The sequence below is a fragment of the Microcoleus sp. BM001215392 genome, from assembly GCF_036700185.1.
Taxonomy (GTDB): Bacteria; Cyanobacteriota; Cyanobacteriia; order Cyanobacteriales; family Microcoleaceae; genus Microcoleus.
Window position 1 is genome coordinate 1 of sequence record NZ_JAUBOJ010000005.1, and the last position, 55,155, is coordinate 55,155.

A 55,155-nucleotide genomic window follows, 5' to 3' on the forward strand; every position below is an offset into this window, starting at 1 on the left:
GTACTATTCGACAACGAGTGTCTCGACTGGTAAGAAAGAGCTTAGCCTTCTCTAAAAAATTAGAAAATCATATTGCTGCCCGGAGAGCGCTTTGTACATCATTACAATGCTAATTTACAACTTTAAATGTCTACTTTTCTTTAAATTCAGTTTTATTCTGTCGATCCTTTCCTTCAGGGGACTACCCTCTCGGGATGTTCACTCCAAAAATGCTTTAATACCTCCGCTATGACGAGATTTTATCTATTTATTGGCGTGTTTAAATTCAGGATTGTATGCTAAAATTTAGATAGCAATTTTTCAGATAAAAATTATGCAATCAACTACCGAAAACCTCATGGGAAAAGTTACCACAACTCTAGTAGTTACGAATCGGTTGGATGAAGGAAAAGCAGAAGATGGTTTGATTCCTATTGAGCAAGTCAGGTCTGTTACTCTAGAAAATGTTTTGGTGGATACGGGGGCGACAACTTTGTGTTTGCCGAAAGATGTGATTGCAAGACTGGGTTTGAAAATTCTCAAGCAAGTAGTTGTTGAGACTGCAACTGGCATTAGTGAGGCTCGGATTTTTCAAGATGCTAAAATTTGTCTGTGCGGGCGCGAAGGCACGTTTGAGTGTCTGGAATTGCCAGAGGGGAAAACTCCGCTTTTAGGCGTGATTCCGATGGAAGCGCTGGGAATTGAAGTGGATTTGAAAAATCAAAGTTTGAAGGTTTTGCCCGACGGGCCGACGGAAACTTATTTGACAATTCTTTGATATTAATCTCAATGCAGGGGAAGTAAATATTATGCAGTCTACTGTGCAAACAGCAGCGGGCATTAAAACTGAACCCTCAACTGTCAACTGTCAACTGTCAACTGTCAACTGTCAACTGTTTAAGATTCTTTGATATTCTTGAGTTTGGATGCCAGGTATTCCAAAGGCAGCGCTAAGATGGTTAAGCACTGTTTTGCACTACTCTCATGTCCCAACGCGCCAAAACCTCACACAGCAAGCCTTGTGCATCCCACAACGGGCATCAGGTGACGAGTTCTAACTCCAACAGCCAAAATACAATTCGGATTCGCGGTGCGAGACAGCACAACCTTAAGAATATCGATTTGGAACTGCCGCGCGATCGACTGATCGTGTTTACTGGTGTCTCCGGTTCTGGTAAGTCTTCCCTGGCTTTCGATACAATTTTTGCCGAGGGACAGCGCCGCTACGTGGAGTCTCTCAGCGCCTACGCCCGCCAGTTTTTGGGACAGTTGGACAAACCCGATGTGGATGCGATCGAGGGGCTGAGTCCGGCTATTTCGATCGACCAAAAGTCAACTTCGCACAACCCGCGATCGACTGTCGGCACTGTTACAGAAATTTACGATTATCTCAGATTACTGTACGGCAGAGCTGGCGAACCGCACTGTCCGATTTGCGATCGCTGCATTGCGCCGCAGACAATTGATGAAATGTGCGATCGAGTCATGGCCCTTCCAGACGGCACTCGCTTTCACCTTCTAGCGCCTGTTGTGCGCGGAAAAAAAGGCACTCACCGCAAATTATTATCGAGTTTAGCTTCTGAAGGATTTATTCGCGTCAAAGTTAACGGAGAAATTTTAGAACTATCGGAAAATATCGAATTAGATAAAAATCATACGCACAATATCGAGATCGTTGTTGACAGGTTAGTTAAAAAACCGGGTTTAGAAGAGCGTTTAGTGGATTCTCTGTCAACTTGTTTGCGGCATTCTGAGGGAATTGCGATCGTAGAAGAGTTACCGCCTGACGAAAATTCTGAACCAGCCCACGGGCCGATCGTCTTTTCGGAAAACTTTGCTTGTCCCGAACACGGTGCGGTGATGGAAGAACTTTCACCCCGTTTGTTTTCGTTTAATTCGCCCTACGGCGCTTGTCCCAACTGTCACGGTTTGGGGAGTTTGCGGACTTTTGCGCCGGAGTTGGTGATTCCTGATGAGAAAGCACCTCTTTATTGCGCGATCGCCCCTTGGTCAGACAAAGACAACTCCTATTATCTCTCTTTGCTGTGCAGCGTAGCTGATAGTTGCGGGTTTGATATCGACACTCCTTGGTTCCGCTTGAGGCCAGAACACCAGCGGGTGATTTTGCATGGAAATGAGTCCAAACAAACCGCAGAAAGCAAGAAGCGAGACAGCAGCACGACTGATTTGAGGAGAGATTTTAAAGGTGTAATTTCCATGTTGCAGCGCCAGTACGACGATACTGGTTCTGATTTGATCAAACAGAAGTTAGAACAGTATCGAGTCGATCGCTCTTGCGATGTTTGCGAAGGAAAACGCTTGAAGCCCGAAGCGCTGTCGGTGCGGCTGGGACAGTACGGAATTGTGGATTTGACCGGAATTTCGATTCGCGACTGTCGCGAACGAGTCAATAATTTAGGATTGAGCGATCGGCAATTCCAAATATCCGATTTAGCCCTCAGAGAAATCAAAGCAAGATTGCAATTTTTGCTCGATGTGGGGTTAGATTACCTGACCTTAGACCGCGCAGCAATGACGCTTTCCGGCGGAGAAGCCCAGCGAATTCGCCTCGCCACTCAAATCGGTTCGGGTTTGACCGGCGTCCTCTACGTTTTGGACGAACCCAGCATCGGACTGCACCAAAGAGACAATTTTCGCCTGCTGCAAACCTTAACAAAATTGCGCGATTTAGGCAATACTTTGATAGTGGTAGAACACGATGAAGAAACCATGCGCGCCGCCGATCACATTGTCGATATCGGCCCTGGCGCCGGCGTTCACGGCGGCAAAATCATCTCCCAAGGAAGTTTAGAAAACTTGCTGGCGGCAGAAGAATCTTTGACTGGTGCTTATCTGTCGGGAAAACGAGTAATTGAAACTCCGAATGAAAGGAGAAAAGGCAACGGAAAAGCTCTCTCGATCAAAAATGCGACGCGCAACAATTTAAAAAATGTAGACGTGGAATTTCCCCTGGGAAAACTCGTATGCGTGACCGGGGTTTCCGGTTCTGGAAAATCAACTTTAATCAATGAATTGTTGTACCCATCACTGCAACACTATCTCACCAAAAAAGTTCCTTTACCGACTGACATGGAAGCCCTCAAAACCAAGGGCGAACGGTCTCTAGAGGATGTGGTTGATAAGGTAATAGTCATCGATCAATCTCCCATCGGCCGCACTCCGCGTTCTAATCCTGCTACTTACACGGGAGTCTTTGATGTGATTCGGGATTTATTTTGCGAAACCGTTGAAGCGAAGGCAAGAGGTTACAAAGCGGGGCAGTTTTCTTTTAACGTCAAAGGCGGAAGGTGCGAAGCTTGCGGCGGCCAAGGGGTGAATGTGATTTCGATGAATTTTTTGCCGGATGTTTACGTGCAGTGCGAGGTTTGTAAGGGTGCGCGGTACAACAGGGAAACGCTGCAAGTGAAGTATAAAGGTAAGTCAATTTCTGATGTTTTGAACATGACTGTAGAGGAAGCTTGGGAGATGTTTAAAAATATTCCGAGGGCGGGCGTCAGATTGCAAACTTTGGTTGATGTTGGTTTGGGTTACATTCAGTTGGGACAGCCGGCACCGACGCTATCGGGGGGCGAAGCGCAGCGGGTGAAGTTGGCTACAGAACTGTCGCGCCGCGCTACTGGTAAGACGCTTTATTTGATTGATGAACCGACGACTGGTTTGTCGTTTTATGACGTTCACCATTTGTTAAATGTGCTGCAAAGATTGGTAGATAAGGGTAATTCTATTTTGGTAATCGAGCACAATTTAGATGTGATTCGGTGCTGCGATTGGGCGATCGATTTGGGTCCGGAAGGAGGAGATAAGGGAGGGGAAATTATTGTGGCGGGAACACCGGAGGAGGTGGCGGCAAATCCGAGGTCTTATACTGGGAAGTATTTGCAAGCGGTTTTGCAGCAGCATCCTTTGGGGGAGGCTGTAGCTGTTAGCTAATCCTCAATACAGCACCCAATCTTCGAGGCAGGGAGATTCCAAACGGGAGTAAGAAGGATGTAGGCGATCGAGCTGCGGTATTGTACCAAAACTGCGATACAATGATATCATTTCCGGTTGCATCGGAATGATAACGAGGACACGGCAGTGCCGTTTCCCTACCCAAATTAATTGTAGGGAATCCGAGCTACCTATAGTCGAAGTATGAATGCTGTTGAAATCGAAGAAGCCGTTTCCAGGCTCGCCGAAGCACCTTTTGACCCGGAAGAGTTCCCCTTTGCTTTCCTCGAAGCCTTCGGCAACAAGCTGACGACGATCAAGCGCCTCCAAAGCAAAAGCGGCAGCTCAAACCAATCGGATCTGTCCGGTGGCGTGCTCCAGCGGAACAATATCCACCTGAAGGTTTGCCCAGAAGGTGAGGTGACAAACACTCTCTCGGCTTTGCGGGAGAGCAAGGCGACGGCTCGGCATAAGGCTAAGTTCATCCTCGCCACCGACGGTAAAAGCTTTGAGGCAGAAAATGTCGTTGATGGCGAAACCATTGCCTGCGAATACCCGGATTTTCATGACCATTTCGGGTTTTTCCTGCCGTTGGCGGGGATTACGACGGTTAGGCAGATCCGGGAGAATGCCTTTGACATCAAGGCTACGGGGCGACTCAATCGCCTCTATATTGAGCTGCTGAAGGACAACCCAGACTGGGACAAAGCCGATCGCCGGGAAGCCCTAAATCACTTCATGGCGCGGTTGATTTTCTGCTTTTTTGCTGAGGATACTAATATTTTCCACAGCGATGGTTTGTTTACGGCAACCGTTCAGAAAATGAGTGCGATCGATTCCTCGAATACCCATGAGGTGCTGTCGGAGTTGTTTCGGGCGATGTGTACTCCCCCTAATCCTAAAGCGCGGGAAGCAGCCAAGATTCGCAATTGGGCGGATGTGTTTCCCTATGTGAATGGGGGGCTGTTTTCGGGTGGTGTGGAAGTGCCGCGTTTTAGCAAGATTGCGCGATCGTACTTGCTTCATGTTGGCAATCTGGACTGGACAAAGATTAATCCCGATATTTTCGGCTCGATGATTCAGGCGGTGGCGGATGATGAGGAGCGCGGTGCTTTGGGGATGCACTATACGAGCGTGCCGAATATCCTCAAGGTGCTGAATCCGCTGTTTTTGGATGATTTGCGATCGCAGTTAGAAGCCGCAGGAGATAATGCGCGAAAGTTGTTGAATTTGCGGCAAAGAATGGCGCGAATTCGGGTGTTCGATCCGGCTTGCGGATCGGGGAATTTTCTGGTGATTGCGTATAAGGAAATGCGTGGCATTGAGGCAGAAATTAACCGCCGTCGGGGTGAACCGGATCGCAAATCTGAGATTCCGTTGACAAATTTTCGGGGGATTGAATTGCGTCACTTTTCCTGTGAGATTGCGCGGTTGGCGTTGATTATTGCGGAGTATCAATGTGATGTGATGTATCGCGGGCCGAAGTTGGCGCTGGCGGAGTTTTTGCCGCTGAAGGATGATAACTGGGTTACTTGTGGGAATGCGTTGCGGTTGGATTGGTTGAGTATTTGTCCAACCACGGGAACGGGTGTGAAGGTGCAGCGGGAGGATTTGGATTTGTTTGGCGAGATGGGGGAAGTGGCGGAGATTGATTTTGAGAATGAGGGCGGGGAGACGTATATTTGTGGGAATCCACCTTATTTAGGGGGAAAAAGCCAGACAAAAGAGCAGAAGGAAGAATTATTAAATACGTTTGGGTCTAAGAATAAAATTGGAGAACTCGACTATGTTACTGGATGGCTAAGAAAAGGTGCAGAGTATTTGATTCAAAATGACGCTCGCGTTGCCTTTGTTGTAACCAACTCAGTTAACCAGGGTGCTCAAGTTCACCAATTATGGCCTCAAATTTTTGAGCTAGGTGTTGAAATATTCTTTGCTCATCGAGACTTTAAATGGGCTAATAATGCAAGTCGGAATGCCGCTGTAATTTGCTCTATCATTGGAATCAAACTGAGAAACAGTGAAATAAAGAATCTTTTCGGCGATAATGTTGCTCAAAAAGTTTCCTGCATTGGTCCATACTTAATTCCCGGAAATGAAACAATTGTAAAACAAGCCCTTGAGCCAGTTTCAGAGTTAATGCCAATTATTACTGGCAATAGTCCATATGATGGAGGAAATCTAATGCTATCAGGACAAGAAAGGTTGGATATGCTACAACGTTTCCCTGAAGCTAATCATCTCATCAGAAATGTGTATGGTGCTAGAGATTACATTAATGGAGAACAACGTTATTGCCTGTGGATTGATGATGAAAACATAGATATAGCAAATAGTATTCCCGACATCAAACAAAGAATACAAAAAGTTCTTGAATTTCGATGTGAGGGCGGAGAAGTTGCAAAAGGTTTAACTAATTTTCCGCATAGATTCCGTTATACACATCAGGCTAAAAAACATTTAATTATTGCTCCTAGGGTTTCGTCGGAGCGTAGATATTATATCCCTTTTGGCTTGCTTTCTAAGAACTGTATTGTGAGTGATTCAGCCCAAGCAATATACGATGCGGAACTTTGGCACTTAGCGATTTTACTAAGTTTGATACATATGTCATGGGTTCGTGTTGTTGCGGGCAAGTTAAAGACTGATTTGCGGTATTCTTCAGCCCTTTGTTACAACACCTTCCCCGTCCCCACTCTCACCGATCGCAACAAAGCCGATCTCACCCATTGCGCCGAAGAAATCCTGCTAGCGCGAGAGCAGTATTTCCCAGCCACGATCGCGGATATGTACGATCGCGATCGTATGGATACCGAATTCCCATTGGTTAGAGAAGCGCACGATCGCAACGACGAAATCCTCGAACGCATCTACATCGGCCGCCGCTTCAAAAACGACACCGAGCGCCTCGAAAAACTGTTTGAATTGTATACAAAGATGACCAGTCAACAGGCACCATCGAAAAAGTCTGCTAAAGGTAAAATCTAGTCATCACAACCGACAAAGAATAATATGGTTACTCTCAAAAATTTAGAGCAATGGTTGCTCACCCCCGCTGAAACAGAGAAACTTGAATTCAAAGAAGCTAAACAGCAATACGATACAACCAAACTTTTGCGTTACTGCATCGCTTTAGCCAATGAGGGAGGTGGTCATCTAGTCCTCGGTGTCACTAATAAACCGCCGCGAAATGTAGTAGGGACGCAAGCGTTTCCATCTGCAACTTTTCTTAATAAGATTAAAGCTTTAATTGTCGAGAAACTAAGATTTCGAGTAGATGTTACAGAGTTAAACCATTCCAATGGACGGGTGCTAGTTTTTGAAATACCCACTCGTCCCGTAGGGCAAGCATTCACTTTTGAAGGCGCATATTTAATGCGAGCAGGTGAAGATTTAGTACCAATGACACCCGATATGCTCAAACGCATTTTTGCCGAAGATCAACAGGACTGGTTTTCCCAATCCGCTCGATCGGATGCCAGCCCTGATGATATCATTGCGCTCCTCGATACCCAAACATACTTTGAGCTGTTAGACATTCCCTACCCAACCAGTCGCGATGCTGTCTTGGAACGATTGCAGAGTCAGGATTTAATTAAACAGACATCTCAAGGTTGGACGATCGCAAATCTCGCTGCTATTCTTCTGGCGAAAAAGCTAGATGCCTTCTCTTCTACCCTGGCTCGTAAAGCACCCCGTGTCGTTATTTACGAGGGTATAAACAAGCTCCAAACACGCGACGACAAGACAGACAATCGTGGCTATGCTGTTGGCTTTCAAGGATTAGTCAATTTTGTCCATTCAGCAGCACCACAAAATCGATTCATTGAAGAAGTTGTGAGGGAAGAAATTAAGATGTTCCCAAAACAGGCACTCAGAGAGTTGATTGCTAATGCCTTAGTGCATCAAGATTTTCTAGTCACAGGAGCTTCAGTGATGATCGAAATGTATAGCGATCGGATTGAAATTTCTAATCCGGGCATCCCACCCATTCAAGTAGAGCGCTTTATTGATGAATATCGATCGCGCAACGAGCAACTTGCCGACCTCATGCGTCGCTTTGGTATCTGCGAAGAAAAGGGGAGTGGTATCGACAAAGTTGTCAGCACGGCAGAGATATTTCAACTACCTGCACCAGATTTTCGAGTCGGCGAGCTCCGCACCACTACCGTGCTATTTGCCCATCAAAATTTTGCTGGCATGAGTAAACCAGATCGAATTCGGGCTTGTTATCAGCATTGTTGCCTGCTTTATGTCAGCAACAAACGGATGTCTAATCAGACCTTACGCGATCGATTTCGGTTGAGCGAATCCGGTGCAGCAACCGTTTCATTGGTAATCAAAGCGACTAAAGAAGCTGGATTGATTAGGATGGACGAATCAGAATCGACATCTACTCGCTATGCATCCTATCTCCCTTTTTGGGCGTAAAAGTGCTTTAACGCAAATCGATGCTGGCGAGTCTCGAAGTCTAAAACGCATATATATCAACAAAAAAGTGCTTTAATGCAAACCGATTTTAGCGAGTCTCAAAGAAAAAAACTCCCACCCATGAGCAAACCGATCGCCATTCCCTCAGTTTCCGTCACCTACGCCCAGGATGGCACCTCTACCCGCCCCAACGCCCTTGGTATGCGCCCGATGCAGGAACGCGCCTACCAGAAGCGCGGCGAACAATATCTCCTGATCAAATCGCCTCCCGCCTCCGGCAAAAGTCGGGCATTAATGTTTATCGCCCTAGACAAGTTGGAGAATCAAGGACTCAAACAAGCCATCATTGTAGTGCCCGAAAAGGCGATCGGCTCTAGCTTCCATAATGAAACCCTGAGTCAGTTTGGGTTTTGGGCCGATTGGCAAGTCGAACCGAAGTGGAATCTCTGCGACGCACCGGGAAACGACGGCGGCAAGGTGAACTCAGTACAGAAGTTTCTAGCCAGCGATGCCAAGATTCTGGTTTGTACTCACGCCACATTCCGCTTTGCCGTGGACAAGTTCGGTATTGAAATTTTGGACGATCGCATAATCGCCATAGATGAATTTCACCATGTTTCGGCTAACCCAGACAACAAACTGGGCGATCGCATCCGCCAACTCATGGCCCGCGACAAGACGCATATCGTGGCGATGACCGGTTCCTACTTTCGTGGCGATGCCGAGGCCGTGCTGCATCCAGAAGACGAGTCAAAATTTGACACTGTTACTTACACCTACTACGAACAACTCAACGGCTACCAATACCTCAAGCAACTCGATATCGGCTACTACTTTTATGCAGGTAGCTATACCGACGAAATCGTGCGGGTGCTCAACCCGAAAGAGAAAACCATCCTGCACATTCCTAACGTTAATTCCCGCGAAAGTACCAAGGACAAAATCCGCGAGGTGGAACACATCATCGAGGAATTGGGCGAATGGCAGGGAACCGATCCGAGTACGGGATTTCAACTCGTTAAAACCGCCGACGGCACGATTCTCAAAATCGCCGATCTCGTTGATGACGATCCGACGAAGCGCGATCGAGTCTCCGCCGCCCTGAAAGACTCCAAACATAAGAACGATCGCGACCACATCGATATCATCATCGCCCTCGGTATGGCAAAAGAAGGCTTCGATTGGATCTGGTGCGAACACGCCCTGACGATCGGCTACCGCTCCAGTTTGACAGAGATTATTCAGATTATCGGCCGCGCCACCCGCGATGCACCGGGCAAAACCCGCGCCCGCTTCACCAACCTGATTGCCGAACCGGATGCCGCCGAATCTGCCGTCACCGAGGCAGTAAACGATACTCTCAAAGCCATTGCTGCCAGCTTGTTGATGGAACAGGTGCTCGCCCCGCGCTTCGAGTTCAAACCCAAACGCCCGGAGGATCGAGCGACACCGGGCTTCGATTACGGACAAGAGGGCTACAATCCCAATCAGTGCAACGTGGGCATCAATCCAGAAAAAGGCTTGATTCAAATGGAAATTAAGGGATTAGTCGAACCCAAAAGCCCGGAGGCCGATCGCATCTGCCGCGAAGACTTGACCGAATTGGTGACTGCCTTTGTCCAAGATAAGCCTACGATCGAGCGTGGCCTATTTGATGAGGAACTGGTGCCGGAGGAACTAACCCAGGTTCGCATGGGCAAAATCGTCAAAGAGAAGTTCCCAAATCTAGTTGAGGGCGATCGAGAAGCCATTCGCCAACACGCGATCGCGGCCCTCACCCTAATCCAACAAGCTAAAAAAACCATGAACGAAAGTGGTGGACAGTATGCCACAAATCCTGGTGGTGGGGAAGCAGCGAAAAACACCTCACTGATCGATGGAGTTAGGAAGTTTGCCCTATCGGTAACAGACCTCGATATGGATCTGATCGATCGCATCAATCCCTTTGGCGAAGCCTACGCGATCCTGGCCAAGTCGATGAGTGAAGAAAGACTGCGCCAGGTAGCAGAAGTGATTGCCGCCAAACGGATCGTCCTCAGCGTGGAAGAAGCACGGGAATTAGCCAGACGGGCGAGTCGTTTCAAACAAGAAAAAGGCCGATTACCTTCTCTCACAGCAGCAGATCCGTGGGAAAAACGGATGGCTGAAGGGGTTGCTTTCCTAACGCGCAAAGTGAAGGAGGAAAAAAATGCCTCCTAAGTACACCACCGATGAAGATTTGGAGTTGCTGGCCGAATTGGGAGTGGACATCGCCCCCGAAGCATCCGGCCAGCGCTCAGCTAGGGAAGAGCGTATTATCGCAGGCTTCGAGGAAATCGAGCGGTTTGTGGAAGAACAGGGCAGACTGCCCCAGCATGGGGACGATCGAGATATTTTCGAGCGACTTTATGCAGTGCGGCTCGATCGCCTGCGAGAATCGGAGGAATGTCGCGCCGTCTTGGAACCACTAGACTCTCGCGGATTGCTAGCTGCTGAAGCGAATACTAGCCCGATCGTAGAAGCAGACGATGAAATGCTGCTGGACTCCCTTGGCATCGATGCAGCCTCAGAGAACGATGTAACTCAGCTTACTCATGTGCGATCGCGCAGCGAAATCAAAGCAGCGGAGGAAATCGCCCAACGCACTCCCTGCCAAGACTTTGATGAATTCAAACCCATTTTTGACAAATTGCAACGCCAATTGCAGTCGGGCGATCGGCAAACCATCAAATACCAAGACTATGCGGCCGTAAAGGAGGGTGATTTGTTCATCCTCGATGGGCATAAGGTGATGGTAGTTGATATGGGTGAGCCGTTTATCAGCGACTATGGGCGGCAAGACTGCCGGCTGAGGGTGGTGTATGACAACGCTACCGAGAGTGACTTGCTGGTGCGATCGCTCCAGCGTGCTTTAAATAAAGACAAAGCCAGCCGCCGCATCACCACCCCAGATTTCGGCCCCTTGTTTTCTCACATTGAAGCAGCAGACGACTTACCAACTGGCTATATTTACGTGCTCAGGAGCAAATCCGAACATCCCTTCATTGTGGAAAATCGGTTTATTATTCACAAAATCGGCGTCACCGGAGGCGATGTAAAAAAACGAATTGCTAACGCCAAGAAAGACCCGACTTATTTGCTAGCAGATGTGGAAATCGTCGCAAAATTTAAATTGGCAAATATCAACCGAAAGCGACTTGAGGCACTCCTGCACAAGTTTTTCAGCGGTGCTCGATTGGATTTAGAATTTCAGGATCGCTTTGATATCCCAGTGCAGCCAAGGGAGTGGTTCCTCGTTCCACTAGAAGCGATCGAAGATGCGATCGAAAAAATCAAGGAAGGAACCCTCGATCAGTTCCAGTACGATGGGGAAACAGCAAGTCTCACGCGATCGTAATCCTACCCAAGGGGCATACGTCCAATTAGAACCCAAACTAAAAATGGCAAAGGATCTCTTCCACAACACAGTCAAAATCGCCCTACAAAAAGATGGCTGGAAGATTACCCACCCTCCCTAGCAGTTACGCTATGGTGTTGCTGATGTCTACATCGATCTTGCAGCCGAAGAAGCGATCGCCGCTGAAAAAGAAGGACGTAAAATAGCTGTAGAAGTCAAAAGTCTTGCAGGTGGTTCCACCATTTCTGAATTCCACACCGCCCTCGGTCAATTCCTCAACTATCGGATTGCGATCGAAGTCTCTAGCGAACCAGAACGTATACTGTATCTGGCAGTACCCACCGATACCTACCAAATGTTTCTGAGATTTGAACCCGCCAAAACTGTCATCGAACGTTATGAAATCCGACTAATTATTTACAATCCCACTCGTGAGGCGATCGACCAATGGATAGACTAAACGAATACCGCAAAATTGTTTGTGATTTTCTCGAAGACTTTGCTAAAAATGACGCAAATGCTCAGTTAATCTTCGATATCGCCCGCGATCGATACCTCGTTATGCACAACGAATGGCGCGACGAATATCGCATCTATGGGTGTGCGATGCAGCTCGATATCATCGAAAATCAAATCTGGATTCAACACAACAGTACCGAGATTTATATCGATCGAGAACTGATTCAACGCGGCGTGTCTCCTCAAGACATTATTCTTGGGTTTCGCTCCCCCAGCATCCGAAAACTCCTTGCCGCCAACCCTTGCTAGAGGCAAAGGTTTGGAACAGTTAAATGGATATTTGGCTCGTCGATTGGGACAAGATTCCGGTTGCTTGGTATTATTCGATCGCCGCGAGAATGCACCACAAATCGAACAACGGTTGAAAACTGAGATTGATACTACTCCACTGCGGCGATCGGTTACAGTTATTCGAGCTTAAAGTTTTGTGGAAGCCATTCAATATTAACTATCTTGAATTGTGGGAGACATTGCCATATTTTGTGCTTGTTTCTGCATGAATTCAATATCCGATCGCGACCAAGTGCGAGGCCCGCCGCATTGATGAGCAATTAATAGCCCCCAAAGTCCTTTTTGGGTTAAAATCGGCACGGCTAGATTAGCGCGAACCTTCATGCTGCGCAGAAACTCTCGGTGACATTGGTGAATTGGCTCTGTTTCAATATCTGCAATTGCTCTGAATCTGCCGGCTTCGTACAAAGCAGCGTATTCGCCGTTAAAACACTCGTCAGGGCCCGTCGATCCCAAGATTGACAGTTCGATCGCGCTCAATGTCTCGCAAGTCACTCGCCCTTGCCACTTCCGGTAAAAATAATACAGCACGGCGCGATCGCTCTGCACAACTTCTCGAATTTCGTATAGGGATTTTTCTATTAATACGTCGCGCTTGAGACGCTCTGTCAAGCGGGTAACAATGTTTTGCAGGCGATCGCCAGACACAATATTAACTTTTTCCATTCCTCATGTCCTCGCAAGTTCTGAATTATTTAAGTTTCTACCTTCACCAAACCTCAAATTAATCAGGATCTGGATTTTGGCCCGCTCTAAAATTAGTTATTTTTGGCTTGACAGTTTTCGGGATGCCAACAACATTATAGTAATATTTTACCTGAAATAGCAATTTTTAGGGACAGTGGCGATCGACCTGTTCCCAACAAGCACAGGCTTTCTGGCTTCTGAAACAAGCACAGGCTAAAAAGCCTGTCCGACAAAGCAAGAAGGAAAGCACGATCGTCCTGACTGATGCCCAATTTTTCAATCTCGAATCTCAAATTTCAAATGGTATAACTGCTAGCATATCTTGAGAGAAGGAGGAAACATCAAATATGTCTGTGCTAGAAGCTGCTTGGAAACACGAATTTATCGCTACAAACGGCATCAAACTCCACTGTGTTACTCAAGGCTCTGGGCCGCTGATGCTGATGCTGCACGGATTTCCTGAGTTTTGGTATTCTTGGCGCCATCAAATCCCGGAATTTGCATCAGATTATAAGGTTGTTGCTGTGGATCTCAGAGGTTACAATGACAGCGACAAACCCAAGGATAAATCTGCTTATGTGATGGCAGAATTTGTGCAAGATGTCAAGGGCATTATTCAGGGTTTGGGATACGAAAGCTGCATCTTAGTTAGCCACGACTGGGGAGGGGCGATCGCCTGGAATTTTGCTTATGCTTATCCTGAAATGGTGGATAAATTAATTGTGATGAATCTACCGCATCCGGCCAAGTTTGCTGAAGGGCTGCGCACTCGCCAACAATTGCTCAAAAGTTGGTACATCTTTTTGTTTCAGTTGCCATTTTTGCCGGAATTTTTAATTAAGTTGGGCGACTATCGGGCGATCGATCGCGCTTTGCAAGGCATGGCCGTTGACAAAAGCAGCTTTACACCCTCCGATATCCAAGCTTACAAAGATGCGGCAGCTAAACCGGGGGCTCTGACTGCTACTATCAATTATTACCGCAACATTGCTCGCGGATTTGTCGATCGCCCGCATAGAGAGCTCCTGGAAGTTCCGACGCTGATGATTTGGGGCGAAAATGATAGGGCTCTCGGTAAAGAGTTAACCTACGGAACCGCAGATTACGTGCGGGATTTTCAGATTCAATACATTCGCAATTGCAGCCACTGGGTGCAGCAGGAACAGCCGCAGTTAGTGAATCGCTACATGAGAGATTTTTTGGGTCAGCAAGTAGGTATTAATTGTTAAAATTAAGCTAATTAATGCTTATTTATTGCAACAGCTAACCAACTCGATCGTTAGTCGAGTTGGATTAGCGATGGCTCTCTTTAAGTATGATAGAAAATAATAGATAGTCCGGCTGCATGGCAATAGTTTACAGTCAGCCTGAGATTCTATATTTGAGCATTATTCCCGTAAATTGGCCTGCGAAGGAATCAAGGCGGGGCTTTTGAGAAGCGATGGGGAGATTTTATGTATTTGAAAATTTTTACTAAAGCGGCTGAGGCATCTGGGATGAGTCGCGTTATAATTTTTGAGATTGCCTAATTAAAAAAATGCGATCGAGTCAAGAAAAGTTTTGCACTCTGTTTTGGTGACATCATACATATCAGAAGCCCAGAATTTTATCCTTTAACCTAAGTTATCTACCAGTGTTATCAAAAACTATAATTCGGAATTTTACGATCGCCCTTTTAATCGCCCTCATTCTTGAGTTGTGCAGCCCGATCGCAATTTTTGCTCAAAACATCGCCACCATAAAATTCTCCCGGACTGCTGCGGGTGTAAGCACTCGCTACATCGGCGCAGTCGAAGGTAACATCAACTTTGACCTCAAAGATTTGGAAGATTTGGGAATTAATACCTACCGGATTTACGGCGGGATGTCCCGGTGGGAACCGGAAGATGATGACGCTAAATACGGCTGGCCGGAAATCTCCCAAATTAAGGCCGATCCAAATATGATTAATTGGGCGCATTGGGATAAAATTATGACCGCTCCGCCCCTGGGTAGCGATTATTCGTGGTCGGGATCGCCTGGTACTGTTTGGCCTGGTAATGCAAGGACTATTTTTAATACTCTCAAACAAGCAAATATTCGCCCGGTTGTCAGCATTCGGAATGTTGATAGTAGCTGGAATCCCTCTTGGGCGCTCCAACTGAATCCGCCGCGCACCAAAGAAGATTGGAACGAGTGGTGGGAACACGTGTTTGCGACTGTTTATTGGCTGAATGTTCGTAACGATTACCGCGTAGATGATTGGGAAATTCACAACGAACCGGACAACCGCCTTCAGGGTTGGGGGGGTACTAGGGCGGATTATTTTGAGTTGGTGAAGGTGGCTAAAGATGCGATCGACTTTGTTTACAAAACTTATTTGCCTTCGCGCGCATACCGCATCCACGGCCCCAAAACCGTAGGCGGCAGCAGTTGGCCTGCTGATGCTTTGCGAGAAATTCCTAATTATTTTGATATTGTCAACTTTCACAATTACGATGCAGATGTTTCTAACTACACCCGCAAAGTGCGCGGCTGGATGAAAGGTACTGTCCGTGCTAACTCGCAGCTTTGGGTGGGAGAATGGGGAAGTTATCAAATTAGCTATAACGATTTCTCTTTAGCTTTAAGTTTGATTAAAAATTTGATCCGAGGTTCCCAACCTGGGGATAATTATATTTATGGGAGTCACATATTCTGTTTGTACGATTGGGGAAAGCCGGGATTGGCGGAAGGTTTGATGGGGGACGGAGGAAAACGGCGCGCTAGCTACTATGCTTTGCGGATGGGAATTCGAGCTTTGCAGGGGGGGAGACCTATATTTTTTCCTATCACTAATTTTTCTGGTTTAATGACAGTTGCTACTCTTGATGCTAGCAACAATGTTTACTTGCTGGCTGTCAACGACCGAGCCAACTCTTATACTGTGAGTGCTGATATTTCTGCTCTGATCGAAGCCGGTAATGGTACGGTACGGGAATTTAGTTTGAAAGCAATGGATGAGGTTGTTGGTAGCTTAACCCTCAAGGGCGGCAATGCGACTTTTGCGGTGCCCGGGAACAGCGCTATTCTCATTAAGTTCGATCGCCCGAATTGAATCTAAAATCTTCGGAGTCACAATTGGGATAACATAGAATTAGTTGAGTTACGATCGCAATTATTTTCTGCCTGTTTCGCCCAGCTATCGCTAATTCGACAATTGAAATACCTAAACGATCATCTTGTGATACGCGTCGTGCCCCTGGTAAATTGGTAGCGTGTAGGTATCTTGCCTCCAACAGAATCCGAGCGAGAGTTGCGTTGAGGGCGAGAAAGTAGGGTGCCGTCCACACAATCGCAGAAATTCTTGCTCGCGTCACCTGCTGCAAGACGGGCTAACCGAGGAACAGCCGATGGGTCTTGATGTGGGCCTTCTGGCAGATAGCATTGGTTCTGACTTGTGATTACCTGTCAACGGTCAGGATTTGGCACGGAATTAATTTTAAATGCCAAGATGCTAGAACTAGGGATGAGTGTAATCATACATCTACTTTGAGCGCGCACAGGAAACCTCGCGGGCAAAGCCTCTCAATCAACCTGCTGCCGGCGTGCGGGTTTTTCCAACAAATATCATTTTTATGCCCCCTGATGTTTATTCCCTCTCTCAGTCAGGTCATCAACCGCAATCCCCTCACCGTCACCCCTGGGACGCCCATAGAACAGGCGATCGAGCTGATGAGCAGCACAGGAGCCAGTTGCGTCCTCGTGGTAGAACCGCGCGGCAATTTGGAACTTGGAAATCCCACCAATGGCACTTCCCCACAATTGCGGGCAAACTCGGGTTTTTTTAACGGTCTACCGCGTGCGGTACAGCCATCCGTCAACGGGCCGAGTCTCAACGGCTCAAAAGCCGACTATGTTGGTGGCAAGACGGTGCTGGGGATTTTTACAGCCCGTGATGTAGTACAGCTAAGTTCGATCGGCGCTGCTTTGAGAGGATTTGCGATCGAGCAAATCATGATCAGAACCGTAACTGTAGCAAGATTTGCGGAAATTCCCGACTTTTTTGCATTAGCAAATCTGCTAGATAAAAATCAGATCGGCCATTTGCCGATCGTCAGCGATGCTGATGAACTTGTTGGTTTAATTAGCTCTCAAAGCTTGGTACAACTATTACAGGAAATTGGGGAACAGACACAAAAAGCCAGCAACGCTGAGCCACCTGCGGCAGCCTTCGCGTTTCCTCCGCCACAGCCAATTTTGCATCCAAAATTAGAGCTGCCCGCGAGTTTAATTAAACTTTCTCAAATCCCTCAAATCGCCGCCTCGCGAATAATTCATGCTCCTGCTACTTCTTCGGTTCGCTATTTGGCGCAACTGATGTTCAGGCACAATGTTAGCTATGTATTAATCACTGAAACCCCCGAACCAAACTCGACTAACGATCACAATTCTAAATTTACAAATCCCAACCTCCACAAACTGGTTGGGGTGGTAAGTTCGCGGGATCTGGTACAGTTGCAGGCGCTAGACAGAGATGCCAACAAAATTAAAGCGGGAGCTATTTGCAGCAGCTCGCCACCGCTGGTACGATCGCACTCTACCCTGGAAGCAGCCATCGCCTTACTGCAAAAAAACTACTGCCAGTTACCTTTATTAGTCATTAACGAAAACAGTCAGCCGATCGGGATTGTCAACCCTAAAACTATCCTGTTACAAGCCCTAGATGCAAAATCCCTGCATTCTGGCTTGATGGCTTTGCAGCGCCAGCTAGAATCTAGCAACGCCCAACACAAAAGACTCTCAGCCCAAATACAGCGAACCCCAGCCCATAGCCACCTGAGAGCAGGAATTTCTGAAAACAGTTTCCTGCCGCCCCCAACTCTCCCTGCTGCTGTCAACAATCAAGGAATTTGGGATTGGAATCTCGAAACTGATGAGTTTTTTTATTCGGCGCGGTGGCAAGAAATGCTGGGCTATCAAGAAGGGGAAATTTCTAATAGCCGATCGGAATGGTGGAGTCGCATCCACCGAGATGACATTGACGGAGTAAAGGCAGCTTTAGAAGATCACTTCGCACAAAAGACACCAGATTTTGCAGCCGAATACCGGATGTACTGCAAAGACGGCAGCACTGTTTGGGTGCTCAACCGGGGTCAAGTTTTGCGCAGCGCTGCGGGCAAACCGCTGCGGCTAGTCGGCACTCACACAGATATTAGTCCAAACAAGCAGTTAGAGATCAAAAACTGCGATGTGCAGCAATTCCAAGTATTTGACTCTTTGAAAGCAACAGTCATTTTTCAGATGAATGCGGCGGGGATTTGGACATTCCTCAACCGCGCTTGGACTGAAATCACGGGTTTTTCGGTTGCCGAAAGTTTGGCAACTAATTTTTTAGATTGGGTGCATCCAGATGAGCGCCAGCAATGTGTGAATTTATTAGAGTCTTTGCTGTCTGGAAAGTCGGAATTTTATCGCAGAGAACTGCGATTTAAATATAACTTAGAGTCGCCTAAAAATGAATTGGGAATTGCGCCGAATTCGGGGTTTGTTGCGGTGGAATTTTTTGCCCAAGTTCGGCTGAATTCCCAAGGTGAAATAGCTGGAATTTTAGGGACTTTGCACGATGTCTGCAACCGCGTCGAAGCAGTTGAGGAACTGCGGGAAAGCGAGCGCGCAATTCGATCGCTCTACGAGGTAATGGTGGGCTCGGAGGGCTCTTTTGACGAGCGAACAGCTCGGTTGCTGGCGATGGGTTGCAGTCAGTTTGGCATGGATATCGGGCTGTTGGGCAGGGTTTTGGGCGATCGCTACGAAGTGCTCGCGGCTTACGTACCGTCGGATTTTCCCTTCGGATTTGCCAAAGGAGACGGTTTTGCTTTGAGCAGAACCTTTGAACGAGAGGTTTTGCGATCGATCGAACCTATTTCGATCGAATCAGCCGGCACTACTGAGTGGCGCAACCACCCAGCTTACGCAGTGCGCAGGTTAGAGGCTTTTGTCGGCACGCGGGTAATCGTGCAAGGGCGCATTTTTGGCACTTTGAGCTTTACTTCCCGCACGAAGAAAGCTCCTTTAAAACCGCTGAATTTTGAAATTTTAAAGTTGATGGGCAATTACATAGGCGCCGAAATTGCCCGGGAAGAGCGAGAGCGAACTTTGCAGCGTCAGTACCAGCGGGTGTTACTGCTCAAGCAAATCACTCAAAAAGTGCGATCGACCTTAGATACTCAAGAAATTTTTCAGACTACCGCCACCCAAATCGGCCGCGTATTCGGTGTCAATCGCTGTACAATTCACACCTATCTTTCCCAACCTTACCCGCACCTTCCTTGCGTCGCCGAATACTTAGAACCAGGTCACGAATCGGCTTTAGATTTAGAACTTTCTGTCACTTACAACCCCTACACAGAAAAACTGCTCGCTGAAGATATAGCCGTCGCATCTCCCGATGTGTTTGCCGATCCTTTGCTGGAATCTTCCGTGCCCATGTGCCGCCGCATCGGATTAAAATCTATGTTAGCCGTTCGCACTTCCTATCAAGGAGAGCCGAATGGAATTATTACTTTGCACCAGTGCGATGCAACTCGCCAGTGGACTCCCGACGAAATTGAACTCTTAGAAGATGTTGCCGCTCAAGTGGGAATTACCTTAGCTCAAGCACAACTTTTAGAAACAGAAGTTCAGCGACAGCGACAGTTAGCAGAGCAAAATGAAGCTTTGGAACAAGCGCGACAAGCGGCGGAAGTTGCTAATAGAGCTAAGAGCGAATTTTTAGCGACGATGAGTCACGAAATCCGCACTCCGATGAATGCGGTAATCGGGATGACTGGTTTGCTGCTGGATATGGAACTAACGCCAGAACAGCGGGATTTTGTGGAGACAATTCGCACCAGCGGCGATGCTTTGCTGACTATTATTAACGATATCCTCGATTTTTCCAAGATTGAATCCGGAAAAATGGATTTGGAACGCAGCCCCTTCGACTTGCAAAATTGTATAGAAGAATCTCTGGAATTGCTGGCGCCAAGAGCCTCGGAAAAAGGTTTAGAGTTGGCTTACTTTATTGATGATTCTGTTCCCAAAAATATTTTAGGAGATGTCACGAGGCTGCGCCAGATTTTAGTAAATTTACTGGCAAATGCAGTTAAATTTACAGAATCGGGAGAAATAGTGGTCTGTTGTACAGCTAAAAAAGTTAACCAGGTAGCTGCTAATAGTCCGCTAAAAAAAATCAATATTATAGAGACGCAATCGCTAGCAAATAACCAGGAAGAGCTGGTAGATGACAGACAGTACGAGATTCAATTTGCTGTGCAAGATACCGGAATTGGTATTCCGCCCGATCGCATGGATCGCCTGTTTAAGGCTTTTTCGCAGGTGGATGCTTCGACAACGCGACATTACGGGGGGACGGGTTTGGGACTGGCTATCAGCCAGCGTTTGAGCAATATGATGGGGGGAGAAATGTGGGTAGTCAGTCAGGTTGCTCCCGGAAGTGTTAAGTCTGGACAGGCAGTTTCTGCGATCGGACAAAGTATGGCAGGAACTCCACCTGCGGGATTTTATGCGCCGTCGGTAACGGGCTCTGGTTCGATTTTTTATTTCACGGTAATTGCTGAAGCTAATCAAAAGGCTAGTCAGGAAAAACTGCCGGAATTTGCTGCTGGTAAGCGTGTGTTAATTGTCGAAAATCATGCCATTAACCGGCAAGTTTTGATCCGGCAGGCCCAGGCTTGGGGCATGATACCCATGGCTGTAAATTCCGGTGCTGAGGCTTTGGAAGTCATCAAAGAAAACTCCGCGATCGATTTGGCTATTTTGGCAATGAATCTACCAGATATGGATGGTGTGGCTTTGGCCGTGCAGATTCGTTCATGGGAATTGAGCACTTTGTCTAGCAACGACGCGCTAAATCCCAATATTATCAAAGTTAAAAGCCCTCGCAAAGTGACGCTACCTTTGGTGCTGTTTACTTATTTGAGCAAGGCGGAAGTTTGGAAAAAACTCGAAACTACAGAAGTACATTTTTCGGCTTTTTTAACGAAGCCTCTAAAACAGTCGCAGTTTTATAATGTATTGCTGCAAGTTTTTGGCTATGTTGCCGGCAGAAGCGGCAAGGGAGAAGTTTCAAATGTGCCGACTTTGACTTCGGGATTGAAGTATTTTGAAAATTCTCAAGAACAGCACCGCGCGCAGCGGACGCCTGCGGTTTTGAGGCAAGTTCCAAACAATTCTACCGGACGAGATGCAGCTAATTCTAGTCAGATTCGGATTTTGCTTGCCGAGGACAATGTGGTAAATCAAAAAGTCGCTACGCATTTGCTCGACAGGATAGGATATCGCGCTGATATTGCGGCTAATGGCTTGGAGGTTTTGGAGGCGCTGAAGCGGCAATCTTACGATGTTGTGCTGATGGACGTGCAAATGCCCCAGATGGACGGGTTGGAAGCGACGCGCCGCATTTGTCGGGAATGGCCAGCTAATCAGAAGCCGAGAATTATTGCGATGACGGCTAATGCGATGCAGGGCGATCGCGAAAAGTGTCTAGCAGCAGGTATGGACGATTATATTACTAAGCCTGTGCGCCGCGAAGAGTTGGCGATCGCCCTCTCGCAGTGCCAACCTCTGCATCGGGATGAATTGGATGCTGTTACTGAGCAAAAAAATCCAGATATTTCTGACAAACTTGACAGTGCGGCTGTTGGAGCTTCGATGGTCAAACCGGGAGCTAATTCGCCGATTGATTTTCATATTTTGGAAAGTCTCCGGGAGCTAGACGATGAGGAAGATCCAGATTTTTTGGGGGAGTTAATTAAGATATATTTGTCAGACGCACCGCAGTATTTAGAAACAATTAAAGAGGCGATTTTTCTCGGCGATGCTGATAGTTTGAAGCTGGCTTCTCACACGCTAAAGTCGAGCAGCGCTAATTTAGGAGCGGTGTCTTTTTCGGAAGTATGCAAGGAGTTAGAGTATATGGGCCGCGTGGCGGTTGAGTCTGGAGGGGAACAGGTGTTTGATGCGCGTACCGCGCGCGATCGCCTGTCAAAAGCCCAAGCGGAGTGGGAAAAGGTGCGATCGGCTTTTGAAACGGAATTGGAAACGGGGAAGTTGCGATCGCAAATGGGTCATTAGGCATGGGGCATGGGGTATGGGGAATAGTTAGTGGTTAGTGGTTAGTGGTTAGTGGTTAGTGGTTACTTGTTTTTCAAATAACAAATAACAAATAACAAATAACAAATTCCCAATTCCCAATGCCCAATTCCCAATGCCCAATTCCCATATTTAACTTTCACCTAAATAGGCTTTGCGAACAGTTTCATTTGACTGCAAATCGCTAGCACTACCAGCGACTACAACCTCACCAGTTTGAATCACATAACCACGATTAGCTACACTCAAAGCCATACGCGCGTTTTGTTCCACCAGTAAAATAGTAGTACCTTGGGCATTAATATCGCGGATAATTGCAAAAATTTGACTGACTAACATCGGCGCCAAGCCCATACTCGGTTCATCCAACAATAACAGACGAGGGCGCGACATCAAAGCCCGGGCGATCGCGAGCATTTGCTGCTCACCCCCACTGAGAGTGCCCCCTTTTTGACTAATTCTTTCTCGCAAACGGGGAAATAAATTTAAAGCTTTTTCCAGATCCGACTTAATACCGAGAGTATCGTTGCGCAGATAAGCACCCATTTCCAGGTTTTCTTGCACCGTCATCCGCGGAAAAATCAGCCGCCCTTCCGGGCTTTGAGAAATACCCAAACGGACAATGGCTTCTGTAGACAGCGATTCCAAAGGCTTTCCCTCAAATAATATAGTACCTTCTCGCGGGCGCAGCAGCCCTTGAATCGTGCGGAGAGTTGTAGTTTTGCCCGCCCCGTTGCTACCGATTAATGTCACAACTTCTCCCTGCGAGACAGTTAGCGATACTCCTTTGAGAGCGTGGATATTTCCGTAATACGTGTGAATGTCTTTGATTTCCAACATAATTACTCTTTCTGCTTTGTGCTTTGTTATATTATCCCGACTAATTATAAATTTTTATTGCATTAATTTAAAATTAATCTTTTTTATAGTAAACAGTATTTTTACTTAAATCAACACCCAGCAATAGCTTTGACTCCAGGTATTTTGATAAGTTGTTGCCACCTGCTTTACACAACTTTTAATCAAACAAATGATTTCTTGACGGTAGCTTTACAAAAATCTCTCACTCAAGGGATAGTATTAATACGTTAAGTACAACCAACCACTACAAAAAAAGAATAACAGCACTAAAAAAAGTACAAATTTTAGGAGATCCGCCATGAAATTAAATCACAGCACTGGAGCGATCCTCTTCGTTGGCGTAGCCCCCGTAGGGGCGGGCTTCGCTAAGGCATTTTTATTAGCAACTCCTTTAGTCAGCGGCTTGACTGTAGGTATCGCGCCCAGCATTGCTGCCACAATAGCAGGTTCTACCGCACAAGTAACCATTAACAACTTCAGTCACAGACCGACAGAGACAGGTACATCTACTGACACTAACACTACGACGATAGCTAACAACGGTGTTGTGATTAGCCAAGCCAACGCTGATGCAGCTTTTATATCTAACTGTCAGGAATTGCTGGCGGCAAATATCTCCAAGAGTCAAGTCGCAGGCCGCGGCAGCAACTATGCAGGTTTAGCCCAAAGTCAAGCAACAGTTATCGGCGACTTCGACATTGATGCCAAAGAAACTTTTTCCTTCGCTGCTAAGACAGATTTAAATCTTTTTACATCCGTTGATAACCGCCAATCTGAACGGGCCATCGCCAGGGGAAGTATATTTTTCGGATTGATTAACACTGTTACCAACATTTTATTAGATTCTTTTCAGATTTCTAGCGATTTAGACTCTTCTCAGGGCTTTACTCGGAGCCTGTACAGCAGCAGCAACAACTTCGATTTCAGTGCAATTAAATTAACTTTGAGGCCACCTTACGGACAAGGAAACAGTAGAGAAAGCCTGCTATTTACTTCTTGGAGGTATTCACGGACATTCGACAGCGCCACTAGCTTAAGATTAGTAGAAATTAAGAACAATCTTGCAGAAGTACAAGCAGAAGCACAAGCAGAAGCAGTTCCAGAACCCAGCACAATATTAGGTACAGCACTGTTTTTGGGATTGTTGGTCAGGGCGCGAAAACTCAAGAATAAATTCTATGAAATCTCATCAAAAGCTTAGCAAAAATCTCCGAAATCCATCCGTAAGGTGCGCATTGTGCACCTCACTTATCTGTGCGAAATAACCGATAAAATTGCCAAAGTTGTTGCAATCAAATTTTAGGATGGGCTCGCGTACCCGTCCTAATTATTTTTGCAATTCAACTCTAACTATTACCCGTTAGCATCTTCTTCTTTCCCCAAATATGCCTCAATCACGCGAGGATCGGCGCGAACTTCTGCGGGAGTTCCCTCCGCAATTTTAGTACCGTACTCCATCACACTCACGCGATCGCTAATTCCCATCACCACTTTCATATCGTGTTCGATCAGCAAAATACTCAAATCCAACTCATCGCGAATTCTGTAAATAAAGCGAGTTAAATCAGCCGTTTCGTTCGGGTTCATCCCCGCAGTCGGTTCATCCAAAAGTAGCACTTTCGGATCGGAAGCCAAAGCCCTGGCAATTTCCAATCTGCGCTGGTCGCCGTAGGAAAGGTTTTTTGCCAACTCCGGCGCCTTCTTCACGCCTAAACCGACAAAATCCAGCATAGTCAGCGCTTTTATTTTAGCTTCGCGTTCCTCAGCCATGGCAGTCGGAGGGCGGAGAATTGCACCCAGCAAACCTGTCTTCATTCTGCTGTGTCTGCCTACCAAAATATTGTCCAGCACAGTCATATTGTTAAACAAGCGGATATTTTGAAAGGTTCTAGCAATCCCGAAGCTGGTTAGGCGATCGGGTGGTAAACCTGTGATATTCTTATTTTCTAGCAGCAACTGACCGGCACTCGGTTTGTAGATACCCGTCAGCATATTAAAAAACGTGGTTTTACCCGCACCGTTGGGGCCGATTAAACTGGCGATCGAGCCTTTTTCCAAGGTTAAACTAACTTGGTTTACTGCTGTCAAACCGCCGAATCTCATTGTCAGTTGCTGTGCTTCTAATAGTGACATTTTGCTTGTGCTTCCTAATATATTAAATTACAGTGCGAGCTTTTACTTTGACTATCGCAAATCAACTTGGGAGATTGTACAAGATTGCAAAAGTGCTTTTTGTCAAGTTTTCGGACAGGTTCGCTATTTTTGCAATTCAAGTCTATTGTCTGACATATTCTCTAACGTACAAACAAAATAGAACTTAAAAAGATTAGATTCCAGGGAACGGAGAGGGCGATACTGTGCGTGCAAATCGGCCGTCGAAAAGTTCTCAATAAGTTTGAGATTCAGTTTCTCAGCCAAAATGGCAATTTGGTCAAAGCCAGTAATCCACGGTGCATACATACTTTCGTATTTATCTATGTAATCATTGATATCTTGGTAGCCCGTCGTTCTCAAAATCACCTGCTCTGACATATAATCAAAGGATAATCGAAAACTATTCACATTGTCGCGAATTTGTTCTAACACAAATATTACATCTTTCTTGTCAAGCAAGGTTGTGTTGCCTTCCCACAAAAAATATGTCAGTCTATCGAAATCAAATTCGCTGTGTTTGAGCAAGGAAATTAAACCGTCTTTTACGTAATCGCCGGGAATGTAGCGAACATTTGCCCTAACTTTGTGGGCTTTGAGAGTTTCTTCCTTTAATTCAAGAGTAGCGCGATCGTCTATTTCAAAATAAGTGACTTTCTCTCCATTAATTCTCGCAGCGCGAGTATCCAAGCCAGAACCTAAAATAACTACTTGTTTGCAACCTCCTAGCACTTGATTTGACAAAATATCATCAAAATACTTAGTCCGCAACTTAATCATTTCTTTCGCGGCGGGAGAGTTTTGAGCTATTTTAGCAGCGATTTGTTTTGTTTCATCATTCAGCCAGATTTTTACTACAGGATCAGTGTAAAGTGGGGCTGTTTCTTCATTCTCTTCTGCTCTAAATTCCGCAACGATAAAAGCAGTACCAGTTACATTGCTCATGGCTAATTCTTCATCCTTACTATTGATTTCTGGCATCTGCTAAAGATTCGTTGCTTGCTGCATCCTCCGAATGCAGTTCGGCTTCGTGGATGCGATCGGGAATCAGCCCCTGTGGCCGCACGATCATCATCACCACAAGAGTTAAACCGAAGAGAAATAATCGCAGTTGAATCGGGTCTAAACTGGTTGCTAGAAAGTCGGCTAACTGGGGAATTGCAATCCTAGGAAGTACAAAAGTATTCAGAAAACCTTTGAGGACTTGGGCGAGTTGCGGGAGATATAGCCGATCGGCAGACATGATAATGATACCGCCCAAAATCACCCCGGTCATGTTGCCCAAACCGCCTAAAATCACCATACACAGGATGATGACGGAGACTGAAAAGTCGAAGACGCTGGGAAAAATCGCGCTGATATAGGCGGCGTAAAACGCACCAGCAAAGCCTGAAAACGTCGCTCCCATTGCAAAAGCCGAAAGTTTTGTTTTGACGAGGTTAATGCCCATTGCGCTGGCCGCTAATTCATCTTCGCGCATGGCATTCCATGCCCGCCCCAAACGGGAATCTCGGAGCCGCGAAATCATGAAGTAAGAGAAGACTACTAGCAGCAAAATTAGGTAGTACCAGGGAAAGTAATTACCGGTGCTGAATGTGCCGACGATCGGGAGAGATGGACGCCCGATCGGGTTAATTCCTGCTTCGCCGCCGGTGAGGTTGAAAGGTCGATCGCACCCAACGAGACACAGCACCAATTCCGGTTTACCCAAAACAGCAGCCACAATCTTCGAGACTGGTTCGTCGATGCGAATCGCGGTTAAATTTCTAAATACAACCGGGATAATTTCACCAAAGCCGAGGGTGACGATCGCCAAATAATCGCCCTTGAGGCGCAGTGTCGGAATACCGAGGATGACGCCCGATAGGCCAGCTACAGCAGCGGCGATCGGCAAAACCACCCAAAAATTCCAAGCAATATTTATCTGTCCCGAAGATAGCAAAGCCGTGGTGTAAGCGCCGATCGCAAAAAACGCCGCATATCCCAAATCCAACAAACCCGCAAAACCGACAGTAATATTCAAACCCAGCGCCAACATAATAAAGATTTGAATCTGTACTACAGTCGCAATCCAGCCTGTTTTAGCTTGAAGATCGATGAACGGAAACAGAATTAGAATAAAAGCTAATGTTACCAAAGTTGCCAATCGCTGGCGTTCCTTTGGTAAACCCTGTAGAGCACCCATTAATGTAGCGGTAAAAATGGCGATCGCCAAACTGCAAATTCCGTACAGCAAAGTAGTCGGCAAATCCACCGCAGATTGACCCGAAAAAGGTCGAATCACAACTCCTTCGAGGACGCTAGCAACTAACAGCCAAACTCCCAATCCCAATCCGGCTAAACTGCCGATTGTCGCACCCATTTTCGGGTTGGCAGCCTTCTGTTCTTGACAAGCGATAAAGCCCGCAGCCGTACCCATCAGCCAGCCGATGACGGTGCCGCTCCAACCGCCGAATAGGAGGACTGTCAAAGAGCCGATCGCTCCTAAAATACCACTAGATTTAATTGCTTTGATTATTTTATTAGTCATTAGTCATTAGTCATTAGTTATTAGTCATTAGTCAGCAGTCAGTAGTCGTAGGGTGCGTCGCCACCTTGAATCCCTCAAAAAAATAGACAATCTCACAGATCAGCACCTTACCATTAGTCAACTGTCAACTGTCAACTGTCAACTGTCAACTGTTATATACTGGAACTGTTACCGCAACACACTTCAAACGGGCGATCGCGATATGGTACAAGCTCCTCAAAAAACTATCACCCTCGACGAGTTTTTGCAACTCGCGGAAACCAAACCCGCTAGCGAATACATCAACGGTGTCATTTTACAAAAACCCATGCCGCAAGGAAAACACAGCAAACTACAAGGTAGACTCGTCACAGTTGCGAACGACATAGCAGAGAAACCGCAAATAGCCCTAGCCTTACCAGAACTTCGCTGCACCTTTGGCGGACGTTCTATTGTTCCCGATGTCGCGATTTTTGTTTGGAATCGCATTCCCCTAGACGCTGACGGCGAAATTGCCAATACATTCAATGCTCACCCAGACTGGACAATAGAAATTTTGTCGCCCGGCCAAAGCCAAACCAAAGTCACCAACAATATTTTGCACTGTTTGAACGCCGGTTGTCAGATGGGTTGGTTGCTCGATCCTGATGAAAAAAACATTTTAGCTTATCCTGCAAGGCAGCAGCCAATTTCATTGCAAGAACCGACAGATATATTACCAGTTCCCGAATTTATGGGAGAAATGCAGTTGACTTTAGGCGAAGTTTTTGGCTGGTTGAAACCAGGGAATATTTAATTTGGTGTTGCATAATATTGAAATGGGATTCCTTAATCATTTCCTCCATTTCAGGCTCTACAGAGGTAATTTTTGCAAGAATCTTTAGTGCATCATTTGTCTTGGCCATCTTGTGTTTCCTCCACGTAGGAGTATATATTTCAGGCGATCGCAAATCCCGTATGTTTGCGTACTTCCGGCGAATGAAACGCCAAAACAATGCAATTTTCAGGAACGCCACCCTCCAGTAATTCATCGGTAATCCCGTCTTCAATACCGTCATAATGAATCCACAGTTTGCCGTTGCGAATTTCAACGTGAACGAGGCAGTAGTGAAGTCGCCTTTGGCCCTCCCAGCCTTCAGTCATCAATAAAAAATCATTTCGGTCTTCGCTGACAATGACTTTGTTATTAATCTCGGCGTATCTGTACGGTAGGCTGGCATAGTACGACAAGATTTTATAAATTAAGTCGCGGTATTTGTCTAGTTTATCCATCTGGTAATAACCTCCTGAATAGTATCGACAACGATAATTTTTATTACTCCGTCTGCAAGTACAACTTGCACGATATCTTCATTAAAGAAGCTTGTATAAATTTGTTCAGTAATTGCTAAATATAGGGTGCGACCCGGCTCTTTTTTAGATAGGATTGTTAAGTACAAAATGTATTGCCCGATCGCATTTTCCCAATCTTTTACTAGAGATTTGCCTACAAAACTTTTGATTTCAACTGCAATTCTTTGTCCATCGCGTTCGGCTGCTAGCAGCTTTTTAGCTCCCAAATCCACAAACACACTGCGCGAACCAAATTGCAGAGTCAGAGGATCGTCTGTAATTATCCACCCATCCTTTTCTAAAGCAGTCCTTACATTATAATGATAAATGTCTTTTGCCATTTTTTCAACCCTGCACCTTTAAACCTTCTCCTGAACATTCTCACCCAACAAACCGCCCGGCCTAAAAGCCAAAATTACCACCAAAACCCCAAACACCCAAGCATTAGTCCAGCGACTAGACAAATACTGGTCGCTCAAAGACGAAAGCACCCCAATCAAAACCCCTCCTAACATCGCCCCCACAATATTCCCAATTCCCCCCAAAACAGCCGCCGTAAAAGCCCTCAAACCTGCCGTAAACCCCATAGTAAACACGATCGTATTGTTGTACAAACCTACCAAGATTCCCGCCGAACCAGCCAAAGCGCCACCAATCAAAAAAGTCAGAGCAATAATCTGATCGACATTAATTCCCATGATTTTAGCAGCATCGCGGCTTTGAGCAGTTGCCCGCATCGCCTTTCCCAGACGAGTGTACTGCACGAATACATGAAGCGAAACCATCAATACCACAGCTACTACCAATACAATTAAATCTTTGGTAGTAAACACAATACTCGTTTCAATTCCCATAGCTTTGAGAATATCAACGCGCGGCAACAAATCTGGGAAGCTTTTCGGGGCCGCCGAATTAGAACCCATCACCGGAATAAAAGCTTTCAATCCTCCCCAAAATAACCCCATATTTTGGAAGATAAACGAAACGCCGATCGCCGAAATTAACGGAGCCAAACGCGGAGCATTTCGCAAAGGACGATAAGCATACTTTTCGACAACAATATTCAGCCCCGCACAAAACACCGAACATACAACTAAAGCGACTAACATCACCGGTATCGCAGTACCTAAAGATGCGCCGTCTTGAATGCCAAAAGCTCCGAACACAGTCAGCGAAGCAAAAGCACCCAACATATACAAATCGCCGTGAGCAAAATTGATTAATTCAATAATGCCGTAAACCATCGTGTAACCCAAAGCAATAATTGCAATCAGCGCCCCGTTGACCAAACCTACTAACAATTGTTGGATCAGCACTTCAGGGCTGCGGATTACTTCTCCTACAATTTTGGGCAAATCGAATCCGGCGATCGGGCCTAACAGCAAAACTATATAGGCTACACCTATATATAAGAGAATACTTTTCCAGTTTTTCATAATTTGTGCTAATTGGTAATTGGTGATTGGTAATGTGCGCAATGCGCACCCTACTAGATAATTTGGTGAGGTGCGCATTGCCAGTAATTGGTGATTGGTAAGGTGCGCAGGTAAGGTGCGCATTGTGCACCCTACTAGATAATTTGGTGAGGTGCGCATTGCCAGTAATTGGTGATTGGTAAGGTGCGCATTGCGCACCCTACTACATAATTTGGTAAGGTGCGCATTGCGCACCCTACTACATAATTTGGTGAGGTGCGAATTGCCAATCACCAATCAATACTCAGTAACCATTAACAAGTAATGACTAATGACTAATAACCAATGACTAATTATTCAGTCTTGAGCGCGCTCACAAACTCCCACTTGCCGCCTTTAACAACATTTCCTGACATTGTAGTCAAGCTAGTGTCGCCGTTGGCATCAAAACTCCAAGTACCCAGAACGCCGTTAAAATCTTTAGTTGCCAAAACAGCATCGCGGATCGCAGCGCGGTCATTTTTGCAGACCTTATTAATTGCGCCGATAATCACCTTAGCAGATTCATAAGCATAAGCTGCATAAGCTTCTGGTTCAGCATTATATTTTGCCTTGTAGCTTTGATACCACTTCGCGCCCTCACCAGTCAATTCTTTAGGAGGCAAGCCGCCAAAAGTAGCATAAACGCCTTCGGCATCTTTGCCTCCGGCATCAATTAAAGCTTGATCTTTAATGCCGTCGGGGGCCATGAATTTGACTGCATCAGGTGTCATTCCGACATTTCTCATGTCTTTAATTATTTGTCCAGTATTGCTTTGAGTAGTGCCGCCAAAGTAAATCAGGTCTGGATTTAAAGCTTTGATCTTATTCATTAAAGCTTTGTAATCGCTGGCTTTGATATCAATTCCCTCGCGACCGAGAACTTCAATTCCCGCAGTTTTAGCAGTTGCTTCAAAAACGTCAGCAACGCCTTTGCCGTACAGTTCTTGATCGTCGAGGATGTAGACTTTTTTAACTCCTAAAGATTTCGCCCAGTTGGCGGCTACAGTACCTTGGATGTCGTCTGCGGGTACAACGCGGGTGAAATTGCGAGTGCCTGCGGGGTAATAAACGTTGGGTTCTTTGGGTTCGCCTTTTCCTGGTTTTGTCAAACCCGGATAGGTGTTTGCCGGACTCACCATCACTACATTAGCTTGGTTGAGCACCGGAATTGAAAGTTTGGCGGCACCTGAGTTGTAGTGACCGATCGCAGCAACTACCGAACCATCGGCGGCGACTTTGTTAGAGTTGGATGTTACCTGGCTGGGGTCCCATTTGCCGGCGGCGGCGGTAGCGTCATCAAGCACTTCGTATTCGATTTTGATTTTGCCGTCGCAGGCTTTGGAGTCGCTTTCGGCAAGTGCTTGTTTGATGCCGTTGACCATTGTTTGAGATTGACCCAAGGCGCTACCTGTCATGGGGAGCATGGAGACTATTTTGACAGTATTTGGGTCTCCGGGAGTGCTAACGGCGACGGGAGAGGCTGCGGGAGAGCTTCCGGGAGTGCTGCCGGGACTGCTGCCGGGGGCTGTGGCGCTGGGTGTTTGGGGACTCTGACAACTGGCGCACAGAGAGGCTATCCCGGCGGCGAGGAGCAATGTCCGCAGCCCGGAGGCACGTAGATTTTGTGTTGGGTTGGTTTTTGTGGATGTGGGACTTTTGCCCCCTGATTGCTGTGAAAAGTTCATAGCTTGGTTGGTTTGTTGCTGGCGTTTGTGCATATTTTTCAATCTAATCAGTATGCAGTCAAGAGTTAGCACAAGTTTAAAAAATTTGTGTCAACTCTCAAAGATACACTGGTGCCACAACAAGGTCGGGACTTGGGTCATAGGTGATATCAATGTCAGCGATATCCAAAGTTTAGATTTGAAAAATGGCTTATTCGCCTGGTGCTGCTTGGTATTGTGCGATCGCAGTTTGGATTTCCTCGGTCGAGACGTTTGCTTGTTCTGATTTCGAGTAAATCAGGTGCAAGACAACCTGAGTCGGTGATTCAACTTGATAAATCAAACGATAACCACCGCTTTTACCAACTTGGGCATCAGTGTTTTTAGCCCGGACTTTGTAAATGGTATATTGGGTTCCTGCAATTTGGTTTGCGATGAAGTTTCCTTGGACAATCTCATCGAGGGCGGGCTGAACATCTGTTTGAATTTGGCGATACTTTTTAGCGAGTCCTTTGAGGCGACGTTTGAAGAGTGCCGTGAACTTGAGTTGGGCTGGCATCTCAGACATTGATGCCGTCCCAGAGCTCCTCGATGGGGAAGGTTTGTCCCGATGAGGCTTGGTGGAGAGAGGCTTTCAGGTCAGCAAGGATTTGGTCGTTGGAGTCGGTGTCTGAATCAAAATCTGAGTCAAAGTCTGGGGCCGTGGTCTGTCTCCGACTAATCAAAAATTCCAGGAATGTCAAGGTTTGCTCTAAAATCGATTCAGGAGTCCGTTCGATCGCTTCTAGAAGGCGTTGTTTAATCGGCGACATAAGATGACCTCTCAATCTAGCTCCTCTCATTTTATCTCGCACGTCAACTTTTAAATCGACTCATCATAGAGCCGCGATCGCAATTTCAGCATATGTGTTGACATTGTGTGTACAACAATTTAGAATATAAGTATCGTAAAGCTACTGGATCTAATTACAACTATTTTTAATCAAATATGCACATATCACCATCTGAAGGGTCAGTCAGCCAGACCCGCGATGTGACAATCAACATTCGAGCTAAGCCGAATCAACGCGCTGTAATCGATCGCGCGGCCCAATTACAGGGAAAAAGCCGATCGGAATTCATGCTGGAATCAGCTTACCAAAAAGCTCAAGATGTGATTCTAGACCGCTGTTTTTTTGGGTTAGATGAACTCAAATTCAAGCAATTTTTGGCGCTGCTGGATGCACCGCCGACGCCAAATCAGAAGCTAAACGCATTACTAAAAACCAAATCTCCGTGGGATTAGATCGAAATTTAGACCAACTCTGCCCACCTGAAAAACTGAACTCGTTACATCAAATTGAGAGCTTTGATTCAGGTAACAGTCAGTTAGATGAATGGCTAAAGCGTCGCGCCCTGAAAAATGAATCAGAAGGGGCTTCACGGACTTACGTTGTGTGCGATCGCCAAACAGTCATTGGATACTATTGTCTTGCAACGGGAGCAATAGCACAAACTGCTGCAACGGGTAAAGTTCGGCGCAATATGCCCGATCCGATTCCTGTTATGGTGATTGGACGGCTTGCGGTCGATCGCAACTGGCAAGGCCTCGGCATTGGACGCGCTTTGCTGCGGGATGCAATTCTTCGGACTTTGCAAGCTGCTGAGATTGCAGGGATACGGGCAATTCTCGTACACGCTATCTCCGAAGATGCGAAGCAGTTTTATCAGAAGTGCGGATTTACTGTGGGGCCGATCGATCCGATGACACTCATGGTGAAAATTAGCGATGCCATTGCTTCACTTTAGCTCAGACGTTATTTCCTCCCGTTGGAGGTTGGCTCGCCCATGATTGAGTTGCAATCAGATTTAGAATATGTGATAACCGATCGCCTAAAAGTATCTCTAGATGCGATCGCACAATTTTGCCAGCACTGGAAAATTGTCGAGTTTGCCCTGTTTGGCGGGCGTGCTGCGGGATGATTTTCGCCCCGATAGCGATGTGGATGTATTAGTTACCTATGAGCCATCGCACCGCCTTACCCTGTCTCATTTATTGGGAATGCAGGAGGAGATAGAGAATTTATTTCACCGTTGTATAGATTTGGTGGAAAAAAAGCAGTTAAAAAATCCTTATTTGCGATCTAACATTTTGAAAACCTATCGAGTCATTTATGCAAGCGGGCGATCGGGATAGTGTGTCACTTACGCTAGCCGATCTAATTTCTGAGTAAGAATCGCCACAGCAGCTTCGTAATCCCTCCCCACAAGGTAAGCGAAATGATAATAGCTGGCAAGATAGAAATCGCAGCCAAACTTCTGGTAGCGATCGGCGATCGCCAGAAATCCACAACGGGCATCGCTGGGCTTTGTGAACCAATCGCGATGGTAAGAGTCCTGAAGAAACAGCGTGAGTGTTTGTCGATCGGCACTCGGAATCAATCGAATGGGATCAATACTGGCATGGTGCGATCGCGACACTGGTAGCAGCAAATTATACTCTTCAACAGTGATAAAATCTGCCAAACTATCTTCGGTACTCTCAAAGTAGGATTTCTCCGGTAATTTTATAAAATGATGCCACGCCATCCAAAATTCGTGTTTGCTGTCAAATCCTGGATCGATATCTAAACGCCATTCTTCATCTTGACATAAGTCATCGAGCACTTCTTGCGGCAAATCCGTGAGTTTCATGAATCGTTTCCCTGATTGTAAATGATTAGATTCTTAGGGTTAGAGAGTGTCGAGCGATCGCCCGCAAACAAAAGATGGGTTTTCGCTTAATTGCCCGCATTGCAATATGTCAACTAGACTGCGCCATCAAATCCGAATCCTTTTTTTCCTTCGATCGATCGACACTAAAGTCTTCGTAGTACGATCGCTCAGTATTCACATCCCACAAATCGTGCTTCTCGCCCAGAATATTTCTCACCGCCAATATCCCTGTCAGCATAGAATGGTCTTGATTGTTGTATCGGTGCATACCGTTTCGCCCGATCGTCTGCAAATTCTCAATTCCCTTCAAAAAATCTTCAAGTACCCGCAAGTGTCCGCGATACTCGCCATCATAAACCGGATAAGCTTTCGGTTGTCGTATCACAACTCCATCCTCAACATCCGCAGTTTTTGCTAAACCCAACCCAACCAACTCACGAGTTGCTAATTTCACAAGTTCCGCATCCGACATTTCCCAGATTTCATCGCCAACACTACAGAAATATTCCATTCCCAAACAAGTTTTGCTAGCGTCGGGAACCAAAGCAGCACTCCAATTCTTAAAATTTTGAATCCGTCCGACTTGAACTTCGGGAGAATGAATGTAAATCCAGTTGTCAGGAAATAAATTTGGGCGATCGACAATCAGCGATACAATCAAGAAATCTCGATATTTGAGCGATCGCGCCGCGTGCAACACCTCTTCAGGTGGCTGCGGTTTCATCCGTGCTACTAGCGCCGATATCGGCATACTCGTAATGAAATTATCCGCAGAATATTGAACTAATTCTCCGTTCTGCTGTGCAGTAATACTTTTAATTTTATTACCTTCACGTTCAAAGCTAATCACCTTAGTATCTAGATAAACTTTACCCTCTTTATTTTCCACAGCTTCCGCGAACTTTTCCCACATCATCCCCGGCCCCAAAGCCGGATAGTCAAACTCTTTAATTAACGTTTTAGTATCATTGCTACCAAACAAAGCATTAATAATCGCCGTTGTCAGCGACAATCCTTTAATCCGCTGCGCCGCCCAATCTGCTTGAATTTCAGAACAAGGAATTCCCCAAACTTTTTCTGTATAAGTTTTGAAGAATGTTTTATACAAGCGTTCGCCAAAACGATTAATCGTCCACTGTTCAAAAGTTGTTTCTTTCGGAAGTGGCCAGATTCTTACTTTCAGATAGCTCAAGATAATCAGGGCGCTCTCAATTATGCCCAAATTAAACAGAGTATTGAAGGCACTAATCGGATAGTTGAAAAAACGACCTTTATAAAAAATTCTGGACAATCGCGGCACTTTAATAAAATCATTTCCTAGTACCTCTTGCCACAATTCTTGCACCGCTGTAACTTTAGTATAAAATCGGTGGCCCCCAATGTCGAAACGATAGCCTTTGTAGGTTTCTGTGCGAGCTATTCCCCCAACTTTATCTCCTTTTTCGAGTACCACAGGGATGATGCCTTCCTTGACTAGCTCGTAGGCGGCAGTCAAACCCGCAGGCCCAGCACCGACGATCGCTACAGGATAATGTTTCACTCAGCCTACCTCCAGCTTTTTTCTATTACTCTATATTTATAACTTCTAAAATTGATAGATGCACCCGTGAATACCCTGAAGAATTATCGATCGCCTTGATGTTGAAGGACAATTTTCCTTGAATTATTTAGCGATACTGGCAAGTTAATTTTACCAGTCAAGGGCTTTTTTTGGGATAAGTGACGACCCGTGCCGATCGCAAATGCCAGTCCGCTGTAAAAATAAAAAAGCCAGTGCCACGGAATTGTTTTTAGAGCAAATACGATACCGTGTTTTTGCTGAAAAAATCGATAGAGCTGTGAATTAATTGCTACTAACGGTATTGCCAGCAACCCAGCTAGTATCAGAAAGTTAAGTGACCAGCACGTCCCCACAACTGCCAGCATCATTGCATAAGTTAAAACTACACTGATGCGGTTCGACACTTGCAAGTTTAGGTCATTATTCAATTTGCGATCGCGCCAAATCAGTTCAGTCCAAGGCAGCGCTCGGTAAAAAAAGTCAGCTTTCACCATCCCCACCGCTTCCCAGCGCTTTAAATGCTTGACTTGCAATGTTTTGCACAACCTAATTTTATAACCAGCTTGTTTCAAACGGTAGCCCAGCTCAATATCCTCGATCGAAGCTTGGCGGTAACTCTCATTAAACCCACCCATCTGCAAAAAAATTTCCCGACGAATCACTCCACAAGCGCCCCAAAAAGTCGAAGCTTCTTCGTTACCAGTTTGGTGGACGTAGTGGTGCAACAAGTTCCTGTACTGCGATAGAAAATCTGGATCTCCAGGAGCATCGTCATAGGAGCCGATTAAAGCAGTTAAGTAGGGATTATTTTTGAACTCCGATTTGGCATAACCGATAGCTTCAGGACAAACCGCGACATCAGCATCTACAAAAAATAAAATATCTCCCTTCGCAGCTTGCGCTCCTAAATTTCTCGCTCGTGCCGGGCCGCCACATTCAGGAATTCTGATTAATTTGGCGCCGAATTCCTTTGCCAGACGCCAAGAACCGTCGCTTTCGCCATCTGCTACTACAATAATCTCGATCGGTCTCGGTACAGCTTGAGCCAGTTTTGACAAACAGGTGCGGAAGTAAGATCCCCCGTTGTGGACTGGGACAATTACGGATACAGTCGGTTCTGCGGTATAATTCATTACCTATATAGTTAAATTTGCACTCGAAAGTTGTGAGGGATTTTTAATGCTGCTACTTTACGAAACTCAGGGTCTAATCAGCTCTACTTGGTTTTTTGAGCGGCAGATGTTTCTCTTCAACTAGATTTTTTAGTGACATTGCAGCCGGGATTTTTCCAAATTCCTGCTTGTATTCTACGCCACCTCTGGTTCAGACTCACCTGATGAAGACAGCACCTTTACAAAATCTTTAAATATATGATTGTTTTTGTAAACCTGAGAAAAAGCCCCACCAGTGATTGTCTGTGATAGCGTTCGGGCCTACAAGAATTAGATTCGTCGCCAGCCTCGTATAAAATAATACAAAGACTTTGTTGATGCCCTTTGGCGGTCAGGACTTGCTGGGTACAGTTTCTTTGACAGACCTCAGCGGCGATTAACTCCTGCATTGCAGTCCGCACCCCGACTGCTATGTCAATGCACCTTTGATAAATTTTGGCAAGATATTCAAAACAAACATCAGAAAAATTCTGACGCTGTGCGATCGACCTTGCTTCTTTGTTAACATACCATTAGATAGCTCGCTTTTATCCAAAAATTTTACACAAAAAAATCTTAGATTAAGTCAACCTGTACACCAATAATTTAGATATGGCATTAATTTCAGTAATTATACCGGCTTACAACGCTGAGGAATTTATTGCGCAAACACTGGAGTCTGTCTTATCTCAAACTTATCAAAACATAGAAATTTTAGTAGTAGACGATGGCTCCACAGATACAACTCCCGCAATTGTCAAATCTTTTGCTCAAAAAGATAGCAGAATCATTTTATTTCAACAGTCAAATGCCGGAGTCGCCGCCGCTCGCAACCTAGCCATTCAAAAATCAAAAGGCGAATACATTGCACCCATTGATGCCGACGATATTTGGTATCCATCCAACCTAGAAAAAAAAGTGAAATGCCTGACTGACTCAGCATCAACAGTCGGAGTTGTCTATTCCTGGTCAGTTGATATCAACGAACAAGACTTGCTCACAGGTGGATTTTATAACTCTACCATCGCAGGAGAAGTTTACACAGCATTAGTTTATAAATATTTTATGGGAAATGCCAGCTCATGTCTGATTCGGCGCGCTTGCTTTGAAAAAATCGGCGGTTACAATTGCCAATTTAAACTAGAAAATGCTCAAGGCTGCGAAGACTGGGAACTTTACCTGCGCATAGCCGAACATTATCAATTTAAAGTAGTACCAGAATATTTAGTGGGCTACCGACAAATTACCAGCAGTATGTCTTGCAACTTTGCAGCCATGGCAAAATCTCACTCTTTAATTATGGCAAATGTTCGGCAGCAACATCCCGAAATTACCCGTAGTATTTATCGCTGGTCTAGCAGCAGTTTTTACATTCATCTAGCTGTTAAAAGCAACCGCAGCGGCAATCACCGGAGTACATTATTTTGGCTGTCTCAAGCTTTAAAAGAAGATTTATTTATGGCGCTATTGCATCACAATCTGTACTTAATGTCAATAAAAACCATCTTAAAAGTTATACTTTTACCCCCAACTAAATCCGGCTTAAAATCTAAAAAAATATCAGAATCGACTAAAGAAACAACACTGGCGAAGATAGAAGCGCGGACGAAAATTCACAGAATGTTGCCGTCGCAGGTTTATGAAAGAATGCGGCTTAATAGTTTAACAAGATAGACTTACGCATTAGTAATCCAGTCTCAATTCCCTAAATCTCCCTTAAGAAAGGGGACTTTAAGATTTTTTATCCCCCATTTTTTCGGGTCGCTGGGGGGAGAGCCGAGGCAAAAAAATACGCCATAGAGGGATAAGCGAGTCTAATTGTCAAACAGTATTTTGTCTATCTCCCGCTGCGATACGATTAGGTTTGAATGAAGTTAACCGATGTTAGGGCGATCGCACTTACGCCAGAAAGATTACCTAACGACTCACCTGTCAAGGCATTTTTGATTAAACCGCCCTGAGAATCTTGAGTAATTGCCAACTGACTGAACGTCAATCCGCCCTTCAGTGCGATCGAGTCTTGATTCAGAAATATTATTGTATACGATCGCGATCGCAATTTCTCTGTAAAAAATCTAACTTCTCATCCACTTAATGACGAATCAGTTTTGAACACCATCCACGAATACGCTCTTTGGGAGTAGCCCACTTTTCATCCGTTGGCTAACCCAACCAAAAAATCCGCCTTGCTGGCAAGACGAAATCAGTAGATAGAAAATGTCACAATAAAATTCAGCAGACAGCCTTTGCGATCGCGCAATTGCTCTCCAAAAACAAGACAACTGGGAAGCCGCAACAACCGAATACTTACAGATTATTGCTACTGAACCTAATTATGCTCCCGCTTACTTTCAATTGGGAAATGCTAAATTAGTCAAAAAACAATGGCAAGAGGCGAGCTCCTGTTACCGCCAAGCCTTAAACTGCGAACAGCGTTACTCTCAAGCGTGGTACAATTTAGGCGTAGCTCTGGAAAATATAGCAGAAGTCGATCGCGCGATCGCAGCCTAGGAACAAGCCGTCACCTACAATCCCAATTATGCGATCGCTTATAATAGCTTAGGAAGCCTACTCGCCAAACAGGAACAACTCGAAGCAGTCCAAATTGCCTATCAAAAAGCTTTAGCAATTCAACCAGATTTGATTCCAGCCTTAGGAAACTTAGCCAGAATTTAATTTGGCTGCGATCGATATGCTGAGGCGGCGACAAATTATCAAAAAGTCTTGCAACTAGACGGCAATAACCTCAATGCAATGACAGCCTTGGTAAAAGTCAACCAAGTAATTTGCTAATGCGAAAACTTAAGCGAAATTGTGGGCGATCGCGAATTTCCCACTTGGCTAGCCCAACAAAAAATCACCATCCGCTGTACTACCTATCAAACCAGCCGATCGATGTTCATCGGTGCTCGCCCATTCGCCAACCGCATCTCTGGTTTTTGGCGGATATTCGATCGCGCAATGGGACTTTTTTGCACGCCGTCGCGGATTTACCTAAGTTCCAAATATCAACTATGGCAATTAGATAACGTGCTAGCAGCGGGATAATTGCATCAAAATTGCGGCTTTACGTGCCCCGCATCGGTTACACAACGCGCGACATCGACATCCACGATCTAGCTGTAGATAGCAGAGGACAACTAATTTTCATCAGCACATTGCTCAATTGCATAGCCACCTTGAGCGATTCTCACAGTTGCAAACCGCTGTGGAAACCCCCGTTTATCTCACAATACGTCCGCGAGGAGCGCTGTCACCTCAACGGTTTAGCGATGGTGGAGGGGAAACCCAAATATGTGACAGCATCGAGTCAGTCTGATGTTGTGGGTGGCTGGCGCGATCGCACAAAAAACGGCGGCATAATCATAGATATAGAATCCAACGATATCATCGTCACTGGATTGTCAATGCCGCACTCACCCCACTGGTATCAAGACCAATTGTGGGTACTAAATTCGGGATCGGGAGAGTTAGGTTATGTGGATTTAGAGACTGGGACATTTCAGGATCTCGCATTTTGTCTCGGATACGTGCGAGGACTGGCATTTTGGCAAAACTTGGCGATTGTTGGACTCTCTAAACCTTGAGGTAGCGACAAAACTTTTAGCGGCTTAGAATTAGATGATTTGTTAGTACAAAAAGATGCTGACCCTCGTTGTGGTATGATGGTAATTGATATTAATGCTGGCGCTATTGTTCGCTGGCTCCGATTTTAAGGAGTCGTTACTGAACTCTACCATCTGCAAATTATTCCAGAAGTGTAAAGGACAATGGCTTTAGGTTTTCAGACTGAAGAAATTGCTCAATGAATTACTTTGGGATTTTAAAAATTCGCCAGGTAATTAATTACCTGGCGAACTTTCGGATTAAGTTAACATTAATCTCGCGCGCAATTGCCCTAGCATCAATCTAAGCGTGAGAAGCTGTAGGAGTTTTAGCTTGTGGCTGCTGGCCGTCTGGCGCCAGCGATTCGCCTTCAATAAACGATCGCAACATCCAAGCCATTTGCTCGTGCTGTTCCATCAAACCCGTCAAAAAGTCTGCGGTTCCATCATCCTTAAACTCTTCAGCACACTGTTCGACGTGTTGGCGGAGATTGCGAATAACCAATTCGTGATCGTCAACCAAACGCGATACCATCTCAGTCGCCAAAGGCAAATCGCCGATATGTTCTTTAATCGAAGCATACTTGAGAAAACCCTCAGCAGTACCAATTGGGTAGCCGCCTAAAGCCCGAACCCGTTCGGCCAAAGCATCAATATTCTCAGTCAAGGCTTGGTAGTGTTCTTCCCACAACTGGTGGAGCGATCGAAACTGCGGGCCTACTACATCCCAGTGATACTTTTTGGTTTTGATTAACAGCAGATAAGCATTTGACAGGTCGTGATTCAACAGTTCGATAACGCCTGCACGTTGCTCCTCGGATAGACCTATGTTTAACTTACGCATTGAAACTGTTCCCTCAGCTCTCAGATTACATTTATTAGAACAAATTCCCCCAGCCACCTACATCAACCCAGAGGACGATCGCACTTTAGTCAAATATCTCCGTTTCAGGTTAAAGTAATCACAATATAGATGCCCTTAGATAGATGCAATGAAACTTTTTGTTCCGGGCCGCCTTTGTTTGTTTGGCGAGCACAGCGATTGGGCCGCCAGTTATCGCCCGCACAATGCCGCTATAGAAAAAGGCTGCACTTTGATAGCCACTACAAATCAAGGAATTTATGCCGAAGTCAAAAAACATCCGACACACTTGATTTTGCGGGCAGCTTTAAATGACGGTACAAAAATTGAAGCTGCACTCCCCATGGCAAAAAATGCTCTGCTTGCTGAGGCCCAAACAGGAACTTTTTTCAGTTATGCAGCCGGTGTTGCCGCTCAATTTATCTCCCGCGGCGGTGGGGGAGGACTAGAAATTGACAATTATTTAACAGATTTGCCAATTCAGAAAGGCTTGTCTTCAAGTGCCGCAATTTCCGTGTTAGTAGCCCGCGCTTTTAACCGCCTATACGATTTAAAAATGAACGTCCGTGCCGAAATGGAAATGGCTTATCTAGGCGAGACAGCCACACCTTCCCGTTGCGGCCGCATGGATCAGGGTTGCGCCTATGGAAATCGCCCTATTATGATGATTTTTGACGGCGATAAAATGGATGTTGTTGAGCTAAAAGTTGCCCAAGATTTGTTTTTTGTCATCGTTGATTTGGGCGCCAGCAAAAACACTCAAAAAATTCTGGCAAGCCTAAATCAGGCTTACCCGTTTGCTGTGAATGACATTCAAGCAAACGTGCAGAAATATCTCGGTGCGATTAGTTCTCAAATTACCCAAGATGCCGCCGCAGCTTTACAGCAGGGAGATGCGGCTAAAGTCGGCGAGTTGATGAAAGTTGCCCAGAGGGAATTTGACAAGCATTTAATCCCCGCTTGTCCAGAGGAATTAACTGCTCCTGTCTTGCACAAACTCCTGACTTATCAACCGATTGGGCCTTATATTTTGGGCGGTAAGGGAGTAGGTTCTCAGGGAGACGGCACGGCGCAGTTTATCGTGAAAGACGCAGAAAGCCAACAGCAGGTTATCGATATTATCAACAGCGATTTTCCTCAGATGGAATGTCAGAAACTGACTATTAGTTCTCAGACAAATTTGCCGCCGGAAACAGAATTTAATGCAGCCACCCCAGAAATATACAGGCTTCCCGCCTGTTCCACGCAGATAGAAGAAAGAAAAGATGCAGAAAAAACTTCTCGACTGCAAGTCAGAAAAGCCGTGATTCCGGCGGCTGGTTTCGGCACTCGGATGTTCCCGGCAACTTTGGCAGTAAAGAAGGAATTTTTGCCAATTATCGATCGAGACGGCCGCGCTAAACCAATAATTTTGGCAATTGTGGAAGAAGCTTTGAGTGCGGGAATCGAGGAAGTTGGTATAGTTGTGCAAAATGGATCTCGCACTTTTTTTGAAGATTTCTTTAAAACTGGGCCGTCTCCCCAACTTTTCCAAAAACTGTCTCAGCAAAATCAGGAATATAGCCAATATTTACAAGAGTTGGGGCAGCGCGTTACAATTCTGACTCAGGATGTTCAGGAAGGATTCGGCCACGCGGTATTCTGTGCTAGAGAATGGACGAATTGCGAGCCATTTCTCCTGCTTTTGGGCGATCACATTTACTCGTCGCAAACTGAAATTTCTTGCGCGCGCCAGCTATTGGATGTTTACTCGCAAGTGCAGCAAAGCGTGATTAGTTTGAGGGTAACACCATCTGATGTAATTCATCACTACGGCTGTGCGGCGGGTGTTTGGCAGCAACAAGATGCTATTTTGTCTGTGACGCAAGTTTACGAAAAGCCGGATGTCGAGTATGCGCGGCAGCATTTAAGCGTAGAAGGCATGGCGGAGGATTTATTTTTAACTATGTTTGGGATGTATGTCCTGGATTCTAAAATTTTTGATTATTTGGCAGAACATATTAATGCTAATTTTCGAGAAAAAGGCGAATTTCAGTTAACTTCGTGTTTGGATAAGTTGCGGGAGTTCGAGGGATTGGCTGGTTATGTTGTGCAAGGGCGGTGTTTTGACACGGGATTGCCGGATGTTTACCGGCAGACTCTGATTGATTTTCCCATATCTCGCGGGGCGATCGGCTAATCTACCCGCGCCGTTTCCCCTATGTTTGATCGTTCGGATTTCAGTCCTCATCAAACGAATAACTGCAACTCCCCATTCCCCGTCCCCTAGACAAATCCACAAACCAGCATATATATGTATAGTCGATCGACCTTGACGCTACCACTTGACGCCAACTCCAAACCTTTATCTCATCAGTCATTCCCCTCTAAAATTTAAAATCTCAAATCTCAAATCGTCATATCTGTCGCTGCCTCATCAGCTATATCCATTGTTTTTGCGTTGTTAGCCGCCCCAAAATCCGATAGTTTGTAAAGAAATATTACATAATGACGCTAAAGCAGCATAGAGGCTTGACAGCAAAGAATTAAGTGGCTAATCTAGTATACATACCCGGGTAAGTCAATTCACTGATATGCAAGAAAAGCAAAAAGTTACACTGTATCTTCCACCTGAACTGCATCGCCAGCTCAAAATTAAAGCCGCAGTAGAAACAGAACCGATGTCATCAATTGCAGAAAGGGCAATTGTCTTCTACCTAGGAAACCCCGAACTGGTTGACGAAGTAGAAGCTTCCTACGGACAAACCCACCGGGTGTACACTTGTCCAGAATGCACGGGTTCTGTAGTAATGCGAGATGGAGAACTGGCATCGGTAACAAGTCAGCCGAGCGTATTGGCTGAGCAGGAGCTTCCAGTCAAGCAAGTGTCGGGCGTCAGTGCCAGCACTGCCCAACCGGGAGAGGAAGAATTGGTTCCCTGCTAAGAATGCTTTGCTTCCCAAAACATCTCTAACTGAAATTTCCTGAAATTTTCAGTAACAGGGCTAAAGGCAGCATTGAGAATCAGCAAAGATAGCACCGTCTCTAGTGGGTCGAGGAATATGCAAGAAGAGATCAGTATCCTAATCCAAGCTCAATATCCTCTGATCTACCTCGTGACATCCGAGGAAGAGCGGTGTGAGCAAGCAATTTCGACAATAGCTCAAGCCAAACCACAGCGACGAGTATTTATCTGGACTGTAACTCACGGCATTGTGGAATACGGTCAACCCCGCACCACCACCCAGCACAACACCGTCTCGCCAGAGGCAGCCATTGAGTGGGTGATCAGGCAGCGAGAACCCAACAGCAACGCCAGCATCTACATTTTCAAAGATTTACATCCTTTTATCGATTCTCCTCCGGTAACGCGGTGGTTGCGAGATGCGATCGCCAACTTCAAAGGAACGCAAAAGACAATTATACTGATGTCTCCTTTGCAGCAAATCCCGATCGAGCTAGAAAAGGAAGTAGTGGTATTAGACTTCGCGCTCCCAGACATGAAGGAACTAAACCAGGTATTGTCTGGCCAGTTGGAGCAAACCAAATCGCGACGCATTACCACAGAAGGGCGAGAAAAACTTTTAAAAGCAGCCTTGGGATTAACTAAGGACGAAGCTGAAAAAGTTTATCGCAAAGCCCAAGTTTGCACGGGGCGCTTAACAGAAGAAGAAGTAGACATCGTTCTGTCGGAGAAAAAGCAATTAATTCGGCGCAACGGCATTCTAGAGTTCATTGAAGAAGACGAAACCCTAGATGCAGTTGGCGGTTTAGAAGAGCTGAAGCGGTGGCTCAGACAGCGTTCCAACGCCTTTACAGAACGGGCGAGAGAATACGGTCTGCCCCAACCCAAAGGAATGTTAATTCTCGGTGTACCGGGCTGCGGAAAATCGCTGATTGCCAAGACCACTTCGCGCCTCTGGGGACTGCCCCTGCTGAGGTTAGATATGGGAAGAGTCTACGATGGCTCGATGGTAGGTCGATCGGAAGCCAACCTCCGCAACGCCCTCAAAACCGCAGAATCCATCTCCCCAGCCATCCTCTTCATCGACGAACTAGACAAAGCCTTTGCCGGAGGCACTGGTTCGGCCGACTCAGACGGAGGCACCTCCAGCCGGATTTTCGGTTCATTCCTCACTTGGATGCAAGAAAAGACTTCCCCAGTCTTCGTAATGGCAACAGCCAACCGCATCGAGCGTTTACCCGGGGAATTCTTGAGGAAAGGTCGATTCGACGAGCTGTTCTTTGTTGACCTACCAACGAAAGAAGAACGCCAAGATATATTCAAAATTCACCTGTCAAAACGGCGTCGGGAAATTTCTCGCTTCGATTTAGAGCAACTTTCCAATGTTTCCGACGGCTTTTCAGGAGCAGAAATTGAGCAAGGGCTAGTAGCAGCCATGTACGAGGCCTTCGCTCAAGATAGAGAGTTTACGCAGTTAGATATCATCGCGGCCATTAAATCTACATTGCCACTGTCTAAAACAATGACCGAACAGGTCAGCGCCCTCCGAGATTGGGCGAGACAGCGCGCACGGCCCGCTGCGTCTTCCGTCGCTGAATACCAGCGAATGGAATTCTAAAAGCTTTCTCCTGGTCCAAACAGGAGCAAAGGCTAGCAACAGCTAGCAGTTCGATTGAAGAGCCGCCCAGCGGCACCGTTAAATCCAGACCGTTGTTGTTTCTCTCTCAGTTTTATTAGGAGGAAATCCAATGTCTCACTTTAGCACTCTGCGTACAAAAATCACCGATGCCGAAATCTTGAAAGCTTCCCTACGTGACTTGGGCATTTCAGTCAAGTCAGAAGCTGATGTTCGCGGTTATAACGGTCAGCGCGTTCGCTCCGACATCGTGGCGATTCTGGAAGGCGAATACGACCTGGGTTGGTCTCGCAATAGCGACGGCTCCTTTGACTTGATTGCCGACCTGTGGGGCGTCGCCAAAAAGCACAATCAAACTGAGTTAATTAACTCCATCAACCAGAAGTACGCAGTTAACAAAACCTTGGCAGCAGTCAAGCAGCGCGGTTTGCAAAACGCCAACGTCAAGTTGGTAGTCCAAAACTAATCGCTGTGCGCGTTTCCAAGCTCGCGGGTTAACCAAATACTGGTTAACCCGTTTTTAGCCCGCTAGGATCGAGAGTGGGTTTTTTTAACCACACACTTTTTTAGCAACCCCAAGCAGCAGCTTTCAAATTGAGAGCTGCTGCTTTAGTGCTTGATTAGTTAATGCTTTTGGCAAGTGTCGATCGTTTGTTGATAGATTTCGATCGTGCGATCGACTTTGCGATCCCAGTCAAACTGCTGCCGCACCCGCTCCCGTCCAGCATTACCCATACTTTGCCGCAGCTCCGCGGACTCACCTAGCTTCAGCATAGCATCACTCATTCCCTTGATAAAGCCTTCTGGAGAAGTTGGTTCTACCAAAATACCGCAAGTGGAATCGACATAATCGGCTGGGCCGCCCCAGTTCGTTGCTATAATTGGCAAGCCGACTGCCATTGCCTCCATCACCACGGCCCCGCCGCATTCCCGCAAGCTGGGGTAGACCATGGCATCGGCTTGCTGCATTTTGAGAGCGCACTCCTCCTGCGACAACCAGCCACTGAATACAACGCTACTTTCGATACCTAAACGAGCTGTTTTAGCTTCGAGTTCTCCTCGCATCTCCCCATCCCCGATAATTTCCAAAACCGCATCAGTTTGAGTGGGGACAGCGGCGAAAGCTTCCAGCAGCAAGTCTACACCTTTCCAGTCTGCCAGCCGTCCCAGGAAAACAAAATGAATTTGTTTATTTGGCTCCTTTGATGCGGTAGAGTCCGATCGCCACACCGAGAAATCGACACCGTTTTCCACAAGTTCAATGATTTTACCCTGCACTCCAGTCGGAAGTGCTTTCTTTGTGCGATCGTTTGCCACCAAGAGGGTCTCGGCTTTAATTTTACCGGGAAAAACACGGTTGAAGAAATCGACAAACTGATAACCGAACTCGATTAAAATATCAATCGTCGGATTTTGGCGCGATCGAAATGCCAAAGGAAATTTAACCGCCGTGTTCATCGGCCCGATAACTACGGGCGCCCCCAATCCGAACATCAGCGAGGGGAATTTTGGCGAGACCGGTGTTGGCTCGTGTACAATGTCAATCTGGTGTTCGCTCACCAGTCGCTGAACAAGGCGGCGCTGCATTTTTTGGGTGTAGATGTGGCTGAGCAGACCGATAGTAGGTGCGCCGATCCTTGGAGGCAAAAATTCCTCTATCTTCCTAAGCAGTCGGTGTATCCAAGTGTCGGGTACGAAGTGCATTCGATCGCAATCTTCGGGAAATAAAGCTTCTAGTTCAGCCTGCGTGCGTGCGTGAACTACCAACCATGTTTCAATTTGTCGCGATCGAAGTATTCGGAAGTAGTTCAGCGGCAGTAAGGATTCGCCGCCGAATTTAGCTGAGGCATTTTGAGCGACAATGACAATTCGCATAACTTGTTTTGCTCCCAACTGAATTAGTAGACTACTTTGACTGAGAAGCTGCTTTTTCGCCAATCATTTTTTGATAAATTTCAACTATTTTTTCTGCCTTGCGATCCCATTCAAATTCTTTTGCCTTTTCCATCGAATTGGCAGACATCCATTCCCGCAACTTATCGTCTTCGACCAAAATTTTTATTTTGTTGCTTAATTCTTGGGTGAGATATTCTCTTGACTTTGGCTCGATCCTAAAACCTGTTTCTTCAGTTACATACTCCCCGATACCGCCGTTGTTGGGAACAATGCAAGGCAGACCGCAAGCCATCGCTTCCATCACCACTGCGCCACCAAACTCCCTGATCGAAGGAAAGCAAAAAATATCTGCCTGCCTGTAATATTCAACTGTTTCTTCTTGACCTACCCAACCAGCAAACTTGACTTTTTCTCCTAAGTTAAGTTCCTGTACTTGAGTTTCTAAAGAGTTTCTTTCTTGCCCGTCACCTACTATTGTCAAGCAAACTTTTTCTTTAACATCAGGCTCTAATCTATTAACTGCTTCTATGAGAATATCAGCACATTTGTAAGGAACTAGCCGAGCTACAAACAGTAAATTTATCTTACTGCCCTTTCTGATTTTTTTTGTTTCTGTTAAAAAACTGCTGGCAATACCGTTTTCGTAAAACAGTTCAATTCGACTGTCGGGAATAGCAAACATCTCTTTGATCAGGTTCAAAGTATATCTCGAACCTGCTAATATTTTATCAGCTTTTTTATAAGTTTCCACATAGCCCGGTATTAATTTTCTACCCACAGCTCTGAAAAAGTTTAAGTAAGCATATTCCTGTTTCGCTATTTCTTCAAACCCCGGGGGAAAAGGAACGCCTCCATTGAGAGGCCCGATCATTACTGGAGTGTGGGCACAAGCCTTAATCACTTTGAAAGGGTATCGCGGCTGCATGGGAGTTAAGGCATGAACTAAATCGTAATCTCCTCTCTGAATTCGATCTTTAAAGGTTTCATAAACTCTATGATTGAATTCTGCATAAACTGGATAGCCTAAAACATTAGCTAAAGGCCAGTTATTTTTGCCTTTCATTGTCAGGCGGTCAACCACTATGGGAAAGTATTTTTTTGTCAGCTCGCTTTCGGCTATATAATTAATGTTAGAGTGTTCTTTTAACTTTGACAGAGGAGTTTTATTTCTTTCGTGGGTAACAAGAGTTACATCTGCCAGTTTGCTAAGTGCTTGGTAAAATTTGTAACCTACCAAAGGTACAGATGCCGCCTCGGGGTTGCACTGCTCTACAATTAATAAAACTTTTAATTTTTGGTTGTTCATTTGTTTTGATGCTTTTGTTTGTAATTTTCTTGGTTGTAACAGGGGAGTACGCGGTGCTGAATTCACAACCACAGTGCATTTAGGAGAGTTTTTATTTTTCGCTCGATATTTTTTAGCATCTAAGTTTGGGGATTTTATGGGTAACTCTAACCAATTTTTTCCAGCAAAGCTTTGTATCCAAAGGTAGAAATCGGAGTCAGTGTTAACAACTTGCCGGACTCAGCAGCAGCTTTGGGATCGAAGCGCTGCGGACACCTTCGATCGAAGTTTGCGGAAAAGTACGGCGATTGATGATGCGATCGCCAAACTCTCGATCGCGATCGGGGGAAATTTCTGCCTTCGATTCATCGCTGACTAGATAGATTATGGTGTCACAGCCATTGTTTGAAGAACATTGGAAATCGACTGAGTATAGCATTCTCAAGGCACTCTTTGGTTAGCTTTAGTTGTGAAGTCACCACATTTGATGCGGACTCCAACAGTCGCAGACAATTCACTAGCAGAGTCAGCATCTAGAAGGATTCGCCGCAGCCGATCGAACCCAACTTCGGCGAGCAGGGCCGATGGTGCAGCCCGCCACAAAAATTATGCGGTAAGCGCTTTTACCGCCGATCGAACTGGGAACTGAAATACTTGGAAATCATAGGGGGAATCTCCGATCGCAAATAGTTTTTGCCACTACTTATTAGTTGTGTTTGTTGACATCTAGCCCGATTGTTCAGAGGTAGGAGCGATCGAGCGCTTATCGTAAAACCCGGTCTTCGGGAGTGATTGTAGCTGCACTTTTGTATTCGATCAAGTTGCTGCGCTGTCCTAGCAACCGGCGTTTGTGAAACAGCATCTGACCCTGCAATTGAGGAAATCTCCCCAACACGCAAGATAATGCGTAGAGAGCTGCATCCTTTGATTTTAAGTTTTGCTGCATCCGGCGATAGATGCGGTAGCCAAGTATCGGGTAGCCTCCAAGCAACAACAGGCTCCACCCCTGTGTCAACCAGGCTGTCCCGATTGCTAGCACGGGCAAAACGAATCCCCAGAACCAGATGCTGGTGGTGTCTTTGACCCAGTGGCGCTCGGGAGTGTTCCCGTGCAGCCAGGAACCTTCGGCGTAGGCGTGACCTGCTCTTTGAGAACGCTTCCACCACTGGTCAAAACGCGTCATTTGGGCGTCGTGCAGGGTCATTTCTGCATCTAAGCGATCGATTTTCCAGCCGTTTTGACGCAGCCTGACGCACAATTCCGGTTCTTCGCCGGCAATTAGTGCGGGGTTGAAACCGCCTGCTTGGTGAAATGCTGCGACGCGCATCATGGAGTCGCCGCCGCAGGCTTTTGCCTCCCCGATGGGGGTGTCCCACTCCATGTCGCACAGTCGGTTGTATGCTGTGGCGTTGGGAAATCTTTCGCGCCGGCGCCCGCACACTATAGCTACGTCTGGTTTGGCTGTAAGTTGTTGCGCGGCTACTTGGAGCCAGCCGTCAACGATTTCACAGTCACCGTCTACAAATTGGACAAATTCAATGTCTGGAACTAATTGCAGCAAGCGGGCAAAGCCTTCGTTTCGGGCGCGTGCTGCGGTAAAAGGTGTAGATAGGTCGAGTTCTACTGTATCGGCTCCGATCGACCGTGCTAACTCTAAGCTACCGTCTGTTGAGCCGGAATCGACATAAACAACCAAAGCTATTTTTCCGATCGCCGATCGCAAGCACGCTCCGAGGCGAGATCCTTCGTTGCGTCCGATCGCCACCAATCCAACTTTATGCAATTGAGACATAATCAATGCTATCTAGTAATTTAAGTATTTTTGTCTTGTATTTTTTTGCTTCCAACGATCTTCGCCGGAATGCCAACGGCAGTTTGACCCGCCGGCACGTCACACAGCACAACAGCGTTGGCGCCAATGTTTGCACCGTCTCCCAAACTGATGCCCCCGAGAAGTTTAGCACCTGCGCCGACGTTGACTCGCGTTCCCAATTTTGGGGCTTCTAAGGGGCGATCCAAGTAGCGATTTCCTAAAGTTACACCTTGGCGGATGATACAGTCGTCGCCAATGACACAGTAACCGTGAATCACGATACAGCCTTCGTGTTCAATGACGACCCGGCGGCCGAGTGTAACGGTGAAAGGCAAGTCTATCCCGTAAGTATTGCGGACTTTTCGGTAGAGCGATCGATACAAAATGCTCAACGGAGCCCGAAACAGTTTTGGTTCTACCTGCATTCTCCAGACGCCGAACCTTTGAACGGCTACGGCCCGAAATCCCGGTTTTGTCCAGTCGCGTCCGTGAGCGATCCAGTCTTCTTTGATTTGTTGCCAAAGTCCCAATTCTGGGATTTCTCTTTGAGTTGCAGTGTCTGTGAGTTCCGGCTGCGCTACCATAATTTATTCCGGCGATCGGTTATTTGTTTGTTTGGAACAGAGTGATTTTACTATTTTGCACTGATCTCTAAATATTCTAATGCCATGCGCAGAGAATTTAGGTCGATGCGGGTGGGAGTGGCTGCAAACTTTCTAGCTTGTTGTTTAAAGTCTAGTTCTGCGATTACGTCTTGTGTAATTTGACCGCTAACGGCACACCAAGTTCCGCCCACAGCTCCGACAATATTGCGGTACATATCGACTACATAACCGGGATGAAACAATTCTATTAGCTTAACTCGGTAACGGTTTAATACCAAATGAGAGATAGCTGCCCCGTGCACTCCGACTATGATTTTAGCATTTGTTGCTACCGACCACTGTTCGCTAATCGGGATATCTTCAAAGTAATATTTCCGAAATCCGTATGCTTGCAAAAATTGTTCTACTTCGCTTTCATTTATTAAACTTCTGGCTCCTTTGCGAGCAATAAATATTCTTTCTGGAGTTTCGCGGCTCCACCCTTCAAAATCCAATTCGCCGAATAAATTGGTGTACCACCCGTCATAAGAGTACATATAGTTTTGGCTTGCTAATATCAGCTTACCGTCAATATCTTTGTCGGTACACAGCACGGATGCTCCCAGCAGGTTGTAGATATTTTTGGCCATGTTGGTAGCATTCGATCGCACAACCACTGTGATTTTGTCGCAAATTTTTTTAGCAGCTAAAAGTTGGGGTACTACGCCAGTCATCATGTGGGCTATGTTGCCATCTGTTTCGTAGCGGGAGTCTAAAATGTACGAGCCGTCAACTAACATCGGGGGGGTTAATTTTCGGTAGATTTTTTGGTAAATATTGCCGCTATTTTTTTCTATTGACCGGGTTGAGCCTTGGCGAACTATGATTTCTACGGACGGTCTTTCTAATAAATATTCCGGCAAGTTAATTTCCATGATATCGGGCTTCCACGCACTCGCCAATCGCGTGGGGTAGGTAAACATTTTCGATGCTGCTATTGGTATGGAGCGGCCAGATAGTAGAGTGCTGGTTTCGGGTTCGCTGTTCATTGCAATCACCTGCCAATATTGGTGTATTCTGCGCTTCTGCAGCCAATTATTTTGAGAAGCGCAAATTTTTATTATCTACTGGGCTTTGTGCGCGCTATCAATGAAAAATTGAGAACGTAAACTTTAAAAATATCGTGGAAAAAGCGGGCGCAAATTCTCAGAACATCAATTTTTAAATTTTCTATCCTCAATTTCCCCGTGTTGGGCAGTTAGCCTCCTTTAAAAAAGACGCTGTTGGACATGAAATCGCTGAGCATCTTCGGCGGATCTGTATCCGGCTTGCGCTGAACTACCCGCCGCATTCTCCAAAAAACAAAGCCGGAAGCCCAGAATAAATCGGCTAATGCTGTGTACAACCAACCGTAGTTTTTGACAAAGTACCGGCGCCGGGAATCGTACCAGTATTGGGGAAGTCGCTTAGTCCGAGGTTGAAAGTTATTGACGCCGGAACTTTGCCCCACGAGGTGGACGACTCGGCTTTCTGGTACGTACCAGCAACTCCAACCTGCTCTGTTAGCTTGCAGGCAAAAGTCCATTTCTTCGTAATACATGAAATATACTTCGTCTAGCAGGCCAACTGCCTCAAATACTTCACGGCGGACGATCGCGGAAGCTCCTGCTACCCAGTCTGTTTGGCAGGTTTCTTGGGGGACGGGAGGAGCTACTGCCCACCTTGCTAGCAGTTTTGATACGATCCCGAGCCGCCAGCCGAAATCGAACTCGCTGGCTAGGGTATGAAACCGAAACGCTGACTGCTGGGGAGTACCGTCAGGATCTTCCAAGCGGCTGCCGGCAATGCCAGCGTCGGGATGAGCGTCCATGAAGTCCACCAGTGCTTTGAGAGCTCCGGGGCGAACTACGGTGTCTGGGTTGAGCAGCAGGACGTAAGGGGGGGGATTGGTGGATTGCAGGGCGGGACGGATCAGGGCGTTGTTGCCGAAGGCAAATCCGCCGTTCCGGTCTAAGGGGACGAAGGATGCCCATTCGCTCCAGCCTTCTGAGTCTATGGCTGCTGGTATTTCTGCGGTAGAGTTGTCGCCTGATGCGTTGTCGCCAACTACAACCCGCGTACCGGGGACGGATTGCACTTCGCTAACTAGAGAGCGCAAGCAGTCAATTGTCAAACTAGCGGTTCGGTAGTTAACAATGACAACCAGCAGTGGATACGGGTGATTGGACTCGCTGGCATTAGACATAAGTGCAGTTGTTGGTTTAACAACTTTTTAGCTCAAGTTGTAGCGATTTGGCAAGATCGTGCGATCGCCCGGAGTGGTGGTATCGGCTACTGTTTCGATCGCTCCAACATACTTAACAAAAGCTGCCACCGCTGCTTGTGCATTTCTTGGTGACTTAGGCTGCGATCCTTTTTCAGAGCTGCCATGCCCATATTTTGCTGTAAATTCAAGTTTTCTCCCGACTGTTTGAGCAAGTTGGCCAGCGCAGCGGGGTTGTCGCAATTGGCGATCGAGCCTGTGACGCCGTTTTCGATGCAGTCGCGGAGGATGTTGGTGGGAGCATCTGATTTTTGTAAAAAGCATTTTTTTCTTATAGTGCTGTCGAGAGATCGGGTATCGTATAATAAGCGATCTCTCGACAGCACTATTAAATGCAAAACTGGGATGCTCCCATGTTGGTTCTGCTCTGGGAATAGATAATTTAAATCCACAACAGGTTATTAAGTCAATCTTTAAGTCTATCTAATAGACTTGAATTGCATAAGTCTTTGATTGATACATAAACCGCAGATGTCAGA

Annotated in this window: 51 protein-coding genes and 2 pseudogenes; 28 read left to right on the top strand and 25 right to left on the bottom strand. The window is 46.2% G+C overall.

All coding sequences use genetic code 11. The annotated features are described in order from the left end of the window. From QT974_RS01080 to QT974_RS01125, 10 genes and pseudogenes are all read left to right on the top strand, one after another. Window positions 1-126: pseudogene (locus QT974_RS01080) on the top strand (IS1 family transposase); the annotation flags it as partial. A gap of 187 nt (window positions 127-313) precedes the next feature. Beyond that, window positions 314-757, top strand: coding sequence for a retroviral-like aspartic protease family protein (locus QT974_RS01085; RefSeq protein ID WP_333466696.1), 444 nt, complete (start codon window positions 314-316; stop codon window positions 755-757). 206 nt (window positions 758-963) lie between these two features. Next, window positions 964-3,930: an excinuclease ABC subunit UvrA gene (uvrA, locus tag QT974_RS01090; RefSeq protein ID WP_333466697.1), complete on the top strand. Its 2,967-nt coding sequence runs from the start codon at window positions 964-966 to the stop codon at window positions 3,928-3,930. A gap of 204 nt (window positions 3,931-4,134) precedes the next feature. Next, window positions 4,135-6,918, top strand: coding sequence for a class I SAM-dependent DNA methyltransferase (locus tag QT974_RS01095; protein WP_333466698.1), 2,784 nt, complete (start codon window positions 4,135-4,137; stop codon window positions 6,916-6,918). Window positions 6,919-6,942: 24 nt separating this feature from the next. After that, window positions 6,943-8,361: an ATP-binding protein gene (locus tag QT974_RS01100; RefSeq protein WP_333466699.1), complete on the top strand. Its 1,419-nt coding sequence runs from the start codon at window positions 6,943-6,945 to the stop codon at window positions 8,359-8,361. A gap of 75 nt (window positions 8,362-8,436) precedes the next feature. Further along, entirely contained in the window at window positions 8,437-10,560 is a 2,124-nt protein-coding gene (locus tag QT974_RS01105; protein ID WP_333466700.1) for a DEAD/DEAH box helicase, read from the top strand. Beyond that, window positions 10,550-11,737, top strand: coding sequence for a GIY-YIG nuclease family protein (locus QT974_RS01110; protein WP_333466701.1), 1,188 nt, complete (start codon window positions 10,550-10,552; stop codon window positions 11,735-11,737). The genes QT974_RS01105 and QT974_RS01110 overlap by 11 nt, the downstream gene beginning before the upstream one ends. Before the next feature lie 43 nt (window positions 11,738-11,780). Then, window positions 11,781-12,197 (top strand): annotated as a pseudogene (locus QT974_RS01115) (XisH family protein). Further along, window positions 12,185-12,505, top strand: a complete 321-nt coding sequence (locus QT974_RS01120; RefSeq protein WP_333466702.1) for a XisI protein — start codon at window positions 12,185-12,187, stop codon at window positions 12,503-12,505. The pseudogene QT974_RS01115 and the gene QT974_RS01120 overlap by 13 nt, the downstream one beginning before the upstream one ends. Beyond that, entirely contained in the window at window positions 12,486-12,677 is a 192-nt protein-coding gene (locus tag QT974_RS01125; RefSeq protein WP_333466703.1) for a hypothetical protein, read from the top strand. Before QT974_RS01120 ends, QT974_RS01125 begins: the two co-directional genes overlap by 20 nt. 23 nt (window positions 12,678-12,700) lie before the next feature. Here QT974_RS01125 and QT974_RS01130 read toward each other — a convergent pair whose 3' ends face one another. Together QT974_RS01130 and QT974_RS01135 are read right to left on the bottom strand one after the other, a co-directional pair. Next, window positions 12,701-13,195 carry a GAF domain-containing protein gene (locus QT974_RS01130; protein ID WP_333466741.1) on the bottom strand — a complete coding sequence of 165 codons (495 nt, stop codon included), beginning with the start codon at window positions 13,193-13,195 and terminating at the stop codon, window positions 12,701-12,703. Window positions 13,196-13,347: 152 nt separating this feature from the next. Then, complete coding sequence (locus QT974_RS01135; protein ID WP_333466704.1) at window positions 13,348-13,527, bottom strand: hypothetical protein; 180 nt, start codon at window positions 13,525-13,527, stop codon at window positions 13,348-13,350. Between the two features lie 54 nt (window positions 13,528-13,581). Here QT974_RS01135 and QT974_RS01140 point away from each other — a divergent pair, with 54 nt between their 5' ends. The 3 genes from QT974_RS01140 to QT974_RS01150 all read left to right on the top strand — a co-directional run bounded on the left by QT974_RS01140 (window position 13,582) and on the right by QT974_RS01150 (window position 22,330). Further along, entirely contained in the window at window positions 13,582-14,463 is an 882-nt protein-coding gene (locus QT974_RS01140) for an alpha/beta fold hydrolase (protein WP_333466705.1), read from the top strand. 404 nt (window positions 14,464-14,867) lie between these two features. After that, complete coding sequence (locus QT974_RS01145) at window positions 14,868-16,310, top strand: hypothetical protein (protein WP_333466706.1); 1,443 nt, start codon at window positions 14,868-14,870, stop codon at window positions 16,308-16,310. A 530-nt stretch (window positions 16,311-16,840) separates the two neighbouring features. Then, on the top strand, window positions 16,841-22,330 hold the full coding sequence (locus QT974_RS01150) for a response regulator (protein ID WP_333466707.1): 5,490 nt from the start codon (window positions 16,841-16,843) through the stop codon (window positions 22,328-22,330). Window positions 22,331-22,480: 150 nt separating this feature from the next. On the opposite strand, the gene QT974_RS01155 is transcribed toward QT974_RS01150, so the two are convergent. Then, window positions 22,481-23,188: an ABC transporter ATP-binding protein gene (locus tag QT974_RS01155; protein ID WP_333466708.1), complete on the bottom strand. Its 708-nt coding sequence runs from the start codon at window positions 23,186-23,188 to the stop codon at window positions 22,481-22,483. Between the two features lie 319 nt (window positions 23,189-23,507). Here QT974_RS01155 and QT974_RS01160 point away from each other — a divergent pair, with 319 nt between their 5' ends. Next, window positions 23,508-24,410 carry a PEP-CTERM sorting domain-containing protein gene (locus QT974_RS01160; RefSeq protein ID WP_333466709.1) on the top strand — a complete coding sequence of 301 codons (903 nt, stop codon included), beginning with the start codon at window positions 23,508-23,510 and terminating at the stop codon, window positions 24,408-24,410. Between the two features lie 152 nt (window positions 24,411-24,562). On the opposite strand, the gene QT974_RS01165 is transcribed toward QT974_RS01160, so the two are convergent. From QT974_RS01165 to QT974_RS01175, 3 genes are all read right to left on the bottom strand, one after another. Continuing rightward, entirely contained in the window at window positions 24,563-25,342 is a 780-nt protein-coding gene (locus QT974_RS01165) for an ABC transporter ATP-binding protein (protein ID WP_333466710.1), read from the bottom strand. Between the two features lie 123 nt (window positions 25,343-25,465). Further along, on the bottom strand, window positions 25,466-26,341 hold the full coding sequence (locus tag QT974_RS01170) for a class I SAM-dependent methyltransferase (protein ID WP_333466711.1): 876 nt from the start codon (window positions 26,339-26,341) through the stop codon (window positions 25,466-25,468). Then, entirely contained in the window at window positions 26,325-27,890 is a 1,566-nt protein-coding gene (locus QT974_RS01175; RefSeq protein WP_333466712.1) for an ABC transporter permease subunit, read from the bottom strand. Before QT974_RS01175 ends, QT974_RS01170 begins: the two co-directional genes overlap by 17 nt. A gap of 202 nt (window positions 27,891-28,092) precedes the next feature. Between QT974_RS01175 and QT974_RS01180 the strand changes: the two genes are divergently transcribed. Further along, window positions 28,093-28,665 (top strand): Uma2 family endonuclease, encoded by a 573-nt coding sequence (locus QT974_RS01180; RefSeq protein ID WP_333466742.1) that lies wholly within the window; start codon window positions 28,093-28,095, stop codon window positions 28,663-28,665. 140 nt (window positions 28,666-28,805) lie between these two features. Here the strand turns inward: QT974_RS01180 and QT974_RS01185 are convergent, their stop codons facing one another. From QT974_RS01185 to QT974_RS01210, 6 genes are all read right to left on the bottom strand, one after another. Then, the gene (locus QT974_RS01185; RefSeq protein ID WP_333466713.1) at window positions 28,806-29,141 is read right to left on the bottom strand and encodes a XisI protein; all 336 of its coding nucleotides are present in this window, start codon (window positions 29,139-29,141) and stop codon (window positions 28,806-28,808) included. Continuing rightward, window positions 29,129-29,542 (bottom strand): element excision factor XisH family protein, encoded by a 414-nt coding sequence (locus QT974_RS01190; RefSeq protein WP_333466714.1) that lies wholly within the window; start codon window positions 29,540-29,542, stop codon window positions 29,129-29,131. The genes QT974_RS01185 and QT974_RS01190 overlap by 13 nt, the downstream gene beginning before the upstream one ends. Window positions 29,543-29,560: 18 nt before the next feature. Further along, window positions 29,561-30,637, bottom strand: coding sequence for a branched-chain amino acid ABC transporter permease (locus tag QT974_RS01195; protein WP_333466715.1), 1,077 nt, complete (start codon window positions 30,635-30,637; stop codon window positions 29,561-29,563). A gap of 332 nt (window positions 30,638-30,969) precedes the next feature. Then, on the bottom strand, window positions 30,970-32,415 hold the full coding sequence (locus QT974_RS01200; protein WP_333466716.1) for a branched-chain amino acid ABC transporter substrate-binding protein: 1,446 nt from the start codon (window positions 32,413-32,415) through the stop codon (window positions 30,970-30,972). Between the two features lie 118 nt (window positions 32,416-32,533). After that, a complete protein-coding gene (locus QT974_RS01205) occupies window positions 32,534-32,890 on the bottom strand; it encodes a type II toxin-antitoxin system RelE family toxin (protein ID WP_333466717.1) in 357 nt (118 codons plus the stop codon). Then, the gene (locus QT974_RS01210) at window positions 32,883-33,134 is read right to left on the bottom strand and encodes a hypothetical protein (RefSeq protein ID WP_333466718.1); all 252 of its coding nucleotides are present in this window, start codon (window positions 33,132-33,134) and stop codon (window positions 32,883-32,885) included. Before QT974_RS01210 ends, QT974_RS01205 begins: the two co-directional genes overlap by 8 nt. Window positions 33,135-33,310: 176 nt before the next feature. Between QT974_RS01210 and QT974_RS01215 the strand changes: the two genes are divergently transcribed. The 4 genes from QT974_RS01215 to QT974_RS01230 are packed head-to-tail and all read left to right on the top strand — an operon-like array spanning window position 33,311 to window position 34,498. Further along, entirely contained in the window at window positions 33,311-33,607 is a 297-nt protein-coding gene (locus tag QT974_RS01215; RefSeq protein WP_333466719.1) for a type II toxin-antitoxin system TacA family antitoxin, read from the top strand. After that, window positions 33,598-34,110 carry a GNAT family N-acetyltransferase gene (locus tag QT974_RS01220; protein ID WP_333466720.1) on the top strand — a complete coding sequence of 171 codons (513 nt, stop codon included), beginning with the start codon at window positions 33,598-33,600 and terminating at the stop codon, window positions 34,108-34,110. The genes QT974_RS01215 and QT974_RS01220 overlap by 10 nt, the downstream gene beginning before the upstream one ends. Window positions 34,111-34,149: 39 nt before the next feature. Further along, window positions 34,150-34,284, top strand: a complete 135-nt coding sequence (locus QT974_RS01225; protein ID WP_333466721.1) for a hypothetical protein — start codon at window positions 34,150-34,152, stop codon at window positions 34,282-34,284. Beyond that, on the top strand, window positions 34,244-34,498 hold the full coding sequence (locus QT974_RS01230; protein ID WP_333466722.1) for a nucleotidyltransferase family protein: 255 nt from the start codon (window positions 34,244-34,246) through the stop codon (window positions 34,496-34,498). The genes QT974_RS01225 and QT974_RS01230 overlap by 41 nt, the downstream gene beginning before the upstream one ends. Window positions 34,499-34,506: 8 nt before the next feature. Here the strand turns inward: QT974_RS01230 and QT974_RS01235 are convergent, their stop codons facing one another. The 3 genes from QT974_RS01235 to QT974_RS01245 form a co-directional block, all read right to left on the bottom strand. Next, the gene (locus QT974_RS01235; RefSeq protein WP_333466723.1) at window positions 34,507-34,995 is read right to left on the bottom strand and encodes a hypothetical protein; all 489 of its coding nucleotides are present in this window, start codon (window positions 34,993-34,995) and stop codon (window positions 34,507-34,509) included. A 109-nt stretch (window positions 34,996-35,104) separates the two neighbouring features. After that, the gene (locus QT974_RS01240) at window positions 35,105-36,556 is read right to left on the bottom strand and encodes an NAD(P)/FAD-dependent oxidoreductase (RefSeq protein ID WP_333466724.1); all 1,452 of its coding nucleotides are present in this window, start codon (window positions 36,554-36,556) and stop codon (window positions 35,105-35,107) included. A gap of 83 nt (window positions 36,557-36,639) precedes the next feature. Beyond that, window positions 36,640-37,710, bottom strand: a complete 1,071-nt coding sequence (locus QT974_RS01245) for a glycosyltransferase family 2 protein (protein WP_333466725.1) — start codon at window positions 37,708-37,710, stop codon at window positions 36,640-36,642. 630 nt (window positions 37,711-38,340) lie between these two features. On the opposite strand from QT974_RS01245, the gene QT974_RS01250 reads away from it, so the two are divergent. Beyond that, window positions 38,341-39,402, top strand: a complete 1,062-nt coding sequence (locus tag QT974_RS01250; RefSeq protein ID WP_333466726.1) for a glycosyltransferase family 2 protein — start codon at window positions 38,341-38,343, stop codon at window positions 39,400-39,402. A gap of 184 nt (window positions 39,403-39,586) precedes the next feature. On the opposite strand, the gene QT974_RS01255 is transcribed toward QT974_RS01250, so the two are convergent. Further along, window positions 39,587-39,787, bottom strand: coding sequence for a hypothetical protein (locus QT974_RS01255; RefSeq protein WP_333466727.1), 201 nt, complete (start codon window positions 39,785-39,787; stop codon window positions 39,587-39,589). A 296-nt stretch (window positions 39,788-40,083) separates the two neighbouring features. Between QT974_RS01255 and QT974_RS01260 the strand changes: the two genes are divergently transcribed. The 3 genes from QT974_RS01260 (at window position 40,084) to QT974_RS01270 (ending at window position 41,315) form a co-directional block, all read left to right on the top strand. Beyond that, window positions 40,084-40,239: a tetratricopeptide repeat protein gene (locus QT974_RS01260; protein WP_442933140.1), complete on the top strand. Its 156-nt coding sequence runs from the start codon at window positions 40,084-40,086 to the stop codon at window positions 40,237-40,239. Between the two features lie 303 nt (window positions 40,240-40,542). After that, window positions 40,543-40,776 carry a DUF4915 domain-containing protein gene (locus QT974_RS01265; protein ID WP_333466728.1) on the top strand — a complete coding sequence of 78 codons (234 nt, stop codon included), beginning with the start codon at window positions 40,543-40,545 and terminating at the stop codon, window positions 40,774-40,776. Window positions 40,777-40,787: 11 nt separating this feature from the next. Beyond that, window positions 40,788-41,315, top strand: coding sequence for a TIGR03032 family protein (locus tag QT974_RS01270; RefSeq protein WP_333466729.1), 528 nt, complete (start codon window positions 40,788-40,790; stop codon window positions 41,313-41,315). Between the two features lie 322 nt (window positions 41,316-41,637). Here the strand turns inward: QT974_RS01270 and QT974_RS01275 are convergent, their stop codons facing one another. Then, window positions 41,638-42,177: a Dps family protein gene (locus QT974_RS01275; protein ID WP_333466730.1), complete on the bottom strand. Its 540-nt coding sequence runs from the start codon at window positions 42,175-42,177 to the stop codon at window positions 41,638-41,640. Between the two features lie 148 nt (window positions 42,178-42,325). On the opposite strand from QT974_RS01275, the gene QT974_RS01280 reads away from it, so the two are divergent. The 4 genes from QT974_RS01280 to QT974_RS01295 all read left to right on the top strand — a co-directional run bounded on the left by QT974_RS01280 (window position 42,326) and on the right by QT974_RS01295 (window position 47,241). After that, window positions 42,326-44,374 (top strand): sugar phosphate nucleotidyltransferase, encoded by a 2,049-nt coding sequence (locus QT974_RS01280; RefSeq protein ID WP_333466731.1) that lies wholly within the window; start codon window positions 42,326-42,328, stop codon window positions 44,372-44,374. A 394-nt stretch (window positions 44,375-44,768) separates the two neighbouring features. Beyond that, window positions 44,769-45,119, top strand: a complete 351-nt coding sequence (locus QT974_RS01285; protein WP_193974745.1) for a hypothetical protein — start codon at window positions 44,769-44,771, stop codon at window positions 45,117-45,119. 117 nt (window positions 45,120-45,236) lie between these two features. Beyond that, on the top strand, window positions 45,237-46,757 hold the full coding sequence (gene ycf46 / locus QT974_RS01290) for a stress-responsive protein Ycf46 (protein ID WP_333466732.1): 1,521 nt from the start codon (window positions 45,237-45,239) through the stop codon (window positions 46,755-46,757). Window positions 46,758-46,887: 130 nt separating this feature from the next. Beyond that, window positions 46,888-47,241, top strand: coding sequence for a DUF1257 domain-containing protein (locus QT974_RS01295; protein ID WP_006635781.1), 354 nt, complete (start codon window positions 46,888-46,890; stop codon window positions 47,239-47,241). A gap of 158 nt (window positions 47,242-47,399) precedes the next feature. Here the strand turns inward: QT974_RS01295 and QT974_RS01300 are convergent, their stop codons facing one another. The 3 genes from QT974_RS01300 to QT974_RS01310 form a co-directional block, all read right to left on the bottom strand. Further along, the gene (locus tag QT974_RS01300; RefSeq protein ID WP_333466733.1) at window positions 47,400-48,650 is read right to left on the bottom strand and encodes a glycosyltransferase family 4 protein; all 1,251 of its coding nucleotides are present in this window, start codon (window positions 48,648-48,650) and stop codon (window positions 47,400-47,402) included. Between the two features lie 31 nt (window positions 48,651-48,681). Further along, on the bottom strand, window positions 48,682-49,977 hold the full coding sequence (locus QT974_RS01305) for a glycosyltransferase family 4 protein (RefSeq protein WP_333466734.1): 1,296 nt from the start codon (window positions 49,975-49,977) through the stop codon (window positions 48,682-48,684). Window positions 49,978-50,179: 202 nt separating this feature from the next. Continuing rightward, entirely contained in the window at window positions 50,180-50,395 is a 216-nt protein-coding gene (locus QT974_RS01310; RefSeq protein ID WP_333466735.1) for a hypothetical protein, read from the bottom strand. Window positions 50,396-50,425: 30 nt separating this feature from the next. On the opposite strand from QT974_RS01310, the gene QT974_RS01315 reads away from it, so the two are divergent. Continuing rightward, window positions 50,426-50,605, top strand: a complete 180-nt coding sequence (locus QT974_RS01315; protein ID WP_333466736.1) for a hypothetical protein — start codon at window positions 50,426-50,428, stop codon at window positions 50,603-50,605. 114 nt (window positions 50,606-50,719) lie between these two features. Here QT974_RS01315 and QT974_RS01320 read toward each other — a convergent pair whose 3' ends face one another. From QT974_RS01320 to QT974_RS01340, 5 genes are all read right to left on the bottom strand, one after another. Further along, entirely contained in the window at window positions 50,720-51,739 is a 1,020-nt protein-coding gene (locus QT974_RS01320) for a glycosyltransferase (protein ID WP_333466744.1), read from the bottom strand. A gap of 29 nt (window positions 51,740-51,768) precedes the next feature. Next, entirely contained in the window at window positions 51,769-52,353 is a 585-nt protein-coding gene (locus QT974_RS01325) for a serine O-acetyltransferase (RefSeq protein ID WP_333466737.1), read from the bottom strand. Window positions 52,354-52,403: 50 nt separating this feature from the next. Continuing rightward, window positions 52,404-53,402, bottom strand: a complete 999-nt coding sequence (locus QT974_RS01330; protein ID WP_333466738.1) for a glycosyltransferase family 61 protein — start codon at window positions 53,400-53,402, stop codon at window positions 52,404-52,406. Between the two features lie 209 nt (window positions 53,403-53,611). Further along, on the bottom strand, window positions 53,612-54,598 hold the full coding sequence (locus tag QT974_RS01335) for a glycosyltransferase family 2 protein (RefSeq protein WP_333466739.1): 987 nt from the start codon (window positions 54,596-54,598) through the stop codon (window positions 53,612-53,614). Window positions 54,599-54,684: 86 nt separating this feature from the next. Continuing rightward, window positions 54,685-55,002 carry a glycosyltransferase gene (locus QT974_RS01340; protein ID WP_333466740.1) on the bottom strand — a complete coding sequence of 106 codons (318 nt, stop codon included), beginning with the start codon at window positions 55,000-55,002 and terminating at the stop codon, window positions 54,685-54,687. Window positions 55,003-55,155 lie beyond the last annotated feature (153 nt).

Excerpts from the sequence above, each read along its gene's own strand:
- QT974_RS01210 (WP_333466718.1), bottom strand. The coding sequence starts at position 33,134 with ATGTCGCCGATTAAACAACGCCTTCTAGAAGCGATCGAACGGACTCCT.
- QT974_RS01095 (WP_333466698.1), top strand. The coding sequence starts at position 4,135 with ATGAATGCTGTTGAAATCGAAGAAGCCGTTTCCAGGCTCGCCGAAGCA.
- QT974_RS01140 (WP_333466705.1), top strand. The coding sequence starts at position 13,582 with ATGTCTGTGCTAGAAGCTGCTTGGAAACACGAATTTATCGCTACAAAC.
- QT974_RS01335 (WP_333466739.1), bottom strand. The coding sequence starts at position 54,598 with ATGTCTAATGCCAGCGAGTCCAATCACCCGTATCCACTGCTGGTTGTC.
- QT974_RS01175 (WP_333466712.1), bottom strand. The coding sequence starts at position 27,890 with ATGACTAATAAAATAATCAAAGCAATTAAATCTAGTGGTATTTTAGGA.
- QT974_RS01245 (WP_333466725.1), bottom strand. The coding sequence starts at position 37,710 with ATGAATTATACCGCAGAACCGACTGTATCCGTAATTGTCCCAGTCCAC.
- QT974_RS01170 (WP_333466711.1), bottom strand. The coding sequence starts at position 26,341 with ATGCCAGAAATCAATAGTAAGGATGAAGAATTAGCCATGAGCAATGTA.
- QT974_RS01215 (WP_333466719.1), top strand. The coding sequence starts at position 33,311 with ATGCACATATCACCATCTGAAGGGTCAGTCAGCCAGACCCGCGATGTG.
- QT974_RS01225 (WP_333466721.1), top strand. The coding sequence starts at position 34,150 with ATGATTGAGTTGCAATCAGATTTAGAATATGTGATAACCGATCGCCTA.
- QT974_RS01085 (WP_333466696.1), top strand. The coding sequence starts at position 314 with ATGCAATCAACTACCGAAAACCTCATGGGAAAAGTTACCACAACTCTA.
- QT974_RS01180 (WP_333466742.1), top strand. The coding sequence starts at position 28,093 with ATGGTACAAGCTCCTCAAAAAACTATCACCCTCGACGAGTTTTTGCAA.
- QT974_RS01195 (WP_333466715.1), bottom strand. The coding sequence starts at position 30,637 with ATGAAAAACTGGAAAAGTATTCTCTTATATATAGGTGTAGCCTATATA.
- QT974_RS01275 (WP_333466730.1), bottom strand. The coding sequence starts at position 42,177 with ATGCGTAAGTTAAACATAGGTCTATCCGAGGAGCAACGTGCAGGCGTT.
- QT974_RS01280 (WP_333466731.1), top strand. The coding sequence starts at position 42,326 with ATGAAACTTTTTGTTCCGGGCCGCCTTTGTTTGTTTGGCGAGCACAGC.
- QT974_RS01295 (WP_006635781.1), top strand. The coding sequence starts at position 46,888 with ATGTCTCACTTTAGCACTCTGCGTACAAAAATCACCGATGCCGAAATC.
- QT974_RS01110 (WP_333466701.1), top strand. The coding sequence starts at position 10,550 with ATGCCTCCTAAGTACACCACCGATGAAGATTTGGAGTTGCTGGCCGAA.
- QT974_RS01300 (WP_333466733.1), bottom strand. The coding sequence starts at position 48,650 with ATGCGAATTGTCATTGTCGCTCAAAATGCCTCAGCTAAATTCGGCGGC.
- QT974_RS01185 (WP_333466713.1), bottom strand. The coding sequence starts at position 29,141 with ATGGATAAACTAGACAAATACCGCGACTTAATTTATAAAATCTTGTCG.
- QT974_RS01100 (WP_333466699.1), top strand. The coding sequence starts at position 6,943 with ATGGTTACTCTCAAAAATTTAGAGCAATGGTTGCTCACCCCCGCTGAA.
- QT974_RS01310 (WP_333466735.1), bottom strand. The coding sequence starts at position 50,395 with ATGCTATACTCAGTCGATTTCCAATGTTCTTCAAACAATGGCTGTGAC.
- uvrA (WP_333466697.1), top strand. The coding sequence starts at position 964 with ATGTCCCAACGCGCCAAAACCTCACACAGCAAGCCTTGTGCATCCCAC.
- QT974_RS01160 (WP_333466709.1), top strand. The coding sequence starts at position 23,508 with ATGAAATTAAATCACAGCACTGGAGCGATCCTCTTCGTTGGCGTAGCC.
- QT974_RS01205 (WP_333466717.1), bottom strand. The coding sequence starts at position 32,890 with ATGTCTGAGATGCCAGCCCAACTCAAGTTCACGGCACTCTTCAAACGT.
- QT974_RS01155 (WP_333466708.1), bottom strand. The coding sequence starts at position 23,188 with ATGTTGGAAATCAAAGACATTCACACGTATTACGGAAATATCCACGCT.
- QT974_RS01165 (WP_333466710.1), bottom strand. The coding sequence starts at position 25,342 with ATGTCACTATTAGAAGCACAGCAACTGACAATGAGATTCGGCGGTTTG.
- QT974_RS01120 (WP_333466702.1), top strand. The coding sequence starts at position 12,185 with ATGGATAGACTAAACGAATACCGCAAAATTGTTTGTGATTTTCTCGAA.
- ycf46 (WP_333466732.1), top strand. The coding sequence starts at position 45,237 with ATGCAAGAAGAGATCAGTATCCTAATCCAAGCTCAATATCCTCTGATC.
- QT974_RS01305 (WP_333466734.1), bottom strand. The coding sequence starts at position 49,977 with ATGAACAACCAAAAATTAAAAGTTTTATTAATTGTAGAGCAGTGCAAC.
- QT974_RS01150 (WP_333466707.1), top strand. The coding sequence starts at position 16,841 with ATGTTTATTCCCTCTCTCAGTCAGGTCATCAACCGCAATCCCCTCACC.
- QT974_RS01330 (WP_333466738.1), bottom strand. The coding sequence starts at position 53,402 with ATGAACAGCGAACCCGAAACCAGCACTCTACTATCTGGCCGCTCCATA.
- QT974_RS01105 (WP_333466700.1), top strand. The coding sequence starts at position 8,437 with ATGCAAACCGATTTTAGCGAGTCTCAAAGAAAAAAACTCCCACCCATG.
- QT974_RS01285 (WP_193974745.1), top strand. The coding sequence starts at position 44,769 with ATGCAAGAAAAGCAAAAAGTTACACTGTATCTTCCACCTGAACTGCAT.
- QT974_RS01235 (WP_333466723.1), bottom strand. The coding sequence starts at position 34,995 with ATGAAACTCACGGATTTGCCGCAAGAAGTGCTCGATGACTTATGTCAA.
- QT974_RS01190 (WP_333466714.1), bottom strand. The coding sequence starts at position 29,542 with ATGGCAAAAGACATTTATCATTATAATGTAAGGACTGCTTTAGAAAAG.
- QT974_RS01325 (WP_333466737.1), bottom strand. The coding sequence starts at position 52,353 with ATGGTAGCGCAGCCGGAACTCACAGACACTGCAACTCAAAGAGAAATC.
- QT974_RS01250 (WP_333466726.1), top strand. The coding sequence starts at position 38,341 with ATGGCATTAATTTCAGTAATTATACCGGCTTACAACGCTGAGGAATTT.